This window comes from Lysinibacillus parviboronicapiens (genome assembly GCF_003049575.1).
Lineage (GTDB): Bacteria > Bacillota > Bacilli > Bacillales_A > Planococcaceae > Lysinibacillus > Lysinibacillus parviboronicapiens.
Genome location: NZ_PYWI01000003.1, coordinates 1 through 57,671 on the forward strand (window position 1 = coordinate 1; position 57,671 = coordinate 57,671).

Annotated in this window: 55 protein-coding genes and 1 pseudogene; 1 reads left to right on the top strand and 55 read right to left on the bottom strand. The window is 34.5% G+C overall.

Annotated features, from left to right (window positions below; all coding sequences use genetic code 11):
* Positions 1–149: 149 nt before the first annotated feature.
* The 32 genes from fliS to pseB form a co-directional block, all read right to left on the bottom strand.
* Positions 150–560: a flagellar export chaperone FliS gene (gene fliS, locus C9J35_RS04325; RefSeq protein ID WP_107923552.1), complete on the bottom strand. Its 411-nt coding sequence runs from the start codon at positions 558–560 to the stop codon at positions 150–152.
* A gap of 76 nt (positions 561–636) precedes the next feature.
* Positions 637–996 carry a flagellar protein FliT gene (fliT, locus tag C9J35_RS04330; RefSeq protein WP_107923553.1) on the bottom strand — a complete coding sequence of 120 codons (360 nt, stop codon included), beginning with the start codon at positions 994–996 and terminating at the stop codon, positions 637–639.
* A 32-nt stretch (positions 997–1,028) separates the two neighbouring features.
* Positions 1,029–3,455, bottom strand: a complete 2,427-nt coding sequence (fliD, locus tag C9J35_RS04335) for a flagellar filament capping protein FliD (protein WP_107923554.1) — start codon at positions 3,453–3,455, stop codon at positions 1,029–1,031.
* A 23-nt stretch (positions 3,456–3,478) separates the two neighbouring features.
* Complete coding sequence (locus C9J35_RS04340; RefSeq protein ID WP_107923555.1) at positions 3,479–3,850, bottom strand: flagellar protein FlaG; 372 nt, start codon at positions 3,848–3,850, stop codon at positions 3,479–3,481.
* Between the two features lie 357 nt (positions 3,851–4,207).
* Positions 4,208–5,356 carry a UDP-4-amino-4,6-dideoxy-N-acetyl-beta-L-altrosamine transaminase gene (gene pseC / locus C9J35_RS04345; protein WP_107923556.1) on the bottom strand — a complete coding sequence of 383 codons (1,149 nt, stop codon included), beginning with the start codon at positions 5,354–5,356 and terminating at the stop codon, positions 4,208–4,210.
* Positions 5,357–5,367: 11 nt separating this feature from the next.
* A complete protein-coding gene (gene pseI, locus C9J35_RS04350) occupies positions 5,368–6,414 on the bottom strand; it encodes a pseudaminic acid synthase (protein ID WP_107923557.1) in 1,047 nt (348 codons plus the stop codon).
* A complete protein-coding gene (pseG, locus tag C9J35_RS04355; protein WP_107923558.1) occupies positions 6,411–7,391 on the bottom strand; it encodes a UDP-2,4-diacetamido-2,4,6-trideoxy-beta-L-altropyranose hydrolase in 981 nt (326 codons plus the stop codon). The genes pseI and pseG overlap by 4 nt, the downstream gene beginning before the upstream one ends.
* A 1-nt stretch (position 7,392) precedes the next feature.
* Positions 7,393–8,115 (bottom strand): cytidylyltransferase domain-containing protein, encoded by a 723-nt coding sequence (locus C9J35_RS04360; protein ID WP_054767483.1) that lies wholly within the window; start codon positions 8,113–8,115, stop codon positions 7,393–7,395.
* Positions 8,116–8,149: 34 nt separating this feature from the next.
* Entirely contained in the window at positions 8,150–8,875 is a 726-nt protein-coding gene (locus C9J35_RS04365) for an SDR family NAD(P)-dependent oxidoreductase (RefSeq protein WP_107923559.1), read from the bottom strand.
* On the bottom strand, positions 8,872–10,119 hold the full coding sequence (locus C9J35_RS04370; RefSeq protein ID WP_107923560.1) for an AMP-binding protein: 1,248 nt from the start codon (positions 10,117–10,119) through the stop codon (positions 8,872–8,874). The genes C9J35_RS04365 and C9J35_RS04370 overlap by 4 nt, the downstream gene beginning before the upstream one ends.
* 1 nt (position 10,120) lies before the next feature.
* Complete coding sequence (locus tag C9J35_RS04375) at positions 10,121–10,345, bottom strand: phosphopantetheine-binding protein (RefSeq protein WP_054767468.1); 225 nt, start codon at positions 10,343–10,345, stop codon at positions 10,121–10,123.
* 24 nt (positions 10,346–10,369) lie between these two features.
* Entirely contained in the window at positions 10,370–10,906 is a 537-nt protein-coding gene (gene pseH, locus C9J35_RS04380; protein WP_054767467.1) for a UDP-4-amino-4,6-dideoxy-N-acetyl-beta-L-altrosamine N-acetyltransferase, read from the bottom strand.
* Positions 10,907–11,053: 147 nt separating this feature from the next.
* The gene (locus C9J35_RS04385; protein ID WP_107923561.1) at positions 11,054–12,409 is read right to left on the bottom strand and encodes a sugar phosphate nucleotidyltransferase; all 1,356 of its coding nucleotides are present in this window, start codon (positions 12,407–12,409) and stop codon (positions 11,054–11,056) included.
* 19 nt (positions 12,410–12,428) lie between these two features.
* Positions 12,429–13,601 (bottom strand): glycosyltransferase family A protein, encoded by a 1,173-nt coding sequence (locus C9J35_RS04390; protein WP_107923562.1) that lies wholly within the window; start codon positions 13,599–13,601, stop codon positions 12,429–12,431.
* Positions 13,602–13,604: 3 nt separating this feature from the next.
* Positions 13,605–14,729 carry a glycosyltransferase gene (locus C9J35_RS04395; protein ID WP_107923563.1) on the bottom strand — a complete coding sequence of 375 codons (1,125 nt, stop codon included), beginning with the start codon at positions 14,727–14,729 and terminating at the stop codon, positions 13,605–13,607.
* 18 nt (positions 14,730–14,747) lie between these two features.
* Positions 14,748–15,863 carry a glycosyltransferase family 2 protein gene (locus tag C9J35_RS04400; RefSeq protein ID WP_107923564.1) on the bottom strand — a complete coding sequence of 372 codons (1,116 nt, stop codon included), beginning with the start codon at positions 15,861–15,863 and terminating at the stop codon, positions 14,748–14,750.
* Complete coding sequence (locus C9J35_RS04405; RefSeq protein ID WP_107923565.1) at positions 15,860–16,885, bottom strand: GDP-L-fucose synthase family protein; 1,026 nt, start codon at positions 16,883–16,885, stop codon at positions 15,860–15,862. The genes C9J35_RS04400 and C9J35_RS04405 overlap by 4 nt, the downstream gene beginning before the upstream one ends.
* Positions 16,886–17,067: 182 nt before the next feature.
* Complete coding sequence (gene gmd / locus C9J35_RS04410) at positions 17,068–18,078, bottom strand: GDP-mannose 4,6-dehydratase (protein WP_107923566.1); 1,011 nt, start codon at positions 18,076–18,078, stop codon at positions 17,068–17,070.
* A 33-nt stretch (positions 18,079–18,111) separates the two neighbouring features.
* Positions 18,112–19,371, bottom strand: a complete 1,260-nt coding sequence (locus tag C9J35_RS04415; protein WP_107923567.1) for a nucleoside-diphosphate sugar epimerase/dehydratase — start codon at positions 19,369–19,371, stop codon at positions 18,112–18,114.
* Between the two features lie 9 nt (positions 19,372–19,380).
* The gene (locus tag C9J35_RS04420) at positions 19,381–20,655 is read right to left on the bottom strand and encodes a hypothetical protein (RefSeq protein ID WP_201262040.1); all 1,275 of its coding nucleotides are present in this window, start codon (positions 20,653–20,655) and stop codon (positions 19,381–19,383) included.
* Positions 20,656–20,737: 82 nt separating this feature from the next.
* Positions 20,738–21,052: a DegT/DnrJ/EryC1/StrS family aminotransferase gene (locus C9J35_RS24820; protein WP_201262044.1), complete on the bottom strand. Its 315-nt coding sequence runs from the start codon at positions 21,050–21,052 to the stop codon at positions 20,738–20,740.
* A 72-nt stretch (positions 21,053–21,124) separates the two neighbouring features.
* Positions 21,125–22,153: a methyltransferase, TIGR04325 family gene (locus tag C9J35_RS04430; protein WP_107923568.1), complete on the bottom strand. Its 1,029-nt coding sequence runs from the start codon at positions 22,151–22,153 to the stop codon at positions 21,125–21,127.
* Positions 22,154–22,210: 57 nt separating this feature from the next.
* Positions 22,211–23,452 carry a hemolytic protein HlpA-like protein gene (locus tag C9J35_RS04435; protein WP_107923569.1) on the bottom strand — a complete coding sequence of 414 codons (1,242 nt, stop codon included), beginning with the start codon at positions 23,450–23,452 and terminating at the stop codon, positions 22,211–22,213.
* A gap of 22 nt (positions 23,453–23,474) precedes the next feature.
* On the bottom strand, positions 23,475–24,359 hold the full coding sequence (locus C9J35_RS04440) for a class I SAM-dependent methyltransferase (RefSeq protein ID WP_201262041.1): 885 nt from the start codon (positions 24,357–24,359) through the stop codon (positions 23,475–23,477).
* A gap of 881 nt (positions 24,360–25,240) precedes the next feature.
* Complete coding sequence (locus tag C9J35_RS24825) at positions 25,241–25,372, bottom strand: hypothetical protein (protein ID WP_201262042.1); 132 nt, start codon at positions 25,370–25,372, stop codon at positions 25,241–25,243.
* A 373-nt stretch (positions 25,373–25,745) separates the two neighbouring features.
* On the bottom strand, positions 25,746–26,645 hold the full coding sequence (locus C9J35_RS04450; protein ID WP_107923570.1) for a class I SAM-dependent methyltransferase: 900 nt from the start codon (positions 26,643–26,645) through the stop codon (positions 25,746–25,748).
* A 13-nt stretch (positions 26,646–26,658) separates the two neighbouring features.
* Positions 26,659–29,445 carry a motility associated factor glycosyltransferase family protein gene (locus tag C9J35_RS04455; RefSeq protein WP_107923571.1) on the bottom strand — a complete coding sequence of 929 codons (2,787 nt, stop codon included), beginning with the start codon at positions 29,443–29,445 and terminating at the stop codon, positions 26,659–26,661.
* A gap of 21 nt (positions 29,446–29,466) precedes the next feature.
* Complete coding sequence (locus C9J35_RS04460; RefSeq protein ID WP_107923572.1) at positions 29,467–30,714, bottom strand: UDP-glucose dehydrogenase family protein; 1,248 nt, start codon at positions 30,712–30,714, stop codon at positions 29,467–29,469.
* Positions 30,711–31,592 (bottom strand): UTP--glucose-1-phosphate uridylyltransferase GalU, encoded by an 882-nt coding sequence (galU, locus tag C9J35_RS04465; protein ID WP_054767481.1) that lies wholly within the window; start codon positions 31,590–31,592, stop codon positions 30,711–30,713. The genes C9J35_RS04460 and galU overlap by 4 nt, the downstream gene beginning before the upstream one ends.
* Before the next feature lie 3 nt (positions 31,593–31,595).
* Positions 31,596–32,537 carry a UDP-glucuronic acid decarboxylase family protein gene (locus tag C9J35_RS04470; RefSeq protein ID WP_107923573.1) on the bottom strand — a complete coding sequence of 314 codons (942 nt, stop codon included), beginning with the start codon at positions 32,535–32,537 and terminating at the stop codon, positions 31,596–31,598.
* The gene (galE, locus tag C9J35_RS04475; RefSeq protein WP_107923574.1) at positions 32,534–33,517 is read right to left on the bottom strand and encodes a UDP-glucose 4-epimerase GalE; all 984 of its coding nucleotides are present in this window, start codon (positions 33,515–33,517) and stop codon (positions 32,534–32,536) included. The genes C9J35_RS04470 and galE overlap by 4 nt, the downstream gene beginning before the upstream one ends.
* A complete protein-coding gene (gene pseB, locus C9J35_RS04480; protein ID WP_107923575.1) occupies positions 33,517–34,488 on the bottom strand; it encodes a UDP-N-acetylglucosamine 4,6-dehydratase (inverting) in 972 nt (323 codons plus the stop codon). The genes galE and pseB overlap by 1 nt, the downstream gene beginning before the upstream one ends.
* 607 nt (positions 34,489–35,095) lie before the next feature.
* Between pseB and C9J35_RS04485 the strand changes: the two genes are divergently transcribed.
* Positions 35,096–36,225, top strand: a protein-coding gene (locus C9J35_RS04485; RefSeq protein ID WP_438941198.1) for an IS3 family transposase whose coding sequence is annotated in 2 segments (ribosomal slippage) — positions 35,096–35,342 and positions 35,342–36,225 — 1,131 coding nt in all. Because the reading frame shifts where the segments join, the coding sequence is not laid out codon by codon here.
* A gap of 12 nt (positions 36,226–36,237) precedes the next feature.
* Here the strand turns inward: C9J35_RS04485 and C9J35_RS04490 are convergent.
* The 23 genes and pseudogenes from C9J35_RS04490 to flgM all read right to left on the bottom strand — a co-directional run bounded on the left by C9J35_RS04490 (position 36,238) and on the right by flgM (position 57,286).
* Positions 36,238–37,065 (bottom strand): DUF2920 family protein, encoded by an 828-nt coding sequence (locus C9J35_RS04490; protein ID WP_107923577.1) that lies wholly within the window; start codon positions 37,063–37,065, stop codon positions 36,238–36,240.
* A 408-nt stretch (positions 37,066–37,473) separates the two neighbouring features.
* Entirely contained in the window at positions 37,474–38,298 is an 825-nt protein-coding gene (locus tag C9J35_RS04495; RefSeq protein WP_107923578.1) for an SDR family oxidoreductase, read from the bottom strand.
* A complete protein-coding gene (locus C9J35_RS04500; RefSeq protein WP_107923579.1) occupies positions 38,295–39,002 on the bottom strand; it encodes an acylneuraminate cytidylyltransferase family protein in 708 nt (235 codons plus the stop codon). Before C9J35_RS04500 ends, C9J35_RS04495 begins: the two co-directional genes overlap by 4 nt.
* The gene (locus C9J35_RS04505; protein WP_107923580.1) at positions 38,995–39,918 is read right to left on the bottom strand and encodes a Gfo/Idh/MocA family protein; all 924 of its coding nucleotides are present in this window, start codon (positions 39,916–39,918) and stop codon (positions 38,995–38,997) included. Before C9J35_RS04505 ends, C9J35_RS04500 begins: the two co-directional genes overlap by 8 nt.
* Complete coding sequence (locus C9J35_RS04510) at positions 39,915–40,979, bottom strand: nucleotidyltransferase family protein (RefSeq protein WP_107923581.1); 1,065 nt, start codon at positions 40,977–40,979, stop codon at positions 39,915–39,917. Before C9J35_RS04510 ends, C9J35_RS04505 begins: the two co-directional genes overlap by 4 nt.
* 28 nt (positions 40,980–41,007) lie before the next feature.
* Positions 41,008–42,120 carry an N-acetyl sugar amidotransferase gene (locus C9J35_RS04515; protein WP_107923582.1) on the bottom strand — a complete coding sequence of 371 codons (1,113 nt, stop codon included), beginning with the start codon at positions 42,118–42,120 and terminating at the stop codon, positions 41,008–41,010.
* A gap of 12 nt (positions 42,121–42,132) precedes the next feature.
* On the bottom strand, positions 42,133–42,768 hold the full coding sequence (locus tag C9J35_RS04520) for an acetyltransferase (RefSeq protein ID WP_054767479.1): 636 nt from the start codon (positions 42,766–42,768) through the stop codon (positions 42,133–42,135).
* Positions 42,761–43,840 (bottom strand): N-acetylneuraminate synthase, encoded by a 1,080-nt coding sequence (neuB, locus tag C9J35_RS04525; protein ID WP_107923583.1) that lies wholly within the window; start codon positions 43,838–43,840, stop codon positions 42,761–42,763. The genes C9J35_RS04520 and neuB overlap by 8 nt, the downstream gene beginning before the upstream one ends.
* Entirely contained in the window at positions 43,837–44,964 is a 1,128-nt protein-coding gene (gene neuC, locus C9J35_RS04530; RefSeq protein WP_054767438.1) for a UDP-N-acetylglucosamine 2-epimerase, read from the bottom strand. The genes neuB and neuC overlap by 4 nt, the downstream gene beginning before the upstream one ends.
* Positions 44,965–44,967: 3 nt before the next feature.
* A complete protein-coding gene (locus C9J35_RS04535) occupies positions 44,968–46,122 on the bottom strand; it encodes a LegC family aminotransferase (RefSeq protein WP_107923584.1) in 1,155 nt (384 codons plus the stop codon).
* Positions 46,119–47,120, bottom strand: coding sequence for an NAD-dependent 4,6-dehydratase LegB (locus tag C9J35_RS04540; protein ID WP_107923585.1), 1,002 nt, complete (start codon positions 47,118–47,120; stop codon positions 46,119–46,121). The genes C9J35_RS04535 and C9J35_RS04540 overlap by 4 nt, the downstream gene beginning before the upstream one ends.
* A 20-nt stretch (positions 47,121–47,140) precedes the next feature.
* Entirely contained in the window at positions 47,141–48,403 is a 1,263-nt protein-coding gene (locus tag C9J35_RS04545; protein ID WP_107923586.1) for a motility associated factor glycosyltransferase family protein, read from the bottom strand.
* Positions 48,403–48,750 carry a DUF8042 domain-containing protein gene (locus tag C9J35_RS04550; protein ID WP_054767434.1) on the bottom strand — a complete coding sequence of 116 codons (348 nt, stop codon included), beginning with the start codon at positions 48,748–48,750 and terminating at the stop codon, positions 48,403–48,405. The genes C9J35_RS04545 and C9J35_RS04550 overlap by 1 nt, the downstream gene beginning before the upstream one ends.
* A gap of 16 nt (positions 48,751–48,766) precedes the next feature.
* On the bottom strand, positions 48,767–50,509 hold the full coding sequence (locus C9J35_RS04555) for a motility associated factor glycosyltransferase family protein (RefSeq protein WP_107923587.1): 1,743 nt from the start codon (positions 50,507–50,509) through the stop codon (positions 48,767–48,769).
* A 207-nt stretch (positions 50,510–50,716) separates the two neighbouring features.
* Positions 50,717–51,193, bottom strand: a pseudogene (gene tnpA / locus C9J35_RS04560) (IS200/IS605 family transposase).
* 176 nt (positions 51,194–51,369) lie between these two features.
* Positions 51,370–52,272, bottom strand: coding sequence for a flagellin Hag (gene hag, locus C9J35_RS04565; RefSeq protein ID WP_025116723.1), 903 nt, complete (start codon positions 52,270–52,272; stop codon positions 51,370–51,372).
* Between the two features lie 263 nt (positions 52,273–52,535).
* Positions 52,536–52,754 (bottom strand): carbon storage regulator CsrA, encoded by a 219-nt coding sequence (csrA, locus tag C9J35_RS04570; protein WP_054767429.1) that lies wholly within the window; start codon positions 52,752–52,754, stop codon positions 52,536–52,538.
* Positions 52,754–53,197, bottom strand: coding sequence for a flagellar assembly protein FliW (gene fliW / locus C9J35_RS04575; RefSeq protein WP_054767428.1), 444 nt, complete (start codon positions 53,195–53,197; stop codon positions 52,754–52,756). The genes csrA and fliW overlap by 1 nt, the downstream gene beginning before the upstream one ends.
* A gap of 17 nt (positions 53,198–53,214) precedes the next feature.
* Positions 53,215–53,778 (bottom strand): DUF6470 family protein, encoded by a 564-nt coding sequence (locus C9J35_RS04580; RefSeq protein WP_107923588.1) that lies wholly within the window; start codon positions 53,776–53,778, stop codon positions 53,215–53,217.
* A gap of 57 nt (positions 53,779–53,835) precedes the next feature.
* Complete coding sequence (gene flgL, locus C9J35_RS04585; protein WP_107923589.1) at positions 53,836–54,759, bottom strand: flagellar hook-associated protein FlgL; 924 nt, start codon at positions 54,757–54,759, stop codon at positions 53,836–53,838.
* Positions 54,760–54,832: 73 nt separating this feature from the next.
* Positions 54,833–56,422 carry a flagellar hook-associated protein FlgK gene (gene flgK / locus C9J35_RS04590; protein ID WP_107923590.1) on the bottom strand — a complete coding sequence of 530 codons (1,590 nt, stop codon included), beginning with the start codon at positions 56,420–56,422 and terminating at the stop codon, positions 54,833–54,835.
* 75 nt (positions 56,423–56,497) lie between these two features.
* Positions 56,498–56,998, bottom strand: a complete 501-nt coding sequence (locus C9J35_RS04595; RefSeq protein WP_107923591.1) for a flagellar protein FlgN — start codon at positions 56,996–56,998, stop codon at positions 56,498–56,500.
* A gap of 27 nt (positions 56,999–57,025) precedes the next feature.
* On the bottom strand, positions 57,026–57,286 hold the full coding sequence (flgM, locus tag C9J35_RS04600; RefSeq protein WP_054767427.1) for a flagellar biosynthesis anti-sigma factor FlgM: 261 nt from the start codon (positions 57,284–57,286) through the stop codon (positions 57,026–57,028).
* Positions 57,287–57,671: the final 385 nt, after the last annotated feature.

Below are 57,671 nucleotides of genomic sequence, written 5' to 3' on the forward strand. Positions count from 1 at the left end.
ATAAGTACCCCAAATTCCCTTTTAAATACTCTTGAACAATCTTTAATTTAAAACCTTGGCTATATTTCGCCATACAAAAACACCCCAAAAGTTAGATTTATTACTCTAACTTTTGGGGTGCAGCACCCAATTGATGGTCTCTATTTTCCTTAAATTTGTCCGCTATTGCCATTTCCGAATTGTTGTTGTCGATTAATACGGATAACTTCTTTCCAAGTATCGCGGAATTCCGTCACCAAACCTTCAACTTCTTCAATAATAGCTACATCACTTTGAATATTGGCCTCTATTAAACGGCGATTCATATATTCATAGAGGGCAAACATATTTTTTGACACTTCTATGTCCATATTGAGTGTTGCCATGAGCTCGCTAATGATGGCCTGTGCTTTTAGTAGATTTGTATTTTTTTCTTGGACATCTTTTTCTTGTATTGCAAGTTTTGCTTTGTGCAAGAACTTTAAACATCCATTATAAAGCATTAACGTAAGCTCACCAGGTGACGCAGTAGTAACACTGTTTTGCTTGTACGCGTTTTGGGCTGTTAAATTTGCTGCCAATAAAGGACAACTCCTTTTAAAGGTTACTTATTTACTATTTTAAACCATTTATCGAAGAAAAGCTAATAGGTATTTGTTAATTCTTTTTGTCATAATACATTCCGTCCATTGTGCGAACATTGCTATATGGATTAAAGTATTGTTCTTCACTTTTTTTCGTTTTTTGTAGATTTGCCATATCCTGCTTTACAGCGTCCATGACAACAGCCAATCGTTGTTTAATACCTTTGTCTAATTCAAGCAAGGTGTTATGAACACGATTTTGAGCATCGAACTTAAAGTTCTCTTCCTGCAAGCGTTTAATAATAATTCCACGCTTATCCAACATTACATTAATGTTGTCAATGTAGCTATCACGTTCTTCACTATTTGGGATTTCCCCTAAAAGTTTATATAGATTAGCAGAAACCTGCAATAGTTGTTCTGTTGGTTGCATATAATTCTCCTACTCTAGCTTTATTAAAAGCCTTATGCTCCTAATCCTTGCATGAACATACTTGATTGCGAATTTGCTTTATTTATAGCTTGTTCCATGGCTGAGAATTGCTTCCAGTAGCGTGCTTCAATATTTTTAAGTTTTTCTTGCCAAGTATCTATGCGTTTATTTGTATCTACTATGTTTTTACCGATTGAGTAGGTTTGCTCTGTAGCTGACGTACGCCCCGCTTTTTTCTCTATATCAATCTTAAAACTATCCATAGTACTACGTAGTTTTTGCAAGTAGCCTCGTGTATCTGCTTCTTTAGTGGAAATGTTCCCGTCTTTATCAGTTACTGTAATCGTATCTTTTTGTTTACCGTCGAGATTTGAGAATAATGCTGCTACTGCATCTGGATCTTCTTCAAGAGCCTTTTGTAGTTTCTTTTCGTCAATTTCTAATTGACCACCATCATTATAGTTCTTAGTTGTCGTAATGCCTACATTAAAGAGTGTATTAAATTTTTGATTTGAAACGGCTGGATTTGCTTCGTAAACCAATGCACGCATACTAGCAAGTCCACTTCTTAAAATAGTATCGCTACGTAATAATCCACTTTTTGCCTTTTCTTCCCAAAGCTTAATCTCGTTTTCTGACATATCTTTTCTTTGTTCATCAGTTAAAGGTGCAAAGGAACGATATTTTGTTTCTTTAGTTTGTTCGCTCAAATCCTTAATTAAGCCATTGTAAGTAGTAACAAATTCTTTAATTTTATTCATCATTTCATCAACGTTGGTAGTAGATGTAATGGTAACTGGAGAAACTGTCGATGGATCAGCAGTTATTTGTGGGGGCGCTGTTGCAGTTGCTACATGATTTAAATAGGCTGCCTCAAAGTCTCCATCACTTTCCTTATAAATATTTTCTTTATATAATTGTTTATAGTTTGCTTCTGCATTGGCATTTCTTGTTATAGCAGCTTTATAGGCAGAATCGGCTTGGTCCATCTCAGTTCTAGCTGTTGTTAATTTGATTTGCGCATCGGCTACTACTGATAAGTTCTCGATTTCAGGTCCACTTAAACTTTGTAAAGCCTCAAGTGTTCCCTTGTCTAATGACTTTAACTTCTCTTTTAAAGGCCCTTCTGGTAAATCAGCAAATGGATCTTCTACTGATAAATCCCGACCTGTAAGTGCAGTTGCAATATCTGCACCTAAACCGGAAAGGTCTTTTAAAACTTGCTTATTCAAAACATTAAAAGTTTTTTCTAATTTTGCAACATCAGATATTGCATTAAAATCTGCCTCTGTTAACTCGGAAATTTCTTTTAAATCACCAAATTCTATTTTGCCTAGTGCATCTTTTAAAGCTGGAGGGAAACCATCTGCTTCAGTAAGATTTGCAATTGCTGTTCTTGCAGCTTCTTCATCCGTGAAATCTATTTCTGCCAGCTTCGTAACTTGATTGTAATTTAGTTCTGCTAGAAGTGGTCTAGTTTCCAAAGCCAGTTCCGAATAAAGTACCTTTTGAGCATCATTTAAACTACTCGATAAGCTAGCTTTTGCTAGATTATAAACATCTGTAGCGTCAGCATGAGCCTGCTTTTTTGTATCAAAAGTTGATTCTTTGGCAGATAAATCGGTTGCAGCATTTTTTCTTTCATTAAATGACAACGTTAACAAAGAATTTATCGTACCACCCGCGTTAAACGTTTCTTTTAACGTGACATTGTAGCCAGAAATAGTAAATGTATTTGAAGAACGTTCAGTCGCTATACCATTCACTTGGAACATCGCATTTTTACCGCCACTTGCTAAATCACCAGAAGTCTTTCCATTAAGCGATGTATATCCAAGCTTACCAAAAATATCTGCTCCAGCAGTTACTTGAACCTCAGCTCCATTTTTATTATCACCTGTATTCTTTGCAGTAATAGATAGGCGACCATTTTCAAATAATGCACTAACACCCGCATTACTATCGTTAATTTTTTCCACAAACTTCGATATTGTCATGGATTCATCAATAACAATATCAGTACCCTCTGTTGGCATTGTTCCGTCTGGTTTAATAGCGTTTAGCTTTATTACACCGTTGCTGATGCCAAGTTCACTTAACTTCGTATTGGCAGTAGCATTAATTTGATCACCGAGGCCTCGCGCTGCAGATGCAAGTTGTGATACACCTTCAAGTGCTAGCGTGCCAGAAGCACTGGGTGTTGCTGTAGCAGAAGCATATGTGCTGTTGGAAACTGCAGCTGTTTTTGATTTCATACTTTTTAAAATTAAATTGTCTGCAATATACTTATCAAATGTTTGAAGTTTTGTATTAATTCCTCGATACGCATCTCGTTGCCATTCATACATAGTTTTTTTCTGTTGTAATTTGATAAGAGGTGATTTTTCAGCTTGCATTAACTTTGCTACTAAAGCATCAATATCCATCCCTGAGGCTAAACCGCCAATTCTGTTTACCATATCTTGTTCCTCCTAATTTATCCTTAAATTTTTTCGTCTACAATCATACCTAAAAGTTTTTGCATTTCATAAAATGCATCTAATAGTTTTCTAGGTGGTATTTCTTTCACAACTTGTTCTGTTTGCGCATCTACCACTTGTACAAAATAACGATCTAAGCCATCATGCAGTACGAATTTCGAAGAACTATGATTTATTTGCAAAAATTCGTTCACTATTTCTACAGCTTGTTGTAATTTTTCTTTTGATATTTCTTGCTCTTCTGGTGCAATATTTTGTTTTTCAACTTTTTGCTTAGTGACAGTAGGCTCTGTTGTCACTTCTAAGCTTGCCACCCTCATATTATTTGAAGCAGTAGATGTCTCTATTGTTTGTCCTTGCGTTGCAATACGCATCCTATCCAACCCCCTAAACATTTCATGTACTTATGTGTATTATCGGAAGTATTTTGTGAAATTTCACTTTTAAAGAAAATCGAATAAAAATTATAGTCTACTAGATTTTGAAAAATTCTTTTTATCCACTAAAAAGCGACATTCCGTTTACGATAACGGAATGTCGCTTTTATATAAAAATGCTTTTCACAACGAAACAAAATTAAGGAAAACATTTCTATTTAATAAGAAAAATGTAAAATATTAGTTTTATATTGAAATATACCTCGGTATCATTGAATTTGAATTATTTATATAAAAAGTCTAAATGCTTGAAAATTTATTGTCTCTTTATTTTATATATTACTTTTCTATACTTTATTTATGTAATATATTTTTTAATATTTCAATTACATCATTAACATCAGATTTCTCCATATCAGGAAATATCGGTAATGTTAATGCACCTTGATACCAATTCTCCGCTACTTTACATATTTGTTTACCATACCCGAGCTGTTGGTAATAAGGATGCCAATAAACAGGGATATAATGCACATGGACGCCAATATTACATGTTCGCATTTCATTAAATATTTCTTTTCGAGTTTTTTTTAATACGGTTTGGTCCAGCTGAATCATGTACAAATGCCAACCTGATTTTGTTTCATCTAACTGTTTTGGTATTATTACACCAGAAAATTGATCTAGTGCATCATTGTACATCTCAGCTATTTCACGGCGACTATTAATAAATTTATCTATTTTTTTCATTTGCGATAACCCTAATGCTGCTTGCATATCTGTCATACGATAATTGAAACCAAGGTCAGTCATCTCATAATACCAATCACCTAGTTCCTCTGCATAAGGTGTTTTAGATATTCCATGACTACGGAAAATCTTTAATTTTTCATAATATTCTTCAGAGTTAGTAGTGATTACTCCGCCTTCTGCAGTGGTAATTGGTTTCACTGGATGAAAACTAAACATCGTCATATGTGCTTGTGAACCAACTTTACGACCTTTATAGCTAGCTCCAAATGAATGGGCGCCGTCTTCTATTACAATAAGTTTATGTTCCTCTGCAATAGTCATTATTTCGTCTAAGTTTACCGGTTGTCCAGTAAAATCCACGGGTATAATAGCCTTTGTCTTAGAGGTAATGTTCTTCTTGATTTCCTTTGGATCAATATTATAAGTTTGTGAGTCTATATCTGCAAATACAGGTGTTCCACCGCAATACAAAACTGCATTCGATGTCGCAGCAAAAGTTATTGGCGTTGTAATAACTTCATCACCTGCCCCAATACCTGCAGCATAACAAGCGCCGTGTAAGGCAGCAGTGCCATTAGAAAATGCTACTGCATACTTTGCACCTATGTAATCTGCTACTGATTGTTCAAATTCCTCAACTTTAGGTCCTTGCGTTAAAAAAGGCGACCGTAATGTTTCTACTACAGCCTCAATGTCAGCTTCATCAATTGACTGTTTTCCATATGATAAAAATGTTGAGCGCTTATTCATGCTATCAGTCCTTATAGTAATATATCAAAAGTTAAAGGTGTCCCTTTTAATACATCTATTTTTACTTTCTTTCCTACCACCAACTCGAAATATTTTGGTGCAAGTCCATATCCTGGGCGTACAACACGGACATTTTCTTTCGTTAATACATCACCAGCTTTTAACTCTTCTCCTATGTAGAGCGATCTGCGATATTCAAGCGATGGTTTTTCGACGTTTGTAGGCCCGTAGGAAATCGTTCCTAAACTTCTCCATGCTCGCTCTGTCTCCTCCACTAGCATTTTAAGTTCATGTGGTTCTAAAGAAAATGTTGAATCTACACCACCATCAGCACGCGATGTTGTAAAATGCTTCTCTATAACAACGGCACCTAATGTCACTGCAGCAATAGATACACCAATCCCCATCGTATGGTCAGATAACCCAATTTCTGTTCCAAACAATTCTTTCATATGACGGATGGTAGATATATTTGAGTTTTCCGGTGTTGCAGGGTATGTACTTGTACATTTCAATAAAACAATTTGTTCGTTTCCTTGAGATTTAACTGCTCGTACAGCTTCATCCAATTCAGCAATTGATGCCATTCCTGTTGAGATAATAATGGGCTTGCCAGTTGCTGCTACTTTTTTAATTAAAGGAATATCTACATTTTCAAAAGAAGCAATTTTATACGCAGGCACGTTTAAAGTTTCTAAAAAATCTACAGCCGTTTCATCAAATGGTGAACTAAAAGCAACCATCCCAAGTTCCTTACATCGATTAAAAATAGCTTCATGCCATTCCCAAGGAGTATATGCCTCTTTATATAAATTATAGAGAGATTGTCCTTTCCACAGGTTTATATCGCTTTCGATAAAAAATTCACCTGTATGGATATCCAAAGTCATCGTATCTGGTGTATATGTTTGTAATTTTACTGCATCTGCCCCAGCCTCTGCTGCTAGATCCACTATTTTTAATGCACGCTCAAGTGATTGATTGTGATTACCTGACATTTCAGCTATTATAAATGGTTTTTCCGTACGTCCAATCTTTTTATCACCTATTTGAATCATTCCGTTACCTCCAAAATTGCATCCAACCAAGATCTCGCCCCTCCTGATTGCTCCGTTAACTTTAAACCGGCATTGCGCATGTTTATCAATAATTCTTTTTTACCTTTTAAGGACCAAAGTAAATCTTTATACGTATCCGCAGTTACTTGTTCATGCCATCCTAAGTTCCATATTACGCCTAACTCTTCTGCAGTTTCTGTTGAAATACGTTGATTTTCTGCAACAATTGAACTTGATGAAGGTAAACCAACGAAGCAACGTTCCCAAGTAGCACTACCGCCAGCGCCTATAGAAAAATCTGCTTTTGCCATCAACGAAGCCAAATAATCTATTTGGCAATGAAAATGATAACCTTCCTTCATGCAAATATCTTTAATTTTAGTTTTATGAGGATTACTATTACCAACAACAACATCAACGCATTGGAAAATTTGATGTTGTGTTAATGCTGTTAAAACTTTCAATGTTTCACTTGTTGGATCACTACCACCCATAAAAATAAGAATGCGGTTAACTCCACTCATTTTATTCGGTAGGCTTTTTCTTTCTCGAATAAATTCTTCTCGCATAATTAAATATCTCGGCCCTAGTAATTTCACACAATGTGCTGGAACTAAGTCATCATAACGATGCTCATAGTTTGGAACAACATTTTGATCTAATAATAGATCACAGTCATGTATACGATTGGCCAAATCATCAATGACAACAATTTTTTTTACGAATGGTCGTATTTTCCTTTCCCATTCTCTATCAATATCATAATGATCGATAATACAAATATCTGCCTTTGTCATTTCAGTAATTACTACAAAACCTTTAGATTGAACAAATACTCGCATATCACCTGGTAACTCTTTCATCCAAAAGAACACTTCATGACCTTTTTTTCTAAGCTCAGTTGCAATGGTAAGGCAGCGCATCACATGACCACTACCAATCTTAAAAGAAGCATCTGTGCGAATGACAATATTCAATTTATATCACCGGCTTTTGTTCAATATGTGCATTTAGCTTTGCAACTTCAGGTGTACGTTTTAAGTAATCAATAATAGCTGCACTTGAGACAAGTGGATTATTAAAATATTCTGCCACTACTCGAATTAGCTCATAGTCAGGATCTGTATCCAATGTAATACGAAAATCTGGTGCTCGTCGGTTCTCTGGAACTTTATATGTGATTGCTGCAAACTGTTCCTTAAATTCATAGGCATAGTACGTTACATGTTCACGATGACGCTGTTCTTGACCTATTTCATTTATTTTCAGTAGCGAGTCATATGAAATTAACTCAACAGCTAAACCTCGTGGTAAATCACCATCTACTAACACAATATCCTTTCGCTCATTTGCCATAATAGCTATCATTTCAGAGGCCATTTCATAGTCTATAAACGGACAATCCGATGTCACACGCATTACATAATCAGGCTCATATTCATTCGCACAATCTACAAAGCGAGATAATACATCGTTCTCTGAACCACGGAAACATTGAATATTATGTTCTAAGCACCAAGAAGCAATTGCATCATCTTGTGGCGATAATGAAGTTGCAACAATGACTTCTTGCACGCCGTTAATTTGCAAACAGCGCTTTGTTACATACGTCAGTACATCTGACTCCCCTAGTGGTTTTAAAATCTTACCCGGAAGTCTGGTTGACCCCATTCTTGCTTGAATAATCACGATTGTTTTCAAATAATCACACCCTACGTTCACTTAGAAATTTCTCCTATATTGTTCCATTATCGACATGTATAGTTGTACCTGTAATCGACTTTGCTTGATCCGAAAGTAAAAAAAGGACTGTGCTTGCTACGCTTGAAATATCCGTTTCCTTTTTCAAAGATGTTCTTTTGTAAATACGTGCTTTTTGATCTTCTGTCAATGTTGTACTCATACTTGTTTCCATAAAACCTGGTACAACACAGTTAGAACGGATTCCTTTGCTCCCCCATTCCCTAGCAGTATTTTTAGAAAATGCCTCCATTGCTCCCTTAGATGCTGCGTACATGCTCAAACCTTTATATCCCGTATGAGCACTGATAGAGGATATATGCACGATTGAGCCCTGCGTTTTATGCAATAACATATCTCTAATCGCATACTTCGATAGATGCATAGCTGAAAATACATTCACTTGGAACATTGTCTGCAATTGTTGAACATTTAGGTTAGAAACAATATCGTCATATGCCATTGCTGAATTATTAACGAGTCCGTAAATCGGACCTATTTTACGAATCTTTTCCATATATAATGGCTTTATACCATCCACATCTGTTAAATCATAAGAAAGTGGTTTGAAACGGTCTGGGTATATTGCTAACAGCTCGCCCGCAGCATCTTCACTTGAACGGCTAATGCCAATAACGCCAAAGTCTGTTTCTGCCAATATTTGATGAACAATCTCTCTCCCGACTCCTCTTGAATCACCAGTCACAATAATCCATTTCATTTTCTGACCTTCTTTCCAGTTCGTGTACTAGGAAGTTCATCTACGAACTTAATAATCCGTGGAACTTTCCACTCTTGTAAATGTATAGATGCATATTGTTTTAATTCTTTTTTAAACTCTCTTTCATCTATTTCCTGATTTTTGATAACGTCCGCGACAAGTAGCTCGCCCGTAACACTATTCTTTTTAGACTTCACAAGAATATCGATAACACCCGGAACTTGCATTAATATATTTTCTACTTCGAGTGGATTCACTTTGTAGCCTCCTACATTAATCATATCCGATTGACGTGATTGGAATTTAAAATGTGTATCATCAACCATTTCAATAAGGTCTCCCGTGTGAAACCAATCATTAACCAGTGATAGTGACTCTGAATGTCCGAGTAAAGAGTGATGAATACATAATTCCTGTTGTGCAGTAATTTTCACCCACTGTTGATGTTCCGGGCTAATTTCAAAAGTATCATGCTGTGCTGTAAATAAACTACCTGCCTCTGTCGATGCATATATATTAATCATCTTAGCATTGGGAAAGACAGCTTTTAACTTATCTTCTAAAAGCAAATCGAATTTTTCCCCACCAAACGTCACTCTTTTGACCATTGCATACGTATTTCCATGTAAATAAGGAAGAACATTTCTATAAAATGTTGCCGTAGATGAAATATGAGTTATCTGAAATTCCTCAATTAAAGCTGGCACCTTTTTCATTGACTCATCAAAAATATAAATTAATGTGTTTTGGTTGAGAAATGCTTGGAAAAACACTTGCAACCCAGCCATATGAGTAGGATTATAGGCAAAAGCCCAAATATCATTGTCAAACTTCTTATGGATTTTTACGTTTCTTGTGAGTGTATGGAAAGTATGACTCATCTTTTTAGGGCGACCTGTCGTACCCGATGTATAAAGAGTTAATTGCCAGTTTTCTATATCTTTCACTCGTTGCATGATTTCATCTAGCTTTTGGAAATTGAGACGTTCTTTCATTTTTGTCTTCAACGTTAACGAATTTACATTAATACCCAATTCACTTATCTCATTTTCAGAAAAATCCCCATCTAACACTTCAATTGGATAGTCAAAAAGCAAACTGTGAACAATTCCTAAGAAAATATCATATGGGTGATTGTCCTTCACATATAGATAAGGAGATTCATTTTCCTTGTTGTTCAAATCCAATAGCAATTTCTCATAGGTATAGGCAATCTTATTATGTACTAAAAAAACTTTCTCCATATTATACGCCTTCGATTTTAGCAATGATTTCACCAATTGTTTGAACAATACCGTCTTCGAAAATATCTACATCAAACTCATCTTCAATTCGAACTGTTAATTCCGCTAACATGAAAGAATCTAAAGTTAAATCCTCTCTTAAATCCATAGAGGCTTCCAAAGATTCAATAGACTCATGCCCCGCTTCTTCTCGCATTTCATTAATGATTAATAGTAATTTATTCATGTATTTATTCTCCAATTCTAAGTTTCACTTTTCAAATTCGCATACATACTTTTGGAATTTATTTAGCTTTAGCCAATCTTCCTTTAAAAGCTCCAATAAATTCAAATCCGTATACGAACCATTTTTAAAAATATGATCTTTATATACACCAACCATTCGATAACCATGCAATAAATTCAACTTAATGACATTACTATTCCCTTTCATCACTTCTGCCGTGATTTTGTGAAAGTCATAAGTTGAAAATATATAATTATAAAAATATGGTGGTATAATGCCTCCATATAAACGATACTTTTCTTCGCCAATATAAAAGCCCCAGCTCGTTCTTTTATTCACATGATCTATATTATTTAAAGAAATTACGCCTACTGGTTTTTCCTTTATTTCTATTATCCAATAAGCATCAGTTTCAGAATTTGAAACCCTTCTATACCACACTCTCTGTTTATCCATATCTTTTTCAATATCTGTGTTCATAAATTGAGTGACATCTTCCTGCGTTCTCCATTCCAGAACTTGTTCAAGATGTTTTTCTCTAAGTTTAATAAAGCGAATCATTTAGAACCTCCATAAGTATTCGGTTTTCCACATATAATTATAGTTACTTTATCGGTAAAATAAACGCTTTTTCCATATCTTTAGCATAACAGAAAAAACGACCTTCAGTTGATTATTGAAAGTCGCTTTTCTCTTTTTTTCTTTTTATTAACGAATGGATTCCATTATCGCAGGCCAATCTTTTTCTAGTCTCACAATATCTTCTTCTACTATAGAGTCGCCCATTTGTACTTCAATTAGCTCTGTATCAGTCAATGCATAGAGACAATGCTTCGAACCAATTGGAATACTTAATACATCTCCAGGCAAAACCATTTTTGTTTCACCATCTTGGATAAAAATCGCATCTCCTGAAATAATGGTCCACACCTCCGAACGATTATTATGAAATTGATAACTTAAGTTTTTCCCCGCTTCAACACAAAGTCTTTTCGTTAAAACCTCGCGTCCTTCTTTTTTAGTAATATCAAGTACTCGATACCAGCCCCATCGACGTTCCTCGTACATTGGTCTTGAAAACAAACCATCATGTAGCATATCTTTCATCCGCGAACTTGCTGGTTTATCTGTTACTAAAATACCGTCCGCGCTAACAGCAACTACCGCATTTGAAATCCCAAGTACTTTAACAGGTAAATCAAGCTCATTTACAATATGGGTATTATAGCTATCCTCACTGAACCCTCCATTCCCAATAACCTGTTGTGACATCTCTTCCGTTAACGTATTCCAGGTGCCTAAGTCTTTCCAATATCCATCATAAGTTAAAGCAGTTATTTCATTTAGCTTTTCTACTACTTCATAATCAAAACTATTTTTCGGCAATATTGAAAACTGTTCCAATAATTCTTTATATGAATTAGAAAATCCATCTCTGCTTAGTTTATTTAATATTAAATTTAAAGGGAAAGCGAATACACCACTATTCCAATAAGCACCTTTACCAATTAACGCTTCCGCAACTTCTTCAGATGGTTTTTCGACAAAACGAGCAACTTGCATGTATTCCGTATATTGCTTTGGTATTAAATAACCATATTTAGAAGAAGGATATGTAGGTTTTATCCCTAATAAACCAATATCAGCATTGGTGGTCATAACAAGCTTTTCAAGTTCCTTCACCTGTTGATAAAAAGCAACATCGACAAAGGCGTCCACTGAAACTACTCCAACGACTTCATCTTCCTTCATCCCTAAAGCTGAATAAAGATATGTACATGCTAGTGCGATTGCCGGAAATGTATCACGTCTTTCTGGCTCTACGACAATTGGAATATCACCTAACTGATTGTGCAACATATCTACTTGTGAAGCATTCGTTGTCACAATCATGTCTTCCGCAGCAACAACCTCGGACAATTGACGATACACACGTTGCACCATCGACTCTAATTCACCAGTTTGCTCGTTTTTTAACACTTTAAGAAACTGCTTTGCACGTGAATCATTTGATAGTGGCCATAGTCTTGTACCCGATCCACCTGAAAGTAGAATAAGCTTCACTTTACTTCACCACATTTCTTTAATCTGTACTATATGATAGCAACACTGGTCTTAACTCACGCAAAGTAAATCTAAAAAGTGATTCATCTGTTTCACTATTCTCTATCAGCATCTTATTATGCTGTGCATCTAAATAACCTGGAAATAGCAACATAGCTTGTTCTATATTAGTAATCGCTTTTTCTTTATTGCCATTCATCGCATAAATAACACCTGAATTATTTAATGCTGCCCCATGGGTTACATCTGCAGCAAGTATTTTTTCATACTCAGCCAACGCTTCATCAAATTGTTTATCTTCAATATAAACAATAGATTTCAAGAAACAATAGGTCACATATTGCGATGAATCTTCTAAAACCCGAGTATTCTCTAATAGTACTTTACATTGTTTCCATTGCTTATAACGAATTAAAAACAAAGCAAAATCTAAACTATTTTTCTCCATTGTATACCTTCGTTTATAGAGCTTTTCTTTAATATAATCCAAACCATATTGATCCATTATTAGTTTTTCTGCATTATGTGAAGTCCTCATGCTAGAAGTTGTATTATTTGAATGACGTCTTATAAAAGAAAGAGGTCTATCAATATATTCAATTGAATAATCCCTATCTAATAGACGCACCCATAAATCAACATCTTCTACATACTTAATCTGCGTATTAAAACCATGCAATTCATTTAATTGTTTTTTATTCACTAATACACCTGAAGGAGAAATAATAGGATTTCTTATCAAAATATCGCAAAAACCTTCCGTTCCGCTTAATCGCTTACCTCTTAGTTGCGAGGAAATCACTTGAGAATGTTCGTCAATTTGATAACAAGCAGTATAAATTGCTGAAATATCTTCTGTTACTTCATTTATTTTAGCCAAATAAGTTTCAATTAAATCTTCAGAACATTCATCATCAGCATCTAAAAATAATATCCAGTTACCTGTTGCCTCATGAATACCATTATTTCTTGCTGTTGAAGCTCCAGTATTTTTTTGTGTATGCAAAACTATATTCGGTTCGTCATTTTGAATCTTTTGAACTACTTTACAGGTTTGATCGACACTGCCATCATCGATAATAATAATTTCATTCACATGTACAGTTTGCTTCAGTATGCTTTGAATAGCTTTTTCTATATATAATTCTGCATTAAATGTTGGTATTACAGCTGAAATTTTAATATCATTCACTTGTCAATCCTCCATATAAGGAGATATGAAATGCTCATTCTCAATATAATTTTGATTCTTTAAAGTTTTAGCAATCGTTTCATAAGCATGAAAAGGGGAAACTAATATACGAATATTTTTTTTACTATATAAACTGGAAGGGCTCAATACAAGCTTATCCATAACTAAACAGTTTTGTTTTCGTGCATCGCTATCAACAAAGCCTTGAAAATTCAAGTCACTATTTTTTAACACATGATACACACTTTGACCTGCCTCACCTGCACCCCAAATATAATATTCTTTTGCACACTGTTTTTGTATAAAATGCATACACTTTTTACTATCAACTTGATTGTAAAAATAAGTAGTTTCTAAGTACTTTTTATAAGAATAACTAATCGGTCGCTGTCCATTCTCCATAGCTATTTTGTTAAAAAAACCATATAAATCTTGTAGATAATCCTCATGATTATTTAAATCACCAAGTTTTCCCCAAGCATTACTTCCATGTTTACGATAATAAGTTAATGAATCTCTAATATTTAAAATATTTGATTGTAGAGCAGCGACTAGCATAAGTCGAGTATCAACGCACATATAAGAAAAATCATCTTCATCTAAAGGAAGTACTTTTTCTAAAAATCTCCGTCTGAATGCTAACGCACTCGTCATAGAAAACAAATGATAGATACTCTCTGTTTCATAAATATATTCTTTATAATTTTTAACTTTTTTTAGTACTGGTACAACCGTGTGTAGAAGATTATTGTCTTCATCCACTTCTTCGAGAGGATGTTGAATAACTTCAATATGTGGACTTTCTTTAAATAGGTTAATAGTTTTTTCTACTTTATCATTCTTAAAGAAATCATCACTATCTAATAAGAAAATAATATCACCAGTAGATTCTGCAAATGCTTTATTAACTGCATTCATTTGATTCAAATTGTGGCCTTTACCATAATTATTATTAGAAATTACTTTTATGTTTTTAAATTTTGATAAAATTTCTAATGAATTATCCGTTGAACCATCATCATAAACGATTATTTCAATATCTGAATAGGATTGGTCTATAACTGATTGTATACATTCAGTCAAATAAGGGGCATAATTATAGTTGTTTATTAGAACCGATACTAACATAGTTACCTCCTAAGTAATTTAAAGATTAGAAGTAGAATCTACCAATTCATGCCAAGTTATTATTTTTATTTTTGGATATAACTTTTCTAATTGAAGCTTAACTTCATTAGCACCTACAAATCTCTCAACTGAAACTATTATTATGTCTACCTGTAACAAATCTACATTATCAGCAGAAACTATCTCTTTTCCTAACAAATATCCCCCTTGCATTTCCTTATTATTGTCAATAAATCCACTTATTTTAAATCCATTTTTATTCAGATAGTGATAAAGTAAAACAGCAAGTCTTCTTGAACCGAAAATGGCAGCAGACCGATTTGTTTTTTTTAATCCTTTAAGTAATGAATCATTATCTAAAATTGATAACATAAATAACTCTCTATAATGATCATTAGAAATATGAATATCTTTATTATCCAAATATTTTTTGCTATGAATAGGAATATAATTAAAGTGTTCTAGATGTATTTCTTTATTTTCCTCATGAAAACGATTCATGTATTTTAAATTTGTGCTTAATCCCCCTATTCTAAAAATAGCAATTTCTTCATTTACAAATAAAGTCTCGAACTCGTATTTTTTAAAACATTTAATTGTAAAATCCACATCTGAAAGTATTTTATATTTCAAATTAAATCCACCAAATTGACTAAAGATATTTCTCTCAGTAAATACTCCTTGATGCGGACACATTTCCCCCTTTTTAAAATCATTAAGAGTTAATGATTTACCTCTAAATTGCCACTCTCCACTTATCTCATCAATTGCTCTTACTTTCCCATATAATATTTTTGGCTTTTTCTCATTTAAGATTCGAGCAATTTTTTCTACTACTAAAATATCTTTGAAATAATCATCAGCATTCATAAAATTTATAAAATCACCTGTTGCTAACCCTACACCTTTATTAAACGCATCATATACTCCTTTGTCCGACTCTGAGACCACTATATCTACTTTGTCTCGATACTTCTCCACAATCTCCATCGTTCCATCAGTGGAAGCCCCATCAATAATAATGTACTCAATGTTTTCATACGTTTGCCCGAGTACACTTTGAATCGTTTGCTCAATTGTATTTTCTGCATTATAACAAGCAGTTATTATACTAATTTTTGGTCCATTATTCATGACTTTATGACATTATCAAGATACCAATTATATACATCTTGAATTCCTTCCTTTAATTCAATTGAATGTTTCCAGCCAAGATGATGTAACTTAGATACATCTGTTAGCTTTCTTGGTGTGCCATCTGGTTTACTAATGTCAAATACTAGCTTGCCCTTATAGCCTATTGCATCAGATAATAGTAAAGCTAATTTTTCTATAGACACTTCTTTGCCTGTTCCGATATTAACAAATTCCCCAACTTGCTCAGCATCGCAATGCTTCATTAAATGAACACAAGCATCAGCTAAATCATCAGCATGCAAAAACTCACGGAGTGGCCTCCCCGATCCCCAAACAGAAACTGTCGACTCGTTATTCACTTTTGCCTCATGGATTTTCCTAATAAGTGCCGGTAATACATGCGAACTTTGCAAATCAAAATTATCATTTGGTCCATATAAATTGGTTGGCATCACACTAATAAAATTTGTACAAAATTCCTTGTTATAAGCATTACACATTTTAATACCTGCAATTTTAGCTATTGCATATGCCTCGTTTGTACATTCTAATTCACCTGTTAGTAAATACTCTTCTTTTAGGGGTTGGGGGGCCATTTTGGGATAAATACATGTGCTTCCTAAAAACAATAGCTTCTTAACTCCATATTGGCGAGCAGCTTCAATAATATTCGATTGAATCATTAAATTATCGTATAAAAATTGAGCTGGAAAACCAGAATTGGCTAAAATTCCTCCTACCTTTGCAGCAGCTAAAAACACATAGTCGGGTCTTTCTTGTTCAAACAAATGTTGAACACCTTGCTGATTACGTAAATCTAACTCATTGCTCGTTCTATATATAATTTGTTCATACCCTTTTGATTTTAAATTACGCATAATAGCAGATCCAACTAGACCTCTATGTCCCGCTACATAAATTTTACTTTGTTTATCCATTCGACAACACCTTGTTATAAATTCTCTTATTTTTATTATCGGTAAAAAAGAATAGAACTGAATAGCTACAGTTCCTTTCATAGATTCTCAAATTATTGCGATTATTTCATTCCAATCATACTTAAAACACACTATATCTTCTTCATTAACTGCTTCTTGAATTTCTATAATTTCTGTATCTTCAATGTCACTCTTTCATCAAATCATATTAAAAAGAGCGATATGAGATTTATATTTAAAATTCATATCGCACCTTTCTTAAATTAGACTCTTTTTAAATCTTCATGAACCATTATTTTCACTAATTCATTAAAGCTCGTTTTTGGCTGCCACCCTAATACTTCCCTTGCCTTTGTTGAATTCCCTAGCAATAATTCCACTTCAGTTGGGCGGAAAAATTGCGGGTCAACAGCGACAATTACTTTTCCGGTTTCCCTATTAATACCCTTTTCATTAATTCCCTTACCATGCCACTCAATTGTAATATCCGCCTCTGCAAATGCACGTTCAACAAATTCTCTAACAGTTCTTGTTTCACCTGTCGCAATCACAAAATCATCTGGCTTGTCTTGTTGTAATATAAGCCACATTGCTTCAACGTAATCCCCTGCAAAGCCCCAATCACGTTTAGCATCTAGATTCCCTAAATACAAGCATTCTTGCTTACCATGCTTAATATTGGCAACTGCAAGTGTTATTTTACGTGTAACAAAGGTTTCGCCGCGTAATGGTGATTCATGGTTAAACAAAATACCGTTACATGCAAATATATTATATGCCTCTCGATAATTGACCGTAATCCAATATGCATAAATTTTTGCAGCAGCATATGGACTACGTGGATAAAAGGGCGTTGTTTCAGATTGTGGTGTTTCTTGCACTTTCCCATAAAGTTCACTTGTAGATGCCTGATAAATATGTGTTTTTTTTTCAAGCCCTAAGATTCTAATTGCTTCAAGCAATCTAAGTGTACCCACTCCATCAGCATTCGCCGTGTACTCAGGCATCTCAAATGAAACTTTCACATGACTCATTGCAGCTAAATTATACACCTCATCTGGGCGAATTTCAGACATTAGACGAATTAAATTAGCTGAGTCTGTCATATCGCCATAATGAAGGTGCACATCGCTTAAATATTCCTCAATACGATCATAGCGTTCAATTGAAGATCTACGGACTAACCCGTGCACCTCGTATCCTTTTTCTAAAAGGAATTTTGTTAAATAGGCACCATCCTGACCAGTGATACCTGTAATCAGAGCTCTTAACATTTTTAATCTCCTAATTTCATATCAATCTTTTGATTAAATATATACAACTAAAAAATCTTTCCCTATTTTCAAACCTTTATCTGTTAATTGCTGCTTAATTTCTTTATGCCAAGTAGACGCTATAATAATAAACACATTGGTTGGCAAATCATCAAGTGAGACAATCTTTACATTTCTTAAAAGCTGACCTCGTTTATTAATATCATTATCAATAAAAGCACTCAACTTTATTGAATGATTATTTAAATGTTCTAAAACTCTTTCTCCAAACGAACCTGCACCAAATATAAATATCTCTTTTTCATTTGTACACATGGATAGATTATCGAATAGTTTTTCATCATCTAATGTATAGACGGCATCATGTTTTAAATAATAATAAAACTCATCATCTTCTAATCGAAAATTTATTTCTAATAAAGTATATTCTTTCATCTCTTGAAAAACACCATCAGAATATCTTTCAAACCCGCAAGTTGCAATTTCTAGAGCAAACCCTAATTGTTCCTCTATAATAGAAAAAACCCAACCTAATAAATAATCTCGCTTTGTAAAATATTTTTCATTACTAAAGTCATTTAAATATGTAATTTCAGCCCATCCGGGTGCTTTAGTTAAGTTTTTTTCTAAAAACATTTGTTCTGTTCTAGAAAAATATCGTGCCTCAACCTTTTTATTAAACCTTAATGTGCTTTTAACATTCATTTTAGATAACCAAAAATTTTTTTGATCAAAATACTGTATAATTGAAAAAAGTTTATCCTCATACTTATATGCATCCAATATCCCTGGTTCAAATTCTGCTAATAATACTTTATTTTGAATCTGTTGATCTAAGCTAGTAAATAATCTTAAATCGGTCCCTTGCGAATCCGACTTAAACCAATCTACATACTCAATACCTATACTTTGTAAAGCTTTTTTTAATGTAATGTTGCGTAACTCAGTTTTATTATCTACATCAAACAACTCTGCAAATGACCAATTTTCTAATTGACTTTTATTTGGTTCAAGTACACTAGAACAATGCGGAGATTTAGTCAAATGAAAATACACTTTTTCAGATTCTATATTCGAGACAATGCTATTAAATACATATAATTGTTTAAATGTAGAATCTTTTTTATTTATGTACTCAAAATCCCTATCATCAGCATCAAATGCTACTCCAATTGAATAGGGGGCAAGTATCTCCCACTTCTGATTCAAATCACCCGATGCTCCTATATCTAATAAAACAGGTGGATTATCAATAAATTCTTTCCTTTTTAAAATTCTCTTTAATATTTCCACATTAACTCCCTATTCTTTTGAATTAAAATGTATAAAACTATAAGTTTGCTGGTCCTTGTGAATAAATAAATCCCCTTTAAATTGTTCAACAATTTCTTTCCAACTTATTATTAACAACCGTCCTTTAGTAACTTTAAGTTCTTCTAACTCTTTAATTAAATTTAAATCATGACTCCCCTCTAAACATACTATAATAATTGCATCATGTTTATAATCATTCAAATAACATTTACCATAAATAGGAACGCCGTCATCTGTTGTTACTTCTTGAGGATTACTTTCGATTAAAGCTTGAACTCGAATATTTGCTTTTTCGAGTTCATTCAGAATTAGAGGTGTAATTCGATTTTTTCCAAACAACATAATATCTTTACCATTAAAGTATTGGAAATTTGAACACACAGATTTATCTTGATTTATTTTAATTTCTAACCATTTGAGCAATATTTCTTTGTTATTATCTTTTTTTTCATCATAAACAGTTGATTCTAATAGATTATACGATTTCAATTTTTCATTCTGACTACTTATGCTTTTTAAGTATGGAATATATATAGCATTTATAATATCTTTATTTAAACGATAACGCCCCGCCTCAAATCTATTATTGATATATATTTCAAATTGATGGAAATGGTAAAAAACTATTAGAGATTCTTCAGTATCGATACCCTTAGATAAATCATATTGTTGAACATTCCACGGAGCAACTCCACCACCTAAATGTTCAAGTACATGAACGCTTCCTTCAAATCTAGTTAACCAGTCATCTAAATATTTTTGGTCTCCAAATTTCCCGTCTTCATAACGATTAAAACACCACTCTATACAACGTTCTTGCCACCAGTTTAATATTTTCTTACCTTCAAAATTGTTCTTGAAAGTCATAAATTGTACACAATAAATACCTGATGTACTTGATTGATCGTATTCTTTTGTATAGCGATGTTCCGTTATCAAAACTGATTTTCTAGATTTATCAAATTCATCAAGTAAAATAGACGGTGAATTATAAAAATACAAATCAGCATCTAAGTATGTACATTCTTTTACATCATAATTATCTAATACATAAGAAATTGCATATGGTGTACTTGTCCAACAATACTCTCCTTTAGATCGACTTTCTTTAACTGATAATAATCTCTCGCTCTCAAAACTTGCTAAAGGTATTAAAACTGCATGCTGTAAAGACAAATCATCTAAGATTTCAAAGCATAAGTCATCCATACAAATAATGTATAATAGAAAATTATCTCCCGTTTTTTCTAAAGACTCATACAATGCCATACCTCTTGATAAATAATTCGAATCAAATAAAGTACAAAAATTATGCAAACTATTACTCCTTTCCAACTTCAAAAAACTACACTATGCTCTTTATAATTTCTTCTTGCTCTCTATTCATTAATGTAACATTTAAAGGAATACTCAGAATTCTATCGCAAAGGTTTTCTGTACTAAGTAAATTACCTAGTTTAGCATACTGATTAAATGCACTCTGTAAATGAAGAGGTGTTGGATAATGGATTAAAGCACCTATACCTCTTTCTTCTAAATAATGATTTAAACTGTTTCTGATATTTGTATCGTCAAGAATTATAACGCATAAATGCCAGTTTGGATCACAATTCGGGATTAAAGAATCTACACTGTAACATTCGCAACAAGTTCTACTAATTTAATAGTTAGGTTGCTCCCAATAAACCCTAGGCCTCCAGTGACAAGAATATTTTTAAACAATCTCTAATTTTTATCCTCTCTTCATTAAAAATCCTTCATAAGATTTCCATTCTCCATCAATTTTAATTTTAAGATGTGATTCAAATTCAAGAAAGATATTATACTTCCCATAAAAAAAATTTATTAACTTTTCTTTACTCATTATCCAAACAGGGTAATCTGCGTCATAAATATTGGGAGGAACGTATTGTACAGATAATCTATCTTCTTTTTTGTTATTAAATGGCATCTTATCGAACAAAATAAATGGTACCTTTTCTCCAATAACCTCTTCTAATATTAGATATGGGTCCTCAAGATACTGTAAAACACTTGAAAAAATTATCACATCAATATTCTTTGTCTGCATACATTTTTGGATATTATCGTAAAATTTAAGTGTATCATCTTCAAAATGTTCTTTACCTACACGAACAAACTCTTCCTGTTCCACAACATTCCAATTTATTTTTCTAAAATCAAAAAATTTCTTACACTCATAGTAGGTTGACCCTAAAGATCCTCCAAAATCAAGAACGTTTAAATCCCCTTCATTACTATTTGCTATAAATAATAATGATGCAATCAATGGAAAAGAATAATCTGGTTTATCAAATAAAACGGAGTCCCTTTCATATGCAGCTTCACCCTGTTTAACCTTTAATAAGGAACTCTTAACCTTATTAAGTATAATTTCTGAATTATAACCTCTACTTAAACTTTCTGCTTCTTGCCAATTATCGAAATCCCCATAAATACCAAAAAAATCTTCCCAATATAAATAGTTGTCAAATTTTTTTAGCCCTATTTTTTTGAGTTGTGTCTCTATTTCTAAATACCACGATGAGGCAATTACAATATAGGACTCTTTATTTATAATTTCTGGTTTATTAATTCTGAGCCCTTGTAATACTTTCCCACGTTTTAGAATATCATTATCTATAAACCCCTTAATATTAATTTTTTTCTTGTTCAACTCTTTTAGAACATTCACCCCCATTGCACCTGTTCCAAAAATATAAATATCACCATCGAATTTTAATAATTTATTTAAAATCATGGCCTCCCTCTCCCTCTAGTTCCTATAAACCCAAACCACCTGTTACCATTTTTTATATTATCCGCTTTTATTCCCAATTAAATCTTTCCAATTAATTATTTTTACACCTTCCGGTATTAAATCATTAATTAAAGAAATTACTTTTCTATCATGATGTCCCTCTATACTTACCAAAATTATATCTTCAGCTTTAAATCTTATATCTCGAATATCTTTGATTTTTATGCCATTTAATACTTTCCCTACATTATTAGACTCCATTACTAAGAAGTTTTTAATACGATATCCTCTTTCATCCATATAACCTTGTAAAAACTCTCCCCATTCCCCTGATCCAAATATATACAATTCTCCTATTTCAAAATTAATAGGACTCATTTCTTCAACAGAGTTCTCTATAAACTTCATTTTCAGAACGGTGGTAGATGCTTTTTCTTTCAAAAACTTCACATTAAAGATATTTTCTGTTGTATAAAAATCCGCTTCAAAATTAGATACAATTTTTTGGGGATGAATTAAAGGGTAATCAATTGGATAAACTGGTAATTCAGCTAATAAATCATTATATTCTTTAGTATGGGTTGCTTCCTTCGAAAAACCAATATTACTAACCAAATTTTTTTTAGGCAATATTGTATACCCTTTGTTAATAAATGAAGTAAAAACCCATGGATACGCCCAAGAATCTATAAGACCATTGGCGACATCATCAAATGTTTTTTCCCAGAATTCTTTAACGAAGACATCGTAATAAATTTCATCAAATTCATTCGATTCTTTATATTTAGACCATTCCGCCAAACTAATATCAATCTTTTCCCACGCACGTTTCCACGTTGCCCATCCCCAACACTCTGGATATACAGAAAAATAATAGCTTTCATCTATTTGAAATGACGGTAATTGAAAATTATTACCTGCTATTGTCATAACTCTTTCTTCTTCTCGATAGTACTCTAATAATTCCTCACAAAAGCTAAAGAAATCTGTATGAGGTAAACAATCATCTTCTAAGATTATCGCATCTTCTACATACGAAAACACCTCATCCAATCCTGAAGAAATCCTTCTTTTACATCCCTGATTTTCGTCTGAGTAAATATATGTCACATTACAATCCCAATCCACCTGTATAAGTTCGCGTGTATCTGCACATAACTGCGCTTCGCCCTCTCTATACGCTCTCGGACCATCGGCAATAACAAATAACTGCTTCGGCGAATATTTGCGAATTTCCTCAAAAACGATAGCTGTTGTATCTGGACGATTGAATATGATAAATGCTACAGGTTTTTTCATTTTGCATCCCTCAACTTAGATTTTATTTTATTCCATCTACAATCAAAGACGAGTAGACATTATTACCATGCCAATTTCGCGAATCATTATCCTTACTTCTACTAATAAAACCATGCTCTAGCTTCCAATCGCTTTGATGAAAATTACCACTTTCATCAAAGTATTCGATTATATCAACAGTACTAAAACCAGCATTCTTTAATAAACCTGTTATCATATCAACGGTGTACAAAACTTTATGATCCTCAGCTCCATCACCAAATCCACCTGGCTTTATCCAACTAATATAGTGTGGATTCGGATGATTCCCATCTGGAACTGCAATCCTTAAACGACCACCTTTTTCTAAGTAATGAAAGCAATTTTTGGCTGCTATTACTCCTTGCTCATAAGTTAAGTGTTCCCAAACGTGCTCTGCGACAATAGAATTTATTTCCCTTCCTCCAAATAAATTCTTCCAATCTTCCTGCTTTAATACATCCAAATAAGGTATATCTGTAGAAATCCACCCTTTCTGATTTGTTTGAGATGCACCGATAATAACCTTTAGTTTGTCATAATACTTAATCTGCTCAGACGCAGTTAAATATCCTAAATAATCGTCGAACTCCCTATATGTGATGAAATCTATCTGCTGTTTAAATCTCATATGCCCTAATTGATTTATAATTTCCTTTTCAAAAGAGCTACAAATAACGATACAATGCTCACTAGTCATTAGATTATGAATTTCTTCAGAATGATGAATTTTCTTATCAAATAACATAAGACCAACCTTTGTTTTATCATTATCAATAAAACATTCTATATCAACGGGTAGACTATTTAGCAAAATATTACAATATTTTTTTTTACTTAAAGATCCCGTACCCCAAAAGATTAATTTTTTATCTATTAGATCGAGCATAATACACCTCTGAATTTCTTTTTGTTATTAGATACCAAAATCATTATTAATTCTATAAAAATACTTGTCTGTGTTTTAAAATCGCACATCGAAGCCATTTCAACAAAATCTATCTTTCTAAAGCCGCGTTTTATTAAATTATCAAAACCTTTGTCTTCATTTATTGAACTTAAACTACTAACTACCCAATTCACTCTATATCTTTCATCTATTACCACCGAGATTTTTATGATTTAATACTTCTTTTGAATACTCTCCATTATAAAATAACTCTTTATAAATTGATATTTTTTCCACACTAATTATTACTAACCTTTTCAAACCATTGTTTATCCTGTTCTACTGATATAATACTATCAACTTTTTCAGACCACCATAAAGTACTACTCCAGAGCCATATTCAAAATTTTTCATAGTTTCATTTACTCTATCTTTAATAGATTCAATAAAGGATATGTAATCCACGATAATGGTTTTCCATTCTTATCAACAGGACTACTTTCTTCAACGCTTTGATAAAAAACGTTCTTTTTCAAATATATCGTGTCACAAATCATTCCTGTTTGATCTATATAAAATAAAATTTCATATCCCTACCCTATAATTTAAGCATCTCGAAGGCTTTCTTAAAGCTCTTGTACTTTTGCACACTGAATACTGACTAAACCCTTTATTCAATATTGAAGATATCATTCTTTTCTTCGCTGAATTGATTAGCTATATAGTTTCTTATGATTTCCTTTGTAACTGTTCAAACAGTCGCACAAAAGTACCCTCTCTCCAACAAATATTGTCACAATACTTTTTTATTAGCTCAGAAAACTCGTCTTGCAGTAATCTCGACGACCTTCTTTTTGGTATTGCATGATTTTGCTGGGTGCTTAACTTACTGGACGTAATAGTAATAAATAAATATGATCTTTCCCTACACTACCTTGCATAATCATTATCAGCCCTGCTTCACACCCCTGTCTTACTAATTCTCTTGTTCGAATTGCTATTGGACCCCTCAATATTTTACATCTATATTTTGTTACTCATATCACAAGGTACTTTATATCCTGTATTGCATGACTATTTTTTCTATAATCGTCCATACCTCCACCTCTCAATTGAAGTATGGATCGATACGGGAAAGACTAAAAGCTGATACCGTCTAAATACGGTGGAGTTAGACCACACATTTGGAATTAAATATTTCCATTTTGCACTCCGTTAAATGCCCCTGATTTTATCTTCTATATTAAATTCAATTCATATGAATATAATAGATTCTTGATACTTTTTTATTAAGATATAAAAGCCCCTAAACTTAATTATGTATCTCTGACAATTTATAATATTGCTTGAATAGGGCGATTCGTATTTTGGACAATTACAACTCTTTCATAAACCTAAACAATTATCGTTTTTATAAAAAATACTCGTCTGTGATTTAAAATCATAAATTGGAATCATTCCAATAAATTCAATTTGTTTAAATCCCCTCTTATTCAAATATTCATATCCTGCTTTATAACATTCTCTATCCGTGTTATCCCAAATTATAACTCCGCTTTTACTCAAAGAATGTAGACTATTGATGGCACAATTCACTCTATCTCGACCATCTATAATCACAATATCGATATCTTTATGTTTCAAAATTTCTTTCGAATAATTTCCATTATAAATTAATTCTCTATGAACTATTCCGACATTAGTATCTTTAGTTTGACTTTCAACCTGCATATACCATTCTTTGTCATGTTCAACAGCAAAAATTTTATTGACTCTTTTAGACCACCACAATGTACTATTACCTGATCCATATTCAAAAACTTTCATATTTTTATTTATTCTACTCGATAAAAATTCAATACAAGGATATGTAATCCAAGGAATAGGTTCTCCATTTTTATCTACAGATTTCATTTCATTAATACTTCTATAAAAGCCACATTCCTCTAAATAATTGTATTTTTGTTTTTTTAATTGCTTATAGATTAAATAATACGGTTCATCATGTATTGTTTTAATAGGTTTATGAATTACTGAAGATAATTTTTGTTGAAGCAATCTTGACTCATCTTTATTACCAAGAGCAATTAGAAGGAAGTCTATACTATTTATGCTTTCATCTTGAATTTCAGCAACACTCTTATAAACGATTACATTATCAAAATTTCTTGCATCTGTAACTGTACCAGTCTGATCTATATAAAACATAATTGTATAACCTTGTAGTTTTAAAATTTCACTTGCATAGTACCCTGATGAACTAGCTCCATATATGGCCGCTCTCAAACTTAACAACTCCTCACAAGATTAATAAAGGGCGAAAACCGACATGTGCTCCTATTGTGTTCTCCCGCCTGATATATAGTGTGTTAAAATCTTTATCTTTAGTTCCAATGTTACTTCCTCTAAAACCAACATAGTTTAACTTCTCTTTTACATCACACCACATATTTTCATTAATCCAAGTTGATGAATTACTATCATAATTCCACATAATATTATTTTTATTTTGGCTAATAAATTTCGAATCTAAATCCTGAAGTTTATCAATATCTGTTTCATTACTATATGTACTATTACCTGTTGGTAAGGCAATTTCCATTAGATTTATACTATTTTTCAGATGTACAGTAAGTTCATTCCAACTAACATAATTTTGAAGAACCCGATCTGCAATCAACTTCTTCTCTCTATCAATTTCATCCACCATAATAAAATAAAAATCTCCATTCGGATATGCAGTTGAAATAACTGGTAAATGATTACTTATTTCATCTCCAAGACCTGAAAATTCTCCAACTTGATTATAGATTGCTTTATAATGACAACGAATCCGTTTCCCAATTTCAAGCTCTCCTACAGAAATTACTTCATCTATGTGATACGCCCTACCAGTTGAACAAATTTCAATTCCTTCAAAAACAATTGAAGGATTATCTGATAGAATACAAATTTCAACATCATGCATTTTGCCATCTAGACCTGATGTTTCAAATAGTTTCTGACGCATAAATGAGCCATACTTATCTTCATTAACACCATCGGTCAGTATGATTGTGTCCACTTTATCATCAATCATAACTTGAAGCTTTAGCGCATTCTTAGAATGCACTGTCCCGAACACTTTTAATGTTTCTCCATAAAATCGGAAATTTATTTGTGCCCCTTTTTCTTTTGTTTCTACTCCTGATGTATAAATACTATAATTGGATACATCATTCTCATTCAAGGTATGATATTTTTTCTTCCAACCTCCTACATAATGAAAAACACCTGAAGTACTATTATAGCCTTTTGTTTCTAATTGTTTCTCTAATTCCAACAACGTTAGATTAGTAATGATTGGAGCAAGATCTCGATAAAAAGCTCGGCAATTATTCAGATAGCCATTGTACATTTGAATGGTACTCTCAACTTTTTTTATCGAACTATCCATCTTACTTATAATTTGTTTTTCCGCATTCAATTTTTCAAATGCAAGCTTTGCTATTAGTGAAATAGTCGTCAGAAAGAATATGTTTCTTTGATATTTTTCGAAAAGTCTCTCCAACTCCTCAAGTTTTTGCTTAATTTGATTTTCTTTTATACTTATCAAAGACTCATTAAAGTCATTTAAATAGTTCTCCAATTCTTTATCTAATTGAATAAATAGCTCAAATTCTTTTCTATATTTCTTTTTAAATGCTTGATTTAACTCGTTAAATCCATCTAGTGGTATTGACTTCCACCATTCATCTACTACAACTTTTCCCGATAATTCTTCGATTATCTGTTGCAGAGGTTTGAAATTTGCGCCTTTAATAGCTGCACCGCCATTAGTAGTATTAATGACAGACATATTTACAAAATCTATATACTTCTCTATATCTAGTCTCATTCTATTTAAACTATCGTTTGTCATGACTTTGCCACCATGAACATCTTTCACTTCAAATGAATTAATTAAATCAAGCTTCTGTATTAAACTATTTGTTAGTTCCTTTTTCTCGTAATCGTATCTTTTTATTTCTTCTGAATAATACTTATTCTTTTTAAATGCTAAATTTTGACCAACAAGATATACTTGTTTTACTTCTAGAGCGTGGAAAATTTGTAGCATAATTAATGCAATTGTTGGTGCATCAGAAATAACAGGTATTTGTTCTTTATGGAACTGTGGGGTAATATGATCCTGAGATGTTACAAAGTATAGCTTTGGTCCTTGATAAAATTGTAAAGTTTCAAAACCTACCGTAGTACCATAAATCATTGGAATATCAGTAATTCCTTGCTCATATATTTCTTTAAATACAGTGTGATTATGTGGTTGCGGATCATATGTACACATTGCATCTGGAAAAATATTATTAAGTATTAATACCTTAGCTGCAGAACCAACAGCGAAAATATATGCCAAGCCTTGTTCTTTAATAATGCGTAAGTTTTCTAAATCTTCATCTAGAGAGGGGCCAGCACTTACTAAAATAACTGGCTTATTTTTAAAGAACTTTTTCTTATGTAAGATTATATTTTCATGTTTAAATGTTCCTGGTAAATTCATCAACGCATTGATTGTCCATCTTTTAGAAAAAAGGGTAGCTGCTAGTATATTGGATCCTTTAGTCATTAAAAAGGATTTTAATGTTTCTCCGAATTCCTTTGTTTGTTTTGAAAATAATCTTTCGTAAACAGGCAACACAATCAACAGCATTTTTTGATGAATAAGCTCACCGAGTAACTCCATATTTTGAACTAATGGATGTTGACTATCTTCTACAATGTAATGCGATAATTTATCTTTGGGAAATTCGGTTATAGCGCGCTCCTTTAAAGAATTTGTAGCTATTTCTTCAATCGGTTCATATGCAGAAATCAATTTCTCTGGATAAGCTGTAGAAAAATACTTTACATGATAGCCAAGTCCAATTCCGTAAAATAAAATGTGATCTGCTTCCTCAATCTTTTCTCTTAAAGAATTGATAAAACGTTCAGCTTCTTGTACAGGGTTATACTTACTATGAAGCATCATTTTTTTATCATTTATCTCCACTTGTAAAGCCGGAACCCCTATTTTACTTTCAAGTACTTCAACTCGAATTTTGCTCACTTCATCCACCTCCAGTAACCATTAAACCTTAAGTATATGCCTTCCATCAAAGACAACCGCATTATTAGAATAAGTCATTAACTCAGCCCAATCTGCCTCGATAAACTCTGACCATTCTGTAACGAGCAAGATTGCATCTGATCCCGACACACATTCTTCCTTGGTAGTAGCATAAGATAGCTCTACCCCTTCCAAATACGAGGGCTTTTTTATAACTGGGTCATACGCTGAAATTACAGCACCTCTTGCAACTAACTCTTTAATAATCATAGTTGAGGGAGCTTCTCGCATATCATCTGTATTTGGCTTAAAGGCTAATCCTAATAATGCAATTTTTTTCCCTACAACCTTGCCATTAAAGTGATTGATTACTTTTTGAACAAATATATGTCGTTGTTCTTCGTTAGCTTGTATAGCTGATTGTACGATGCTTAGGTTCACATCATTTTCACGTGCCAAATATGCTAATGCTTCCGTATCCTTCGGAAAACATGATCCTCCATAACCTAATCCAGCATTTAAAAAAGCACGTCCTATACGATGATCCATGCCCATGCCATCTGCTACTGCATTTACATCTGCCCCTAGGGCTTCACATAAATTAGAAATTTGATTGATGTAGCTAATTTTCACTGCTAGAAAGGCATTTGATGCATACTTAATCATTTCTGCACTGCGACGATTCGTATGCAAAATTGGAATGTTTAGTGGCTTAAATAGGTTTTCTACCTTACCTCTAGCAATTGTATTCTCTGCTCCTACTACGATACGATCTCCATAAAATGTATCATTTATCGCATGTCCTTCTCGTAAAAACTCCGGATTAGATACTACGTGAATTTGTAAACTGGCTGTCATATTCGCATGAATGATTTCTTCAATCCTATCATTCGTACCTACAGGAACCGTACTTTTCACAACAACAATCACATCATGCTCTACATTTTCCGCAATATCTTTAGCTGCTTGTTCAATATAAGACAAATCCGCTGCCCCATCTTCTCCTTGAGGTGTACCTACAGCTATAAAGATAATATCTGCCTGAGCAAATGCTTCTTGAGCATTTGTTGTGAAGCATAAACGACTTGCCGCAATATTACGTGCTAGTATCTCATCTAATCCAGGTTCATATATTGGTGATTGCCCTTTTTTAAGTGTATTGATCTTTTCATCGTTTATATCTAAACAAGTAACAACATGCCCGATTTCTGATAACACGGCGCCTGTTACTAAGCCTACATATCCTGTGCCTATGATGCCAACGTTCATTTTGTTACCTCTGCTTTCGTATTGATGTAAGCTTGAATATCATCTTTTAAATCCTCACGTTGTAATGCAAAGTCTATCGTCGCTTGGACAAATCCGATTTTACTACCGATATCATATAATTGTCCTAGAACATCTTGCGCAACTACCCGTTCTTCTTGGTTTAACAATTGAATCGCATCCGTTAATTGGATTTCTCCACCCGCACCAGGTTCAGTAGCTTCTAACTTTTCAAAAATCGAAGGTGTTAGAACATAACGCCCCATAATAGCGTAGTTAGAAGGAGCAGCTTCTTTCGACGGCTTTTCAATAAAACCCTTTACTTCAATTGCCTTACAATTCTGCACCTCTGTAACTGGATCAATAACACCATATTTATGGACACTCTCCATCGGTACTTGTTGGACACCGATGACAGAAACCTTCTCACGGTCGTATGTATCGATTAATTGTTTTAACGCAGGTGTGTGTGCTTGCAATATAATATCACCTAGTAATACGGCGAATGGCTCATCTCCAATAAAACGATGCGCGCAATAAATGGCATCTCCAAGGCCCTTTGCTTCTTTTTGGCGTATATAATGTATGTTTGCTAGATTTGAGATGGCTTCGATTTCTTTTAAATCATCCAGCTTATCTTTCATTTCCAATGTATGTTCTAATTCATAGTTCGTATCGAAATGGTCTTCAATTGAACGCTTGTTGCGTCCGCTAATGATAATAATATCCTCAATACCCGATGCCACTGCTTCTTCTACAATATACTGAATTGTAGGCTTGTCCACAATTGGTAACATTTCCTTTGGTTGTGCTTTAGTTGCAGGTAGGAATCTTGTTCCCAAACCAGCTGCTGGAATTACTGCCTTACGTACTCTTTGCATCATTCATCTCTCCTGCACTTTACTCGCAAAATAAGCGATTGTTTTCTGAAGTCCTTCATCTAACATGACTTTTGGCTCCCAATCTAGGATACGTTGTGCTTCAGCAATGACCGGTCGTCGTTGTTTCGGGTCATCTTGTGGAAGTTCTTCAAATTGTAATGGTGTATCATTCCCTGTCCATTTCACAACTTTTTCTGCGAGTTCAAGCATTGTAAATTCATTTGGGTTTCCAAGATTTACAGGGCCTGTTACTTCTTTTGTTGTTGCCATTAATCGTAAAAATCCTTCTATCAAATCGTCTACATAGCAGAAAGAGCGTGTTTGTTTGCCATCACCATATACCGTTAAAGGTTTCTTTAGTAATGACTGAACGATAAAATTACTAACAACACGTCCGTCTTTAGAATCCATTCTTGGGCCATATGTATTAAAAATGCGGACCACTTTAATTTCGATATCATACATACGTGCATAATCAAAAAATAACGTTTCGGCACCGCGCTTTCCTTCATCATAGCAACTGCGGATGCCAATCGGATTGACATGCCCCCAATAATGCTCAGGCTGAGGATGTACTAAAGGGTCTCCATAAACCTCAGACGTAGATGCCTGGAATACCTTTGCACCCGTTTTACGAGCAAGCTCTAATATATTCAGAGCACCTAATACACTTGTTTTAAATGTATGAACAGGATCTGTCTGATAATGTATAGGACTAGCAGGACAAGCTAAATTATAAATCTCATCAAACTGTCCTAATTCAGGAAAAGGTTCTATAATATCATGCTGAACAAACTGAATTTTATCGAGTACATGGCTAATATTAGCCATTGCACCTGTTTGTAAATTATCCATACAGATAACTGTATGCCCTTGTTCTACTAGTCTATCGATTAAATGCGAGCCTAAGAAACCTGCTCCACCAGCCACTAATATACGTTTCATTTTGTGCCTCCAAATTTCTTCACATGCCACTGCCAAGCCGTTTCAATAATTTTTTCCAAGTCATATTGTGGCTGCCAACCTAGTAATTCCCCAGCTTTTACTGCCGAGCCAATAAGTTTCGCTGGATCTCCTGAACGACGCTCTGTAATAACAGTTGAAATGCTACATTCTGTAACTTTCTCAATCATTTGAATAATCTCTAGCACAGAATAACCCAAGCCATTACCTAAATTTAGCGTAAGATTTTCACCATGCCCCTTTAAATAATCAACAGCCTTGCTATGCGCATCTGCTAAGTCAGTTACATGAATATAGTCACGAACACAGGTACCATCCAATGTGTCGAAATCTCCGCCGAATATCGAGATAGAGGGTCTTTTTCCAATTGCAACATCTAACACAAGTGGGATTAAGTGTGACTCTGGATCATGCCATTCGCCAATTTCACATTCAACATCAGCACCAGCTGCGTTAAAATATCTAAGTGCCACTAATTTAAAGCCGTACGCATATGAGTAATCTTCTATAATATGTTCCATCATTAATTTTGTACGGCCATATGGGTTAATCGGATTTTGTGGATGCGTCTCTGTTATCGGCCACTCTATAGGGTTCCCATAAGTTGCACAAGTAGAAGAAAACACAATATTTTTCACTTCATAGAGCAACATCATATCCAATAAATGAATCGTATTGACAACATTATTTTGATAGTACATAGCTGGTTTTTCAACAGATTCGCCAACATATGCAAAAGCAGCAAAATGAACAACTGTATCGATTGAAGGATATTGAGTAAACAAGCCTTGTAAATCCTCTTTATTTGCTAAATCTCCCTTGACTAAAGGAACATTTGAAGGGATAAACTCTTCATGACCCGTGCTTAAATTATCAAACACCACTACATCTTTGCCCTGCTGCATTAAATATTTCACTGTATGTGAGCCTATATATCCTGCTCCCCCTATTACTGCAATCATTACAAATCCTCCGACAGCTTTTCCAATTGTTCAATAGATAGCCACTCCGTATTATTATCACTCGTATACGAGAATCCTTCAGGCAGTGTCTTCCCACCTTCCGCAAATTTTTTAGACCACCAAGGAAATTCTGGTTGAATGACATAATGATCATCAAACTCTACAGTATGTCGGGCATCATCCTCCATAATCATTGCCTCGTGTAGCTTTTCTCCAGGTCGAATACCTACTATTTCTATATCACAATCGGGCGCAATCGCTTTAGCTAAATCCATTACCTTCATACTTGGTATTTTAGGTACAAAAATTTCGCCGCCAAGCATACGCTCCAAATTATCAAGTACAAACTGTACACCTTTCTCAAGTGTTATCCAAAAGCGTGTCATACGCTCATCTGTAACGGGCAATGTACCCGTTTCTCTTATCTTTTTAAAGAAAGGTATAACACTTCCTCGACTCCCGACTACATTACCGTAGCGTACTACCGAGAAACTCGTTTTCTTTTCTCCGACATACGCATTAGCTGCTACAAAAAGCTTATCGGAAGCAAGCTTAGTCGCTCCGTAAAGGTTTACTGGGCTACATGCCTTATCTGTTGAAAGTGCAATCACTTTTCCCACACCGCAATCAATTGCGGCTTCAATTATATTCTGGGCACCGTTAATATTTGTTTTGACTGCCTCAAATGGATTATATTCACATGCATCTACATGCTTCATCGCCGCCGCATGAATGACAATATCAACACCATCAAATGCTCGATGTAACCGCTCTTTATCGCGAACATCGCCGATAAAGAAACGCAAACGAGAATCGATAAACTCCTGTTTCATTTCATATTGTTTCAACTCGTCACGGCTAAAAACGATCACCTTTTTTACACCTAAAGTTAAAATTACACGAATAAATTTCTTCCCGAAAGATCCTGTTCCGCCAGTGACAAGTACCGTTTTATTTTTAATTGTTTCCATTCTATATTAAATACCTCAATTCAACTTTTATGTACTTAAAGAATATTACCCACTTTCTATTATATATCGGCTAACATCCTAAAATCTAAAATTTCCAAAGAAAAAAGGCGCCTTAACTCAAAGAGAATGTTTGAGCCGAGCGCCAAAAGTAATTTATATAATATACATGGACCATTACATCGGAAAAGAAAGAGATTTTCAAGATTTACTATATTACATTCAGGAACGTAATATAAGCGAATTAATACTACAACAAAACTTCTCGGAAAAAGACAGGGAGCCCAGAAGAATAGTCCACGCTTATTATTGTTTGTGATAGTTTAATCTCGTACGTTAAGCTAGCTTCAGTATTGTTTTCATGATGCCCTAACTGCTAAACCGTATTCAAACATTTTAAAAAAATCAGCATCTAATCCATGTTGATTTGATTTGAATATTACTCCATCTACTGTATTTTCATCTACTAAAAAAAATTCTGCAAAAGGGATATTATTTACTAAATTCCCCTTGTCAATATGATTTATTAAATTGAATCGGCTACACTAAGTTGGACATAAAAAATAAGGGCTAGTACACTTAGACTACCAACTTAAAGGAGCGTGCTACTATGTCACGTCAACGTCGAACTTTTACATCTGAATTTAAATTACAATTAGTGAAGCTTTATGAAAATGGAAAATCTCGTGCTGATATTGCCCGAGAATACGATATAACGCCTTCGGCTTTAGACCGCTGGATTAAAAACCATCAAGAAACCGGTTCATTCGCTGCCAAAGATAATCGCTCTGAAGAAGATAACGAACTAGCTCGATTACGCAAAGAAAACCAACGTTTACTGATGGAGAATGATATTTTAAAGCAAGCAGCGCTGATCATGGGACGAAAATAGATGTGATTCGAAATAACGCTCACAAATATTCAGTATCAGCAATGTGTGACGTCCTTGATATTCCGAAAAGTACGTATTACTATCATGTCGATGTTTGTAGCAAATGTGCGCTAAAAACTGAAGATAAAGAGATTTCCAAAGAGATTGTTCGTATTTTCAAAGAAAGCCGTAACAATTATGGTACGCGTAAAATCAAGAAAGAACTAAGTAAATTACCAGAGCCAAAGCACGTATCACGTCGTCGAATTGGTCGTTTAATGAAAGGTATTGGACTAGTTTCAAACTATACAGTAGCACAGTATAAGCCGTATAAATCAACATGTAATGAAGCGCCGGTAAAAAATGAGTTACAGCGTCAATTTGAGCAAGAAAAGCCGTTGGCTGTCATCGTGAGTGATTTAACATATGTCCGTGTCGGAACAAAATGGCATTATGTATGCTTATTTGTCGACCTTTTCAATCGTGAAATTATTGGCTGTAGTGCTGGCGCAAATAAGACAGCAGAGCTGGTTTATCAAGCGCTAGTAAGTATTAGAGGTAACTTGAACGACATTCAAATGTTTCATACAGACCGAGGAAAAGAGTTTGATAATAAGCTCATTTCAAAAGCCCTAGAAACATTCGGAATCCAGCGATCCTTAAGCATGAAGGGATGCCCTTATGATAACGCCGTGGCTGAAGCGATGTTTAAGGTATTTAAAACAGAATTCGCTAACGGGGCACATTTCTTTACTCTTGAAAAGCTCGCTCTTGAACTTGATGATTATGTTCATTGGTTCAATAACATTCGAATTCACGGAACACTAGGCTATTTAACACCTGTGGAATTCAAGCAACAGACCTTATAATTTTTGTCCGGTTTAGTGTTGACATACAAAATTATCCTCATTCCCTTGAAATGAAATAATCTTTGCAGCATTATCAAATTGATTATAGAAAGTATCTAAAGAAAGTGCTTGCTTATCTTCAATGTATTTTTTGGCTATGTAGTCAAATTCCATTTGTAATGTCATTTGTCCGAACCCCTGAAATAACAAGCGATTTGCACTTAAATAAACTGGTTCTATCCAAGCTGAATTATCAATTATATAAGAAAATAAATGAGGAGCCAAACAGTTACTTAAATGAAGTAAATACGCACCATGTGAATGTCCATATCCAATAACTCTTTTTTCGTTAAACTTTATACTGTTCTCCTTAAATATAATTCGTACTGCCTCAATAGCTGTAATAATGTCAATTGCCTGCATAAAACCCATATCATTAAAGTGGTCTCCTGTTTCATCTATCTTTGCTACCACAGGAATGGTAATATTTCTAGCAGATAATATCTCAAGCAAATTAGAATAGTCTCCATTTATTGTACTTCTTTCTTCAAGAGAAAAGGATGCTAACAATTCATTGATATCGCAATTTAGATTAAATGAAGATGCACTTTGCATAAATTCACTACCAAAAAAATCACACTGTACCGTAACTACATTGTATGTATCTGCAAATGTTTCTCTCATCTTTTTATATACATTCGAATCAATTTTACCACCGAATCCTGGAACAAAAATAGCAATTCCAAGATTTTCATCCGTTTCTTTTTCAGGAAATGAGAATTCAATTCGCAATTCTCTATTCGAAGAGCCATTATAGATATTATGATGTGCAGGAATTTTAATACTTTGATTTTCAGCCATGTATATTGCCCCGTTCTTAATCAATTGATAATCATATAATATTTATTGTGTTAGTAATCATTTACCGCAGATATTTCCCTTGACCTTACATACTTAGTTCAAAGAAAGCTTGTCGAGCATTGTATGAAATTGTAAAAAATTGAAACTCAATTTTTGAGACCTGTTCTAATTGATGATTTCGTGTTAGTCTAGTCGAATATTATTTAGTCAAAATTTCACGGTATTCAACTGATCCATATTTCATTATTTTCGCCCACAAGGGATATTCAAGCTGTAAATCGGTCATTTTTCATATAGATGATAGCATCCAATTGAAATCTACTGTAACATGCTATCAAATAAGTAATCCCTAAAAAATGATTACCAGCGTACCTTTTAATGAAAAGTATTTCAATTACTAAGAGTTACCTACCAAGCACTCAAGCCACCATCAATTAAAATATTTTGACCTGTTACATAGCTCGATGCATCAGAAGCTAAAAAAATTAATGCGCCAACCATTTCTTCTGGTTGTGCCATTCTTCCTAAAGGAATACGGTTTCCATAATTTTGTTTAAACGTTTCATTTTGACCGCTCTCTACCCCACCAGGTGTAATCGTGTTCACACGGATACCATCTTTTGCCCAGTATGTAGCAAGATATTTTGTTAATGCAACGACGCCACCCTTTGAAGCTGAATAAATAGCTGGTGTATTAATTTGACGATCTAAATAATATGATCCTTCATAAATGCGATTATCTGGTCCCAATACACCATAAATTGATGATGTTTGGATAATAGACCCACCTTTGCCTTGCTTCTTCATTACTTTTCCAACATATTTAGCGACAAGGAACATACTATCTAAATTTGTACTCATAATTTCTTTCCATTGATTTAAATCATATTCTTCAAAGGGTGCGAAGAATGCATTTAAATCACTCGATTTGCCCGCAGCGTTATTATGGAGTATATCAATTGTTCCAAACTCTTCAACAACAGTTTGTACCATTTGTTTCACAGACTTCTCAGATGTTAAATCGCAATAAAATGCTTTTGCAGTTGTGTTATAATCGGCTATTATTTGCTCCGCAACTTTAGTTGCCTCTTCAATATTAATATCAACAACGGCTACTTTTGCACCGGCATCGGCTAACCCTTTACAAAAATGGCTCCCTAAAATCCCAGCACCACCAGTAACAATGGCATTTTTCCCTTTTAAGCTAAAACGTTCAAAATAGTTTACACTCATAACAAACTACCTCTTTTCTCAGCTAAAAATGATACAAATTCAAAATCTAGCTCTGAATCTATATCAATTGAACGTTCTTCTGGCATCTCATATAAAATTGTATTAGGTGTAAATATGGATACATCATCAAAAAATGCATTCCGCTTCCAAACATAAATAGAAGCATTCATATCAAAGCTTCTTGGCGCATCTTGTCTTCTTACTACCGCTGCAGGCAATTTTTTAGATAACTCGACAAAACCCTTTGAATTTTCTTCTACCAAGTTAAAATATGGGCTTCTTCTTGAAGGAGCACCGGTAATTAAATTTGTTGCGTGCTTGTGATCTTCAAGTAATTCAATACTCTTCTTCAAATCTTGCACATTACGTAATGGCGATGTCGCATCAATATCTGCCATGATATCAAAAACTAAGCCCGAAACCTTCTCAGCTTCTGTTACACAATGTTGAATAACTGGTAACTTTGCCGATGTGTCTGTTGCTAACTCAGCTGGTCGTTTAACAATAATATCTGCACCATAATCCTTAGCAACTTGTAAAATCTCTCTACTGTCACTACTAACTGCAATGACATCGAATAATTCACTTGCTTTTGCTTGTAAAATACTATGAGCGATTAACGGTTTCCCTAATATCAATTTTATGTTTTTATTTTTGACCCCTTTAGAACCTCCACGAGCACAGATTGTACAAATTCTATGCATTTTTTATCCACACCTTTTCTTTCGAACATTGTTCAGCAACTTCAATCATACGAACAATATCTAGTCCGCCTTGTAAATCACAAAGCATATCGACATGATTATTTAATAATGCGATATGTTGATTTAAATACGTTTCGTCTCGATCCACTTTAAATCGTATAATTTCACTATCAATTTGTATCTTTTGTCCAATTAAATCAGCTTTAAATGTATGTTCATTCGTTTGTATAACTAGCTGTCTTTGTATAATCCGATCCAAATAATTCATTTCTACTGAAACATTAATCCCCGTCTGTGTTTGGTACAATACTGAGAAATAATCATCTGATTGAATGGACAAATCACTTATTTGCCCACCGCTTGCTGTCATTTCAGCCCAATTTCCAAATAAGAAATTTAAGTAATCCAATTCGTGGCTTAAATCTCTAATAACTCCGCCACCCTTTGTAACATCTGCAGAATAACCTTTAGTATAATCTGTATTTGGTCTCCACGTAGGTAAATATTGACCAACATATGCATTGACCGATATAATTTGCTCACTCTTTAATAGCTCAAACAATTTCTGTATAATTGGATGAAATCTTAAATTGTATCCAACGTACAACGAAGAAAAGTGATAGTTCTTAGAAGTCATTTTCGCAAATAGTGGCTTTTCCACTAAAATCCTCTGATCATACCCTGTATCTTGTATACGAGTAAGCATTTCTTCATGTAAGTAAGTCTCATTTGCTACAACAATATACTCTGGATACTCACTTTCAATAGCTTCTTCAATGGTTGAATAGCTTTTTTCAACATCAATCTGATGCTTAGAAACAACTACTGTCGCAATACCTAAGCTATTTAACAATCTAATATGTCTTTGTCCAATAGATCCGTAGCCTATAACAACAGCCTTTCGCACACTCATCATTTACAACCTACCTTATTGAAATAGCTACTATACTCATCATCAGCACGTTCAAAATCAGCCATACGCCCAATATCTAGCCAATATTCACGCACGGGGAATGCCGATACATTTTTTTGTTCATCCATTAATTGTTTAAACAAATCTGGCATATCGTAAAATTCACCCTGTGGAATATACTCAAATACATCCGGACTTAATACATAAATCCCTGCATTTACAAAGCTTCTATGCATTGGTTTTTCTTTAATCGAAAGTAGTTGCTGACCTTCCGTTTCAATGACACCATACGGTATTTGATATTCGTATTCACGCACACACATTGTTGCAGATGCTTCTGTTTCTTCATGAAATTGCAATAGCTGTTCAAAATTCACCTGTGTCAGCAAATCACCATTCATAACTAAGATAGGGCTATCCAGATTTTTCTTCAACAGAGACAAAGCACCTGCTGTTCCCATTCTTTTATCTTCTTCTATATAAGAAATGTTCACGCCTAAAGCTGATCCATCTTGGAAATAATCTTGAATTACCTCTTTTTTATAATTCACTGATAAGACAAAATTAGTAAATCCATATTGCATGAAGCCCTCGATAATCGTTTCTAAAATCGGCCTGTTCCCTACATTTAGCATTGGCTTTGGAATTTTTTCTGTTAATGGGCGTAAACGTGTCCCAAGGCCACCCGCCATTAATACAACTAGATTATTTTTATCTGTTACTAGCTGTTGCTGGCCAGCAAAAATAATATCTATAATTTTATTATCATTATCTACGATTGGTAATTGATTTAATTTATGTTTTTTTAATATATTTAGATAGTCACTATATGTATTATCGAGACCGGCTGTAATAGGATTTACATTCATTACACTTTCAATATATACATCTAATCCTTCTCCTCTTAAAATACCTCTACGAATATCTCCATCTGTTACCGTCCCTAGTAGTGTCTGACTGTCATCCATGACAATCGCAAATTGAAGGGAGGTATCATCAATTATTTTCATGGTTTCCAATAATGTTGTGTTCGGATGCACCACTATTTCCCTCCAATTTTTCATCATAATCCCCCTTCTTCCTTTAATCCTATTATTTTTTCCAAATTGGATGTTTCAATACCCACTCTCCAAATCTATCTCTTTCAAATAAATCTGGATTATACAGTTTTTCAATAATATTATAAAATTCTGTATGAGTGTATCCAAGAAAATCTATAAATGATTGAACTGCTTTTTGATCGATTTTATGGTCATATTGTTTAACAAGTTCTATACCTTGTTCTCTTGTAATTAATCCATACCGAATAAACTTTGAAGCATAGTCAGTAGCAGAAGCATGTCCAAACTTTGGATACTTCAACCAAGGGTGTACCAAATAAGGAATTGAATCTACTTGATCAAAATTTTCAAAAGTATGCTCTCTCGTCCATTCATGTGCCAAATCTTTAAATCCATTCTTCTTAGCAAAAATATAGTTAGCATAACTATTCCATCTAACAAAGTAACTTAAGTAGATTGGATTTAAGTTCTCTAGTTGCTGATTGTCTGGTGGGTTACAGAAGATTAGATCTTTTTCTGTGATTTTGTCGTCCAGTAATTCTTCATAGGGAATATCTGATGCGACCCCATTATTAATCTGATTTTTTGCAGAATACGTTTCAATTCTATCCGTGCCACCATATTCATAACTAATATTTTCCCCATAAATAATTAAGGGAATATTAAATTTTGAAGCTATATGTAGAGGATATGTATAAATTAAACGGTCAATATACCAAGTTGGCTTTCCATATTTTTCGAATGTTTTTTTCATAATAGCTTTTTGAGCTTTTATATTTGGTTTTAACGTGACTAAATGGCATCCAAATCGCTCAGAAATATTTTTCAAATTATGTTCACCAGCTTTAGTCATTTCGAAGTTATCTTCAACCGAAACTAATAATGGATTCATATTCATTACTTCTTTAAAGAAATGTACTTGAAAGTGACTATCTTTTCCTCCACTTACAGCAATAATACAATCGTATTCAGTTTCATTTGTACTTCTATACTTAGCACATAATTCTTCTAATTCTTGATGACGTGAATCCCAATCTGTATAGTTTTTTTGTTCTTCAGCTCTACATGCCTGACAAACACCTTCTTCATCAAAATAAATTCCTGGTCTAGTATTAGGCATTGTGCATTTATTACAAAATTTCATATTTAGTAGCTCCTATTTTAAAATTTCATGTGATTTTGCTGGTACTCCAATTACTTTTTGATTCGAAGAAATATTATTAACTACAACTGCTCCAGCCCCTATTAGACTGTGAGATCCGATTGTAATTCCTTGTATGATTTTCGCACCAGTTCCTATATGTGTAAAGTCACCGATTTGAATATTCCCTGAAAGCGTTGTGCCTGGTGCTACATGTACATAGGCCCCTATCACACAATCATGTTCAATAATTGCGCCTGTATTAATAATTGTATTTTTCCCAATTTGCGCATGCGACTGTACAATTGCACCTGCCATTATTTGAGTACCCTCATCTAACGTTGCTGTACTAGATATTATTGCCCTCGGGTGAGCACATATAGCAAATGTATATCCTTGACTTTTCAGTTTCTTAAACAGGCTATGACGAACATTTGAAATACCTACAGTTCCTAAACCTAAAACAAGTTCCACTTCCAATGGGTTGTATTCTTCCAATATTACATCCGTACCAAGATACTTTAAGCCATACGAATTTGTTTGTTCTTCTGGTGCTGTAAAACCTAGAATTTTTCGATTCTGAAGTAATAATATCTCCGTTAAAACTGAAGCATGACCCCCATTTCCTAATATTATTATCGGCTTATTCATCAATCAGTTCATCCTTTTGATAAAATTTAGTGGCTTTTTCACCTAGTAGAGACCAATACTTTGCTGGAGATATGCCATTACCAGGTCTTTTAATATCGAGATTAGAAATTTTAAAGATTTCACCTGGTTTGATATCTGTTCTTGCCACTATGCTCTTTCTCGCCACTACTCGGTTTTTCACCTCAGCTACTGTCGGTTCTTTTACACCACTCCCTAAAGCACGTTCAACCTGACGAATACCCTCTACCATAGCAATTAACTCCGATGGTTCCAATGACGCTACATGGTCTGGGCCTGGCAATGTTCGGTCTAATGTAAAATGTTTCTCTATAACAGTTGCCCCCATGCTAGTCGCGGCAATTGGAATTACAATTCCTTGCGAATGATCGGAAAAACCTATGGATAATGCCAGTTCTTCAGATAAATGATTCATAGCTTTTAAATTAATCGTTTCAAAAGGTGCTGGATATTCCGTTGTACAATGAAGAACGGTTACGAATCTTTGTAAAATATCCTTAGCCTCATTTGTTTTGTAGAATGAATGCACACTTTCAATTGAAACATCAGCGTCTGGTCTTGCTAAGCCATAAGCTACCAAGGACAAGGCTTCATGTATTTCATCGATAGTCGCCATTCCCGTTGAAATAATCATTTTCTTTTGCTTCGTTGCAATATAATGAATGAACGGGGAATTAGTCAACTCACCAGAAGGAATCTTAACAGTATGCATTTGTAATTCATCAACTAAAAAATCCACGCTATCATGATCAAATGGCGTAGATAAAAATTCGATTCCTAATTCATCACAATAATTTTTTAATGATGTAAATTCTTCAAAAGACAGTTCAAGCTTTTCAAGCATTTCATATTGAGATGATACTTCACCTAAATTTTCTACTTGATAATCAGCTTGCATTGCTTCTTTTGTCACTAAATTCTTCGCACGGAATGTTTGAAATTTAATAGCATCGGCACCAGCTACCTTCGCAACTTTTACTAATTTTTTCGCCATTTCAAAGGAGCCGTTATGATTCACTCCTGCTTCGGCTATTATATATGTTGATTGGCTCATAAATCGTAAAACTCCTTTTGTCTAGCGAATGATGTAATTTGTTGTAATTGTCTTATTATTTTCTCAGAGACTTGTCCATCTCCAAAAATTTGATCATATGGTCCTTTGTACATTAAAGCATCCTCAATCGCTTTTTCTATTGTTGATGGCTCTAAAGTACAGTCGAATATCGAGCTAGGTTTTTGACGGCCTGCCTGTCTATCACCACAATTTACAGTAGGCGTGTGTAAATATGGCACTTCAATCAAACCACTAGAAGAGTTCCCCAATACCACATCTGCATATTTCACTGTACTTAAATATCTTAGCTGACCTAGCGAATCAAACACTTTTGCATTTTGTCGTTGCGAAACAAATTCTTCGATAGCCTTATTAATTTCCCGTCCACCATTATCCGCATTTGCTTTTGTAAACACTAAATTGACACTTGGGTAATTATTCAAAGCTTCTAATAATGAATAAATCCCATCTGTTTGGAGATTCGTTTCTGGATGATATGTTATTAAAAACATTGGTTGATCTATATTTAGTTGAAGGTCTGTATACAACTTTTCCTTCTTAAGTAATGGCAACTTTAATATATTTTCAATCCCAATTGCCCCCACATTCCATACAGATGAAGGTTCTTCACCAAGCTGAATAACTCTATTACGATGTGTGTCTGTACTCGTGAAATGCCATGAAGCCATTTTAGTAATCGAATGACGGATAGCATCATCATAAGCGCCAAATGTACATTCTCCTCCATGAATATGAGCAATCGGTATTTGCATCACAAGTGCAGTTTGTGCTGCAGCTAACATTTCAAAGCGATCCCCTAAGATTAAAAGTAAATCTGGTTTAACTTTTTCAAAAGCATCTGAGAATCCAATTGTCGCCAATCCGATAGATTTTGCAACACCTGTTGCTGTATCAGAGGACAATAACATTTCTACCTTTGCATCTATGACAAAACCATCCGCTTCAATTTGTTTATATGTTAAGCCAAATTCAGAGGATAAATGCATGCCTGTCACAACTAGTTGTAGCTCAAAATCAGCTGATTGTTTAATAGCATGCATTAAATTCGCAAGTAACCCATATTCGGCTCGTGTCCCTGTAACAACACATATTTTTCGTTTCAATGGCTATCCCTCTTTTATTGGTGTGCTTGGAATATTAATAATTTTCTTATTTAATCTTTCAATTGTAGATAAATTTGCTCGTGGACATTCTCTAAACGGTTTTAAATCGTGCATCGGCGTCCAAATTGGACGACTCATTACACCGTTATTATTTAAAAATGTCAAAACTTCATCTCGCTCTAATGTATCATCTAAAATTAATGTTTGCAGCCAATAGTTGCTGGATGTATTCGCTGGCTCTTTAAAAAGAGTAACACCTTCTAATGATCCAACTAGTTCTGCATAAAAAGCTGTTAATGCACGTTTTCTTTTTATAAATTCTGGCATATTTTCTAGTTGAGCACATCCTAATGCCGCGTTTATATTGGGCAAGCGGTAGTTAAATGCAACCTCATCATGTTCATATTCCCAACGATGTGGTATTTTAGCTGTTGTTGTAATATGCTTAGCATAGCTTGCTAACTCTTCGTCATCGGTTAAAATGGCACCACCACCACCTGTAGTGATAATCTTATTGCCATTAAAGCTAATCGCACTCACTTTACCAAAGCCACCTGTATGCTTCCCTTTATAGTACGTCCCTAATGATTCTGCAGCATCTTCCACTAATACTAAGTGATACTTTTTGCAAATCATTTGTAATTCTTCTAGTTCAACAGCATGCCCAAAAGTATGCATCGGAACAACTGCACGTATGACGCGGCCTGTCTTTTTATTGATCAATTGATTATTTTGCACATCGCCAATGTCCAAAATATGTGCTTCTAACTTTTGCGGATCAAGACCCAGTGTTTTTTCAGATACATCCACAAAATGGGGAACAGCACCAATATACGAAGCTGCATTGGCCGTGGCAACAAATGTTAAAGCCGGCATAAACACTTCTTCATTTGCTTGTACGCCTGCAACCTTCATCGCGATATGTAATGCGGCAGTCCCATTCATAACGGCAACAGCACGTTTCACCCCTGCAAATTGTGCTAAATCTTCTTCAAAACGGGTAACATAAGCACCTACAGAAGATACCCACCCTGTTTGAATACAATCTGTTACATACTCCAACTCTTTACCAGTAAAGGTTGGTTCGTGCAATGGCACAAAGTCCTTTTGATAGTGTGCTTTAATCTGATCTATAAACTCTATCCATTGTGTATTCATATATTATAAACATCTGCCTTATATTGAGCTAAATTCTTTGAATTAGAGAACCATTCAATTGTTTCTTCTAACCCTCGACGAAAACCATCTTTACCGCCATAATGAGGTTGCCAACCAATCAATTCTTTTGCTTTTTTATTTTCCGCCCATAGACGATTGACTTCACTTTTTTCTGGACGCAAGCGCTGTTCATCGGTTTCAATTGTTAAGTTTACACCCATAATCTCTGCAATCATTTCAGCAGTTTCACCAATTGATACTTCATAATTAGAACCAACATTAATGACTTCACCTAATGATTTTTCTGAGTTCATGACAGAAACAAAACCTCCAACTGTGTCTTGTACATAATTGAAATCACGTGTTGGACTAATAGCACCTAGTTTAATTGTTGTTTGGCCACTTGCTAATTGGCTAATAATTGTCGGAATAACCGCACGCGCTGATTGACGTGGACCATATGTATTAAACGGACGAATAACCGCAACCGGTGTCTCGAATGAACGATAAAATGATAACGCCATTTGGTCAGCACCAATTTTAGAGGCCGAATAAGGGGACTGCCCTTGCAACGGATGGCTCTCATCAATTGGCACATATTGAGCTGTGCCATATACCTCACTTGTCGACGTATGCACAACCTTTTCCACGCCTAATTCCTGCGCAGCTTGTACAATATTAAGAGTACCATTTACATTTGTATCAATATAAGTAGCCGGAGAATGGTATGAGTAAGGTATTGCAATAAGTGAGGCTAAGTGCAGTACATGTGTACAACCCTTCATCGCTTCCTTTACCCCAAATGGATCACGAATATCTCCAGAGAAAATATTCAAAGAATCTTTAATCTCTTTAGTAGATTGGTCTAACCATCCCCATGAATTGAATGAATTATAGTAGACAAATGCACGCACATCGTGACCTTGTCTTACAAGTTCTTCTGTTAAGTGGGAGCCAATAAATCCGTCAGCGCCCGTTACTAAGATTTTTTTAGTCATTTCTGTAACACCTTTTCAAATTATTTACTTGATACGATTTCTGCTAAAATCTCTTTGTAATTAATACTTGGAGTATTTTTCAATTGCCTTTCCAGCTCATCAACACATAGATAAGGTATACCCTCTATTTTAGCACCGTCCCATGCTGTATTGAATATTTGCATTGAAGAATTTGCAGCTTTTTGCTCAAACCAACGGCGAAAAATATTAAAACTACTGTATGTATTTATATAATTTCCACTATTTGAAAGGACTTTTTGAAACTTTATGTTTGTTTCAAATGTATTGGAAGATGTTGATAAATTCGCATGAGTTTGATTATTTTTAAAGCCCAGATCTTGACCAAATAGATAAATTATTTTAAAGCCCATGAACTCTAAAAGAGATATGCCTGTAGTTGCAACTGATCCTCCTGTTTCTATTAAAGGTACAGCATTGGACACTGAAAACTCCTCAGATAAAAAATAACCCTCTTGAAATAAGATTATTTTTTTACCTTTGTGAATTTTCGTCATCCCATGATTAGCTGTAGCCATATAAAATAGTAAACCATTATATTCAGTGTGCTCTATTTGTTCCTGTACTAAGTGCGTGGGGTCAGTAATAATGATTGCATCTGGCATAATGCCTTCTTTTAACAATGTCTTTAAGGCTGAACCAACCGCTAAAATAAAGCAGGAATCGCTAACTTCTTTTAAAGATTTGATTGTTTGATTAAGTGATGGTCCAGCTGATACTAATACCGCTTCTTCACTTTTCGCTATTCCTTCAAATTTTCTCATAAAAAAATGTGAATTCGTTAGATTGGCTAAGAAATTCTTTTGCATAATTTCACTATCACTTTGAAAGGACATTTGTCTTAATTTAATATCTTCCAAAGACGTAAACAATGGATGGGCTGTGCCTATTGCCTTTAGCCATTGCAACGGAATAATAAACTGTGTTTCATTCAATATAATATTTTTTAGATAGTCTTTGTCACTAATAATATTTATACGTTTATCATCTAAAATATTTGTAGCACCAAACTCTCTACATAATTCTAGTTCTTCCTTATCCGCAAGAACAACATAAATAGTAGAAGTCGGATTACTAATTAGAAGTGCCTCTACATGATAACCAAGGCCAAGACCGAATAAAATAAATTGTTTAGACTGTATTTCAAGTTCTTTTTCAATAAATTTCTCTACATCTTGTTTTGGGTGATATTTACTATAAAGGTAAATCCCATTAAGTCGAAGCGTGTATGACCCATCTTTTGCATATTCTACTATCCAATCCATTAATTTGGTTGTACCTCAATTACTATTGCTTCTTCAAAGAAAGGGGTAATCTCATATTCAAAAATATCTGCTACTAATACATAATCCTGCATTTCAAGGCCTGAATTAATTTCTTCTAAAAACTCTCGAATCTTTTCAATTTGTATATCAACTTTTATATCATTTAATTTTAATAGTTCACTAACCTCTAATAGCCATGACATGCCTTCAGAAAATTCCAAGACCATTTTCAATGCGCTAGCTATTTGGTCCGTTCTTAAATATCCAGCTATTTCTTGGCTTCCAATAGCTACTCTTGGTAAATATTCATTAAAACTTTGAATCGTATCCATTAAGATTTCTGTCATTATTAATCCTCACTCTTCATTTTATTAATTTTTCATTACCTATTCGTTTAACAACATTTTCAGTATAGATTTTTGATTTATTTGTTGCCTCTAACAATTTACTATAGAGTGTCTTCGTTTGATTAAATACTCTAGTATATTTTTCAGTAGCTGTTTCATTCTCTTTTTCTAAAAAACCTTTTAACACCTCTAAGGTAATTGGGGTTACAATAAAATCCATCTGCACTTTTGAAAAACGATTAGCAATTTCTTTATCCACTTTATTCAGCTTTTTTAGCGTTTTATTATTAAAAACCGTATTGGATCCATTGTTTTCCAACGCTGTTAATCCCTTTGATAAATATTTTATTATTTGAACGTAATCTTCTAGCTCAGCTTCTAACAATTCCTTCAATTTTTCCCATTCATCTTGAGAAACTTTATAGGCATGATCTTCAATTCTTTTCACTTTTTTCGGAAGTTCTTCTTGAACATATTCTTCACAAAAATCCTTAAATGATTTTTGTTCAAAGCCTTTCAATCGAACTCCCCCCTCTGTACAATTGAAGACAATATTTTTAGGAGGATAATTCTCAATCATTTGCTCGAACGTTATCCTCATAGAATTAAACACTGAGCTTGTCCAAACTGCCTCACCATCAAAGCCATCTACTGTAAACATGTTGTCACTTTTCTTCCAACTCTCTTCAATACGTTCAGCTTGTTTGTTATTGGCAGCATGTGTTTGATTATTCGTATAAGCTAAATCTTGACCAATTAAAGCAATTGGACCACTAGATATATATTGTGCGAGACTATAAGCATACTGTGCAATACTACCTCCACCAACTATGGTAGGTAAATTCAGACCTATCTTTTCAGTTAAATAACGATGAATAGCTTTATCGGAGTTAGCCGTAAAGGCATAACCTCTATTCCCAAACTTCTTTCTAATTCCCGGATGATTAAAAACTGAATAGAATAACTTAGATCCATTTAATTCCAATTCCCTAAATTGATCATAACTTTCTTCAGCTCCGTCAATTGAAGCTACATAGTCAGGTTCAATTCCATAATGAAGGACAGAGTTAATTGTTGATCCGGCTGCAATAATTATGACATTATCTTGAATTTTTTTTAGTAACGGTAATTGCTTTGTAAGAGACGGACCGCCCGAGGCAATAATAACCGGACATGAATACGCTTGCTCTAATTTTACTAGGTTCCGATCTTCAAACAAAGAAATCAGATTTTCACTGAAGTTTTTCTGCCATATTTCGGAATAACTAAAAATTGTAACTTCATTGACCATGTTTGATTTTTGTATATCTTTCACCTTTTTTAAAATCTGCAAATAAAACTCTGGAAATAATTTTTCATAGTTTGGTGAACAGATAATTTTAAAGGTATTTTGAAAATCTACTGATTTAATATTATCTATTATATTGTCTAACTTATTAATATACTTACTATTATACAAAAATTTATCTAGCCCTTTTTCACTATGTTCAGCTTGCACCTCTAATAGAGAATCATCAAATAAAGGATCAATGATGATTAACAGCTCATTATATTTAAATTTCTCTTTTAAACTATCTACAATATAGCCTAATCCATACCCAAATAAGATATGTATATGATGTGGTTCATAGTGGTTTTCTGCGAATCTATCTGCCTCTATTATAGGATTGTATTTACTATGTAAAAAATAATCATTGACTTTTAACGTCATATTCCCTAATTTTGTTTCAAATGTTTCAATAATAAATTGATTCTGCATAAGTACACCTCTTTATATATATCGACTAGTATTATAAATAATCAATAACCTTTATTTCAGTTTGTAGATTTTTTTATTAAATCAGAACCACCAGTATAACTGGTGGTTTGCTCTGCGCGTGAAACGCTGGGGTACTGGCCCATGTCTAAAGACATCCTGAAAGGTCTGCCAACCGCACTTCGTTTCCACACGAACCGCTAAAGCGGCTTACTTATTTTTCTTTCTCTTGATTTCTTCTGCCGTGAACGGGTCAATGAATTCTTTCATTGTCATTTGATCATGTAGGATATCTTCCTGTAATTGGTTTTTGATATACTCTTGAATCACTTTCCGATTTCGACCGACTGTATCCACATAGTATCCTCTACACCAAAATTGCCGATTTCCATATCGATATTTTAAATTGGCATGTCGGTCGAAAATCATTAAGCTACTCTTCCCTTTTATATAGCCCATGAACGAAGATACACTTAGTTTCGGCGGTATACTCACCAACATATGTATATGATCCGGACACGCTGTTGCTTCAATAATTTCTACACCTTTTCTTTCACACAACTGACGTAGAATTCTTCCTACATCCGCCTTGATTTGACACTAAATTACTTGTCTTCTGTATTTCGGTGCGAAGACAATGTGATACTTACAATTCCATGTTGTATGTGCTAAACTCTTATTATCCATTTTTGGAGGCTCCTTTCGTACGAAGTCGGTTGACCAGACCTGACTTTATTGTACGATCGGAGTTTTTTTATTGTCCATAGCTAAAAGCTTTCCGGAACCCCCTGCACAGCAGGGGGTTTTCAAAGCATACAAAAAAACCCTGTTTCTTTTTTAAGAAACAGGGTTAAAGTTATCAATTATTGTAATAATTGAAGAACGCCTTGTGGTTGTTGGTTTGCTTGCGCAAGCATAGATTGTGCAGCTTGTGTTAAGATATTGTTCTTCGTGAAGTTCATCATCTCTTTAGCCATATCAGTGTCACGGATACGTGATTCTGCAGCTGTTAAGTTTTCAGAAGTTGTACCTAAATTGTTAATAGTGTGCTCTAGACGGTTTTGTACAGCACCTAGAGATGCACGTGTTTCAGATACTTTTGTTAATGCTTTGTCAATAATTGAAATTGAATTATCAGCACTTTCTTGAGTTGTGATGTTGATACCAGCACCTTTACTAGCATTTGCTGCCAATTCAGCCGCACTACCTGCAATTGCGTCGACTCCTAGAGCTGTAGCACCCATATTACCGATACTTAAGTTAATATTTTGACCAGAGTTTGCTCCAATGTGGAATACTTTACCACCAGCATCTGTAGCTGATCCCGCATTCTCAATAGTAGCACCAAAATCACCATTTAATAACTTTTGTGTATTGAATTCAGTATCAGTAGATATACGAGTGATTTCTTTTGATAAAGATTCGATTTCTAATTGAAGTGCTTTACGGTCACCAGTAACGTTTGTATCGTTTGCAGATTGTACTGCTAATTCACGCATACGTTGTAGGATTGCGTGTGTTTCGTTAAGTGCACCCTCAGCTGTTTGGATTAAAGAAACTGAATCTTGAGCATTTTTAGTTGCCATGTCAAGACCGCGGATTTGTCCACGCATTTTTTCTGAGATTGCTAAACCAGCAGCGTCATCGCCAGCACGGTTGATTTTGTAACCAGAAGATAATTTCTCAAGGTTTTTTGCAGATTGTGCGTTGTTGAAGCCTAAGTTACGGTGTGTGTTTAAAGCTGAAATGTTATGTTGAATTCTCATTTGGAATTCCTCCCTGAATGTTTTTTTGTCATTCCACATCCTTGTGGAATGCTGTTGGCTTTGGTCGTATTATGTACTTCCACTGCCTTACACTATCTATATCGTACCTATATAGAAATGTTTAATAGTTTTTAGCGAAATTTTATTTATTTTCAAGAAAAAATAAAAACTTACTTTTCAATTCTTATAAGAGCTCTTGAAAAGCAAGTCTTAAAAGAAAAACAAAAACGCCTATTACTCAAAAGAGATTATAGGCTCAGATTTTATTTTCTCTTTAATTGTTCTAATAAGTTTGAAGCTACGTTTAACGCTTCCTTGTTTTGTTGTTGAATTGCTTCGAATACTTCTGCACGATGAACCGTTACTGTTTTCGGGGCCACAATGCCGAGCTTCACTTGGTCGCCTTCAACCGATAGAATTTTCACCTCTACATGGTCACCTATCATTATTGATTCGTTCTTTTTCCTTGAAAGTACAAGCATTATTTAACACTTCCTTCAAGAGCACTTAGCGAAAAGCGTAACGGATAAGCCTTACTGTCACTTAATATAATCTGCTTGCCCACTTTCTTCTTCATATTAATGACAACTGGTGCAAGTAGATTCATTGTAGAGTCACTTAATTTTTCTTTTAATGTCACGATTGAATATGTAACAAGGTCCTCTTCATGCTCTACAGCGAGAACTTCGCTATCTTCCATTGAAAGATCAAATGCATAATCAGGTTTGAAAACAAATGGGTAAGCGACAATGAAACCGAGTTCAGGATTTTCAGTACCTTGTAATAGCGCAAGTGGTAAGTCTTGATCAAGAGGTAATAACACAAACTTCGTAACATCCGGAAAACCTGGAATACCTTCTGGAAATGTTATAACATCCTCGTTCGTTATTTCTACTTCTCCTAAAAATTTCGTTATGATTTTCATATTGTTAATGTGCTCCTTTATACAATCACGTCAGTTTGAACAGATGGTCTTTGTACCATTGTACCAGTTACTTTTCCAGGTGTGTATTCATGAATTGGTTTGTTCACTTTTGCGTCAATTTTTGGTTCTCTTCTTTGAATATTGATATCAGTTGTACCTGGTGTATAATCAATTTTTACTGAGCCAATTGATGGCACAAATTTAATGTTGAATTGGACGCGATGGGGACCGTGATTTTGTTTCGCGATATTTTGGATAGTTGCACGTCCTTGGTCTTTACCGGCGCTTTCCATCATTTGACGTCCCTCTCTTGCTCTACGTGCCATCCCTTGTAGAGCCTCTTGTTTACCTTTTTGTGCATAATTGGCACTTGATTCAAGTGGACCTATTAAACCTAAGTCCCGTCTTGCCTGTGAAGAATCAATACGAAGCGCACCACGCGTCGTATGTATTTCAAGAATTGCTGCTGGCTGTTCGATATGTTGCGTTGCTCTGGGTTGTTTAATGTACTGCTTCGGTTTGGAAATATCAAGATCCCTTTGCGCATCGGTCGTACGAATTTGAATTTGTGGGAGTCTCATTTACTCCTCTCCTTTCAAGAAAAGCGTCTGAACAAATGTCCAAACGCTTTTGAATAATTATCTGATAAAGTCAACTAATGTTTGTTGAATAATTTTAGAACCCACCGATAAAGCAGCCTGATGAATTGATTCATGTGTGACCATTTCAGTAATAGCTTTTGAATAATCAACAGACTCGTTATCTCGCAATTGCTTCGTTACATTGACCTCACGTATACCAAGACGATTTTCCATAATCTCTACACGGTTTTGACGTGCACCGACATCAGCCTGTGCTTCAAGCACTTTGTTATGCATAGTTGTAATGTCATCATCAGTGCTTGACGATGTAACACCACCAAGTGTATCTCCAATTTCTGCGCCAGTTTTGGTTGGATCGCCTAGCACAGTAGAAATTTTCCCCATCAAATCATCTATACTTTTAAATAGATCCTTCCCAGGTGTATTCACTTGGATTTGAATACCATCATAAACTTCTATGTTTACAGAATTATTCGCACCGTTAAGCGCTGGATTAATCTCTTTTCCACCACCGGCCGCTGGCGTAAATAATGGTTGATTTGTATTCGTTCCACTAAAAAGATAGCTACCTGCTACGTTTGTGTTTGCCACATCCTGAAGTTGCTGACGGATTTGGTCAATCTCCATTTTAATTTTTTCACGTTCTTCTGGTGTATTTGTATCATTTGCAGCTTGAATAACTAGTTCACGAACACGTTTCATTTGTTCGCCAACCTGATTAAGTGATTCATCTGTTGAATCTAACCAGCTATTTGCCGTGATCATATTTCGAGAATATTGCTCAACTTTAGCTAAATCACGGCGATAGCCCATCCCCTTTACTGCGATTACAGGATCATCTGACGGTCGAGTAATTTTAGAGCCTGAGTTTATTTGATCTTGTAGTTTGGACATCTTACCATAACTGTTGTTTAAATTTCGTAACATATTATTTGAAAGCATTGATTGTGTTACACGCATCTTGCAAAAACCCCCTTCTTTAAGTTGGAGAGGTGTGTCTCCGATTCACTAATACTATATTAAAAAATAAATCTTATAGCCCTACACGACCCATACCGTTGATAATCTTGTCTAACGTTTCATCAACAACAGTAATCATACGTGCATTGGCATTATAGGCTTGTTGGAAGGTAATCATATTCGTCATTTCTTCATCTAGAGATACTGCGCTCATGGCGTCACGGCTATTTGAAACCATAAGACGTTGTGATTCAAAACTTGAAAATAAACGCAGTGCTTCCTCACCATCTACACCAATCTGTCCAATAACCCCTTGATAAAATGTTTGCATAGTAGCATTACCAATATCCGCAAACAGTTTATGTTGCATATTGGCAAGCTCGAACGCATGCTTACCATCACCTTCTTCTGCTGCACCTGAAGCTGCGGCGATAAGATTTGGATTATTTGAAATGGCGTCAGTTACTTTAATACCGCCTGCACCACTACCTTCAAAGAACTGACCACCGTTAGCTGATGGATTTATAATATTTCCTGCTGAGTCCTTTTCTTCAAGCGTATAGCCTTGTGCATGAAGTGCATTGAATTCTTTGATAAATGCATCGGCTAATTGGTCTAACTTTTTTAACGTTTCTGGATAATAGCCCTTAATATCACCATTTGCACTTTGGTAGCCGTAGGAATTAATTAAAGATAATAATTTCCCTTTCGAAGCTTCGAAGTCTTCTTGTTTAATCGCTTGTTGTGTACTATTTACAGTACCTGCTTCATGTGCCTCTAAAGATTCTACACCTGTTAACTGCATTTCAGAGAAAATATTTGTAATATCATCCCCTGTAACCTGACCATTTGTCCCCATGACAGTGAATTGAGCAAAATCTTTTCCATCCACTAAATCTCTTACAACACCGTCAGCACCTTTAAAAGTAATTTTCAGACTACCCTCAGCTACATCTGAGGCTTTTCCGCCAGAAGGCATGCGCTCAATAGACACTGGGATATACTCATTTAACTTGTCTACTAAAACATCACGTACATCGTATAAGTCATTTGGAACATGACCATTCGGCTCAACCTCTTGAATTTGTTTATTAAGGGCTGCAATTTGTTTAAGTATCGTATTAATCTGAGTAGTAGAAACGTCAATCTCTTTACCTAAGTTACCTTGAATCATTTTTAACTGTGTATCCATATAATTAAATGATTCAGCTAAATGTTCAGCACGTCTAATGGCAACCTTACGTGAAGCCGCATCTGCTGGCTTTGAACCAACGTCTTCTAGTCCCTTCCAAAACTGCTCAAATGCTTTATCTAAACCAAATTCAGAAGGTTCACTCATAATATCTTCCATTTGAGAAATGGCTTTTGTTCTCGATTCCCAATAGCCAAACTTATTTGTTTCTTGGCGGAATTGACGATCAATAAATTCATCACGAATGCGTTGAATTGATCCCGCTTCTACCCCTGTCCCAAGATGTCCTGGATAAATAGGTTGGTTTAAGCCGGCTGTTGGGAAACCTGGTGTTGCTTGCATATTAACTCGTTGACGAGAATAGCCAAGCGTGTTGGCATTCGATATATTGTGTCCTGTTGTATATAACGCTGTTTGCTGTGTGAATAAACCACGTTTACTTGCTTCTAAACCCATAAATGTAGAACGCATGTGAATTTCCTCCTCTAATTGGTTCATGACAAAAATAAGCAAGCATAGTATTAATCATTGCGCAGGCGTAAAAACCTATGCTTGCGAATCGAAATATGATTTTTTGGCCACTGTATTTGTGCCGCGTACCTCACTGCCCGAGTAGTTCATTTGCTCAGGACGCGGACGTAGTGTATCTAGTGTCAGGTTGACAAATTGTAGTGATTGAAACACTAGCTTTTGATTTAAATCATTTTGTTTACGTAAGTCTTCTATGATTAGCATTAATCGATTGCGCACTGATGAGAGTGTGTCTTTTTCAGTTTGTTGTTCAGCAGCCTCGATGACATCAGCGACAGTCATTTTGTCAGTAGAAGCAAATCCTTTTGCTTCAAGGTAGTCCGTTACCTGTATTTGACGCTGTTGCTCGAGCTTATCGATGGCCGCTACATGTGCCTGCTCATCCTTGAGCATTTGGTCCAGTGCTTCGATATTGCCGGATTTAATGATTTCAGTTTTTTTAAAAGCTAGTTCAAGTAAGCTTTTATGCATTCTTTCTAGCTTTGTTAATGTAGAACAAATCGCTTCTACAGACATATTGCTAAACACCCTTTCTGTTATTCCCTAGAAACGATAATATTTCAGCATATCTTCTGCAACTTGGCGTGCATTTACTTTGTAATCACCAGAAGCAATATCTGCTTTTAATTGTTGCACGCGCTCCGCACGCTCGGCGCTATATGTTGATACACCTTGCATTTCCTGCGCTGTTTTTGAAATTTCAATTTTATCGGCGAAAGATGCTTTGTTGTCACCTGCTTTTACATTGCGCACTTGATTTTTATAGGCGTTTACCGCATTCACACCATAAGATGTAATTTTCATGTCTGCCCCCCTTATCTAAAAAGCTTATCTTCCTATTATTTCGGACTTTCTCACACAATGTTAAGTTTCAAACATAAAAAAAGAGAAGGTGCTATCTAAAAAATATCTTAAATAATAAATACCATCTTTTTATATGGGTAAAAATCCCGCTAAGTTTTCTGTGCATGAGCCCCGTAACTTGTTTACGTTTCCTTCCGGGTGTCGTGTTATTTTTTACCTTAAAGTAAAAATAGTATGCCTAGGGGAGTACTCCTAGCATACTATTTTTACTTTTGACACAGTTCACTACTCGAACTGGTAACAGCAAAATGGTGTCTTTAGTTGAAGAGTGAGCTATTAAAACTGTATTTTTATCAACTATAGTGAGAGAAGCTTTTGCTACACA

Coding starts and splice junctions, on each gene's coding strand:
- C9J35_RS04515 (WP_107923582.1), bottom strand. CDS start 42,120: ATGAAATTTTGTAATAAATGCACAATGCCTAATACTAGACCAGGAATT.
- C9J35_RS04430 (WP_107923568.1), bottom strand. CDS start 22,153: ATGATTTTAAATAAATTATTAAAATTCGATGGTGATATTTATATTTTT.
- C9J35_RS04375 (WP_054767468.1), bottom strand. CDS start 10,345: ATGAATAAATTACTATTAATCATTAATGAAATGCGAGAAGAAGCGGGG.
- neuB (WP_107923583.1), bottom strand. CDS start 43,840: ATGAGCCAATCAACATATATAATAGCCGAAGCAGGAGTGAATCATAAC.
- C9J35_RS04580 (WP_107923588.1), bottom strand. CDS start 53,778: ATGAGACTCCCACAAATTCAAATTCGTACGACCGATGCGCAAAGGGAT.
- C9J35_RS04595 (WP_107923591.1), bottom strand. CDS start 56,998: ATGTCTGTAGAAGCGATTTGTTCTACATTAACAAAGCTAGAAAGAATG.
- C9J35_RS04505 (WP_107923580.1), bottom strand. CDS start 39,918: ATGATGAGTGTGCGAAAGGCTGTTGTTATAGGCTACGGATCTATTGGA.
- C9J35_RS04460 (WP_107923572.1), bottom strand. CDS start 30,714: ATGAACGTTGGCATCATAGGCACAGGATATGTAGGCTTAGTAACAGGC.
- C9J35_RS04370 (WP_107923560.1), bottom strand. CDS start 10,119: ATGGAGAAAGTTTTTTTAGTACATAATAAGATTGCCTATACCTATGAG.
- csrA (WP_054767429.1), bottom strand. CDS start 52,754: ATGCTTGTACTTTCAAGGAAAAAGAACGAATCAATAATGATAGGTGAC.
- C9J35_RS04435 (WP_107923569.1), bottom strand. CDS start 23,452: ATGAAAAAACCTGTAGCATTTATCATATTCAATCGTCCAGATACAACA.
- gmd (WP_107923566.1), bottom strand. CDS start 18,078: ATGTTAAGAGCTCTGATTACAGGTATCACTGGTCAGGATGGTGCCTAT.
- C9J35_RS04470 (WP_107923573.1), bottom strand. CDS start 32,537: ATGAAACGTATATTAGTGGCTGGTGGAGCAGGTTTCTTAGGCTCGCAT.
- galU (WP_054767481.1), bottom strand. CDS start 31,592: ATGCAAAGAGTACGTAAGGCAGTAATTCCAGCAGCTGGTTTGGGAACA.
- C9J35_RS04550 (WP_054767434.1), bottom strand. CDS start 48,750: ATGACAGAAATCTTAATGGATACGATTCAAAGTTTTAATGAATATTTA.
- C9J35_RS04555 (WP_107923587.1), bottom strand. CDS start 50,509: ATGCAGAATCAATTTATTATTGAAACATTTGAAACAAAATTAGGGAAT.
- C9J35_RS04340 (WP_107923555.1), bottom strand. CDS start 3,850: ATGCGTATTGCAACGCAAGGACAAACAATAGAGACATCTACTGCTTCA.
- C9J35_RS04365 (WP_107923559.1), bottom strand. CDS start 8,875: ATGAAATGGATTATTGTGACTGGTGATTCAAGAGGAGTCGGGAGAGAG.
- C9J35_RS04440 (WP_201262041.1), bottom strand. CDS start 24,359: ATGCTCGATCTAATAGATAAAAAATTAATCTTTTGGGGTACGGGATCT.
- pseB (WP_107923575.1), bottom strand. CDS start 34,488: ATGGAAACAATTAAAAATAAAACGGTACTTGTCACTGGCGGAACAGGA.
- flgM (WP_054767427.1), bottom strand. CDS start 57,286: ATGAAAATTACATCTTATGGTGTGAATGCGGTAAACGCCTATAAAAAT.
- C9J35_RS04510 (WP_107923581.1), bottom strand. CDS start 40,979: ATGAAAAATTGGAGGGAAATAGTGGTGCATCCGAACACAACATTATTG.
- flgL (WP_107923589.1), bottom strand. CDS start 54,759: ATGCGTGTAACACAATCAATGCTTTCAAATAATATGTTACGAAATTTA.
- fliW (WP_054767428.1), bottom strand. CDS start 53,197: ATGAAAATCATAACGAAATTTTTAGGAGAAGTAGAAATAACGAACGAG.
- fliD (WP_107923554.1), bottom strand. CDS start 3,455: ATGGTAAACAGAATTGGCGGTTTAGCCTCAGGGATGGATATTGATGCT.
- pseH (WP_054767467.1), bottom strand. CDS start 10,906: ATGATTCGCTTTATTAAACTTAGAGAAAAACATCTTGAACAAGTTCTG.
- hag (WP_025116723.1), bottom strand. CDS start 52,272: ATGAGAATTCAACATAACATTTCAGCTTTAAACACACACCGTAACTTA.
- flgK (WP_107923590.1), bottom strand. CDS start 56,422: ATGCGTTCTACATTTATGGGTTTAGAAGCAAGTAAACGTGGTTTATTC.
- C9J35_RS04405 (WP_107923565.1), bottom strand. CDS start 16,885: ATGAAAGGAACTGTAGCTATTCAGTTCTATTCTTTTTTACCGATAATA.
- C9J35_RS04395 (WP_107923563.1), bottom strand. CDS start 14,729: ATGTTAGTATCGGTTCTAATAAACAACTATAATTATGCCCCTTATTTG.
- C9J35_RS04535 (WP_107923584.1), bottom strand. CDS start 46,122: ATGAATACACAATGGATAGAGTTTATAGATCAGATTAAAGCACACTAT.
- C9J35_RS04500 (WP_107923579.1), bottom strand. CDS start 39,002: ATGCATAGAATTTGTACAATCTGTGCTCGTGGAGGTTCTAAAGGGGTC.
- C9J35_RS04495 (WP_107923578.1), bottom strand. CDS start 38,298: ATGAGTGTAAACTATTTTGAACGTTTTAGCTTAAAAGGGAAAAATGCC.
- C9J35_RS04490 (WP_107923577.1), bottom strand. CDS start 37,065: ATGGCTGAAAATCAAAGTATTAAAATTCCTGCACATCATAATATCTAT.
- galE (WP_107923574.1), bottom strand. CDS start 33,517: ATGATTGCAGTAATAGGGGGAGCAGGATATATAGGCTCACATACAGTG.
- pseC (WP_107923556.1), bottom strand. CDS start 5,356: ATGAATAAGCGCTCAACATTTTTATCATATGGAAAACAGTCAATTGAT.
- C9J35_RS04540 (WP_107923585.1), bottom strand. CDS start 47,120: ATGACTAAAAAAATCTTAGTAACGGGCGCTGACGGATTTATTGGCTCC.
- fliT (WP_107923553.1), bottom strand. CDS start 996: ATGCAACCAACAGAACAACTATTGCAGGTTTCTGCTAATCTATATAAA.
- C9J35_RS04400 (WP_107923564.1), bottom strand. CDS start 15,863: ATGAATAATGGACCAAAAATTAGTATAATAACTGCTTGTTATAATGCA.
- pseI (WP_107923557.1), bottom strand. CDS start 6,414: ATGATTCAAATAGGTGATAAAAAGATTGGACGTACGGAAAAACCATTT.
- C9J35_RS04520 (WP_054767479.1), bottom strand. CDS start 42,768: ATGAATAAGCCGATAATAATATTAGGAAATGGGGGTCATGCTTCAGTT.
- C9J35_RS04545 (WP_107923586.1), bottom strand. CDS start 48,403: ATGGATTGGATAGTAGAATATGCAAAAGATGGGTCATACACGCTTCGA.